This window comes from Chryseobacterium lathyri (assembly GCF_003290185.1).
Classification (GTDB): Bacteria; Bacteroidota; Bacteroidia; order Flavobacteriales; family Weeksellaceae; genus Chryseobacterium; species Chryseobacterium lathyri.
In genome coordinates, this window is the sequence record NZ_QNFY01000007.1 from 57672 (window position 1) to 111904 (window position 54233).

The 54233-nt window shown below is 37.0% G+C and carries 66 protein-coding genes and 3 tRNA genes (1 of these 69 only partly in view); 40 read left to right on the forward strand and 29 right to left on the reverse strand.

Features of this window, described 5'->3' with window-relative positions; translation table 11 throughout:
* Positions 1 to 74: 74 nt before the first annotated feature.
* From DRF61_RS11150 to DRF61_RS11185, 8 genes are all read right to left on the reverse strand, one after another.
* The gene (locus DRF61_RS11150; protein WP_111957008.1) at positions 75 to 1280 is read right to left on the reverse strand and encodes an MFS transporter; all 1206 of its coding nucleotides are present in this window, start codon (positions 1278 to 1280) and stop codon (positions 75 to 77) included.
* Positions 1281 to 1333: 53 nt separating this feature from the next.
* On the reverse strand, positions 1334 to 1990 hold the full coding sequence (locus DRF61_RS11155) for a FadR/GntR family transcriptional regulator (RefSeq protein ID WP_111957010.1): 657 nt from the start codon (positions 1988 to 1990) through the stop codon (positions 1334 to 1336).
* A 154-nt stretch (positions 1991 to 2144) separates the two neighbouring features.
* Positions 2145 to 2216, reverse strand: a tRNA-Glu gene (locus tag DRF61_RS11160).
* Between the two features lie 94 nt (positions 2217 to 2310).
* Positions 2311 to 2382, reverse strand: a tRNA-Glu gene (locus DRF61_RS11165).
* A gap of 10 nt (positions 2383 to 2392) precedes the next feature.
* The gene (gene rpsT, locus DRF61_RS11170) at positions 2393 to 2647 is read right to left on the reverse strand and encodes a 30S ribosomal protein S20 (RefSeq protein ID WP_040993501.1); all 255 of its coding nucleotides are present in this window, start codon (positions 2645 to 2647) and stop codon (positions 2393 to 2395) included.
* Between the two features lie 67 nt (positions 2648 to 2714).
* A complete protein-coding gene (locus tag DRF61_RS11175) occupies positions 2715 to 3035 on the reverse strand; it encodes a hypothetical protein (protein ID WP_111957012.1) in 321 nt (106 codons plus the stop codon).
* A gap of 11 nt (positions 3036 to 3046) precedes the next feature.
* Positions 3047 to 3121, reverse strand: a tRNA-Glu gene (locus tag DRF61_RS11180).
* Positions 3122 to 3179: 58 nt separating this feature from the next.
* Positions 3180 to 4469, reverse strand: a complete 1290-nt coding sequence (locus DRF61_RS11185; RefSeq protein ID WP_111957014.1) for an N-acetylmuramoyl-L-alanine amidase family protein — start codon at positions 4467 to 4469, stop codon at positions 3180 to 3182.
* 51 nt (positions 4470 to 4520) lie between these two features.
* Here DRF61_RS11185 and DRF61_RS11190 point away from each other — a divergent pair, with 51 nt between their 5' ends.
* The 3 genes from DRF61_RS11190 to DRF61_RS11200 all read left to right on the forward strand — a co-directional run bounded on the left by DRF61_RS11190 (position 4521) and on the right by DRF61_RS11200 (position 8085).
* A complete protein-coding gene (locus tag DRF61_RS11190; RefSeq protein WP_111957016.1) occupies positions 4521 to 7106 on the forward strand; it encodes a putative LPS assembly protein LptD in 2586 nt (861 codons plus the stop codon).
* Between the two features lie 143 nt (positions 7107 to 7249).
* On the forward strand, positions 7250 to 7630 hold the full coding sequence (locus DRF61_RS11195; protein ID WP_111957018.1) for a RidA family protein: 381 nt from the start codon (positions 7250 to 7252) through the stop codon (positions 7628 to 7630).
* Positions 7630 to 8085, forward strand: a complete 456-nt coding sequence (locus tag DRF61_RS11200; RefSeq protein ID WP_111957020.1) for a hypothetical protein — start codon at positions 7630 to 7632, stop codon at positions 8083 to 8085. The genes DRF61_RS11195 and DRF61_RS11200 overlap by 1 nt, the downstream gene beginning before the upstream one ends.
* Positions 8086 to 8146: 61 nt before the next feature.
* Here DRF61_RS11200 and DRF61_RS11205 read toward each other — a convergent pair whose 3' ends face one another.
* Complete coding sequence (locus DRF61_RS11205) at positions 8147 to 9673, reverse strand: trypsin-like peptidase domain-containing protein (protein WP_111957022.1); 1527 nt, start codon at positions 9671 to 9673, stop codon at positions 8147 to 8149.
* Between the two features lie 370 nt (positions 9674 to 10043).
* On the opposite strand from DRF61_RS11205, the gene trhO reads away from it, so the two are divergent.
* Positions 10044 to 11396 (forward strand): oxygen-dependent tRNA uridine(34) hydroxylase TrhO, encoded by a 1353-nt coding sequence (gene trhO / locus DRF61_RS11210; protein ID WP_111957024.1) that lies wholly within the window; start codon positions 10044 to 10046, stop codon positions 11394 to 11396.
* Between the two features lie 21 nt (positions 11397 to 11417).
* Positions 11418 to 11993, forward strand: a complete 576-nt coding sequence (locus DRF61_RS11215; RefSeq protein WP_111957026.1) for a 5-formyltetrahydrofolate cyclo-ligase — start codon at positions 11418 to 11420, stop codon at positions 11991 to 11993.
* Here DRF61_RS11215 and DRF61_RS11220 read toward each other — a convergent pair.
* Both DRF61_RS11220 and DRF61_RS11225 read right to left on the reverse strand, forming a co-directional pair.
* Positions 11942 to 12523 (reverse strand): hypothetical protein, encoded by a 582-nt coding sequence (locus tag DRF61_RS11220; RefSeq protein ID WP_111957028.1) that lies wholly within the window; start codon positions 12521 to 12523, stop codon positions 11942 to 11944. The two genes, DRF61_RS11215 and DRF61_RS11220, sit on opposite strands and share 52 nt — an antisense overlap.
* Complete coding sequence (locus tag DRF61_RS11225) at positions 12507 to 13667, reverse strand: hypothetical protein (protein ID WP_111957030.1); 1161 nt, start codon at positions 13665 to 13667, stop codon at positions 12507 to 12509. The genes DRF61_RS11220 and DRF61_RS11225 overlap by 17 nt, the downstream gene beginning before the upstream one ends.
* Positions 13668 to 13848: 181 nt before the next feature.
* Here DRF61_RS11225 and DRF61_RS11230 point away from each other — a divergent pair, with 181 nt between their 5' ends.
* Entirely contained in the window at positions 13849 to 14190 is a 342-nt protein-coding gene (locus DRF61_RS11230; protein WP_111957032.1) for a hypothetical protein, read from the forward strand.
* Between the two features lie 137 nt (positions 14191 to 14327).
* Here DRF61_RS11230 and DRF61_RS11235 read toward each other — a convergent pair whose 3' ends face one another.
* The 9 genes from DRF61_RS11235 to DRF61_RS11275 all read right to left on the reverse strand — a co-directional run bounded on the left by DRF61_RS11235 (position 14328) and on the right by DRF61_RS11275 (position 21963).
* Complete coding sequence (locus DRF61_RS11235) at positions 14328 to 15095, reverse strand: TrmH family RNA methyltransferase (RefSeq protein WP_111957034.1); 768 nt, start codon at positions 15093 to 15095, stop codon at positions 14328 to 14330.
* 26 nt (positions 15096 to 15121) lie between these two features.
* Positions 15122 to 15907 carry a CPBP family intramembrane glutamic endopeptidase gene (locus tag DRF61_RS11240; protein WP_111957036.1) on the reverse strand — a complete coding sequence of 262 codons (786 nt, stop codon included), beginning with the start codon at positions 15905 to 15907 and terminating at the stop codon, positions 15122 to 15124.
* A 90-nt stretch (positions 15908 to 15997) separates the two neighbouring features.
* A complete protein-coding gene (locus DRF61_RS11245) occupies positions 15998 to 16843 on the reverse strand; it encodes a LytR/AlgR family response regulator transcription factor (RefSeq protein ID WP_111957038.1) in 846 nt (281 codons plus the stop codon).
* Between the two features lie 141 nt (positions 16844 to 16984).
* On the reverse strand, positions 16985 to 18487 hold the full coding sequence (locus tag DRF61_RS11250) for a DNA recombination protein RmuC (protein WP_373865967.1): 1503 nt from the start codon (positions 18485 to 18487) through the stop codon (positions 16985 to 16987).
* A gap of 76 nt (positions 18488 to 18563) precedes the next feature.
* Positions 18564 to 19241: a hypothetical protein gene (locus DRF61_RS11255; RefSeq protein ID WP_111957042.1), complete on the reverse strand. Its 678-nt coding sequence runs from the start codon at positions 19239 to 19241 to the stop codon at positions 18564 to 18566.
* A gap of 80 nt (positions 19242 to 19321) precedes the next feature.
* The gene (locus DRF61_RS11260; protein WP_111957044.1) at positions 19322 to 19558 is read right to left on the reverse strand and encodes a hypothetical protein; all 237 of its coding nucleotides are present in this window, start codon (positions 19556 to 19558) and stop codon (positions 19322 to 19324) included.
* Positions 19559 to 19685: 127 nt separating this feature from the next.
* The gene (locus tag DRF61_RS11265; RefSeq protein WP_111957046.1) at positions 19686 to 20156 is read right to left on the reverse strand and encodes a YciI family protein; all 471 of its coding nucleotides are present in this window, start codon (positions 20154 to 20156) and stop codon (positions 19686 to 19688) included.
* Between the two features lie 61 nt (positions 20157 to 20217).
* Entirely contained in the window at positions 20218 to 21396 is a 1179-nt protein-coding gene (gene pncB, locus DRF61_RS11270; RefSeq protein WP_111957048.1) for a nicotinate phosphoribosyltransferase, read from the reverse strand.
* A gap of 90 nt (positions 21397 to 21486) precedes the next feature.
* Positions 21487 to 21963, reverse strand: coding sequence for a Dps family protein (locus DRF61_RS11275; RefSeq protein ID WP_111957050.1), 477 nt, complete (start codon positions 21961 to 21963; stop codon positions 21487 to 21489).
* A gap of 103 nt (positions 21964 to 22066) precedes the next feature.
* On the opposite strand from DRF61_RS11275, the gene DRF61_RS11280 reads away from it, so the two are divergent.
* The 8 genes from DRF61_RS11280 to DRF61_RS11315 all read left to right on the forward strand — a co-directional run bounded on the left by DRF61_RS11280 (position 22067) and on the right by DRF61_RS11315 (position 30720).
* Positions 22067 to 23659 carry a hypothetical protein gene (locus DRF61_RS11280; RefSeq protein ID WP_111957052.1) on the forward strand — a complete coding sequence of 531 codons (1593 nt, stop codon included), beginning with the start codon at positions 22067 to 22069 and terminating at the stop codon, positions 23657 to 23659.
* A 109-nt stretch (positions 23660 to 23768) separates the two neighbouring features.
* The gene (gene rpsL / locus DRF61_RS11285) at positions 23769 to 24182 is read left to right on the forward strand and encodes a 30S ribosomal protein S12 (RefSeq protein ID WP_002983146.1); all 414 of its coding nucleotides are present in this window, start codon (positions 23769 to 23771) and stop codon (positions 24180 to 24182) included.
* Positions 24183 to 24205: 23 nt separating this feature from the next.
* A complete protein-coding gene (gene rpsG, locus DRF61_RS11290) occupies positions 24206 to 24682 on the forward strand; it encodes a 30S ribosomal protein S7 (protein WP_007839548.1) in 477 nt (158 codons plus the stop codon).
* Between the two features lie 6 nt (positions 24683 to 24688).
* A complete protein-coding gene (gene fusA, locus DRF61_RS11295) occupies positions 24689 to 26806 on the forward strand; it encodes an elongation factor G (protein WP_111957054.1) in 2118 nt (705 codons plus the stop codon).
* Between the two features lie 17 nt (positions 26807 to 26823).
* Positions 26824 to 27129, forward strand: a complete 306-nt coding sequence (gene rpsJ / locus DRF61_RS11300; protein ID WP_002661363.1) for a 30S ribosomal protein S10 — start codon at positions 26824 to 26826, stop codon at positions 27127 to 27129.
* A gap of 317 nt (positions 27130 to 27446) precedes the next feature.
* On the forward strand, positions 27447 to 29708 hold the full coding sequence (locus DRF61_RS11305; protein WP_111957415.1) for a TonB-dependent siderophore receptor: 2262 nt from the start codon (positions 27447 to 27449) through the stop codon (positions 29706 to 29708).
* 4 nt (positions 29709 to 29712) lie between these two features.
* Positions 29713 to 29991: a hypothetical protein gene (locus DRF61_RS11310; RefSeq protein WP_111957056.1), complete on the forward strand. Its 279-nt coding sequence runs from the start codon at positions 29713 to 29715 to the stop codon at positions 29989 to 29991.
* 231 nt (positions 29992 to 30222) lie between these two features.
* Positions 30223 to 30720, forward strand: a complete 498-nt coding sequence (locus DRF61_RS11315; RefSeq protein ID WP_111957058.1) for a low affinity iron permease family protein — start codon at positions 30223 to 30225, stop codon at positions 30718 to 30720.
* 33 nt (positions 30721 to 30753) lie between these two features.
* Here the strand turns inward: DRF61_RS11315 and DRF61_RS11320 are convergent, their stop codons facing one another.
* The 7 genes from DRF61_RS11320 to DRF61_RS11350 form a co-directional block, all read right to left on the reverse strand.
* Positions 30754 to 33480, reverse strand: coding sequence for a hypothetical protein (locus DRF61_RS11320; RefSeq protein WP_111957417.1), 2727 nt, complete (start codon positions 33478 to 33480; stop codon positions 30754 to 30756).
* Positions 33481 to 33564: 84 nt separating this feature from the next.
* Complete coding sequence (locus DRF61_RS11325) at positions 33565 to 34536, reverse strand: hypothetical protein (RefSeq protein WP_111957060.1); 972 nt, start codon at positions 34534 to 34536, stop codon at positions 33565 to 33567.
* On the reverse strand, positions 34533 to 34952 hold the full coding sequence (locus DRF61_RS11330; RefSeq protein ID WP_111957062.1) for a hypothetical protein: 420 nt from the start codon (positions 34950 to 34952) through the stop codon (positions 34533 to 34535). The genes DRF61_RS11325 and DRF61_RS11330 overlap by 4 nt, the downstream gene beginning before the upstream one ends.
* A gap of 312 nt (positions 34953 to 35264) precedes the next feature.
* Positions 35265 to 36065, reverse strand: a complete 801-nt coding sequence (locus DRF61_RS11335) for a hypothetical protein (protein WP_111957064.1) — start codon at positions 36063 to 36065, stop codon at positions 35265 to 35267.
* Between the two features lie 10 nt (positions 36066 to 36075).
* Positions 36076 to 36807 carry an MIP/aquaporin family protein gene (locus DRF61_RS11340; RefSeq protein WP_111957066.1) on the reverse strand — a complete coding sequence of 244 codons (732 nt, stop codon included), beginning with the start codon at positions 36805 to 36807 and terminating at the stop codon, positions 36076 to 36078.
* Between the two features lie 24 nt (positions 36808 to 36831).
* A complete protein-coding gene (gene glpK, locus DRF61_RS11345) occupies positions 36832 to 38328 on the reverse strand; it encodes a glycerol kinase GlpK (RefSeq protein WP_111957068.1) in 1497 nt (498 codons plus the stop codon).
* An 11-nt stretch (positions 38329 to 38339) separates the two neighbouring features.
* On the reverse strand, positions 38340 to 39938 hold the full coding sequence (locus tag DRF61_RS11350) for a glycerol-3-phosphate dehydrogenase/oxidase (RefSeq protein WP_111957070.1): 1599 nt from the start codon (positions 39936 to 39938) through the stop codon (positions 38340 to 38342).
* 117 nt (positions 39939 to 40055) lie between these two features.
* Here DRF61_RS11350 and DRF61_RS11355 point away from each other — a divergent pair, with 117 nt between their 5' ends.
* Positions 40056 to 40820, forward strand: coding sequence for a DeoR/GlpR family DNA-binding transcription regulator (locus DRF61_RS11355; protein WP_111957072.1), 765 nt, complete (start codon positions 40056 to 40058; stop codon positions 40818 to 40820).
* Between the two features lie 88 nt (positions 40821 to 40908).
* On the opposite strand, the gene DRF61_RS11360 is transcribed toward DRF61_RS11355, so the two are convergent.
* Positions 40909 to 41352: a GNAT family N-acetyltransferase gene (locus DRF61_RS11360; RefSeq protein WP_111957074.1), complete on the reverse strand. Its 444-nt coding sequence runs from the start codon at positions 41350 to 41352 to the stop codon at positions 40909 to 40911.
* 17 nt (positions 41353 to 41369) lie between these two features.
* Positions 41370 to 41762, reverse strand: a complete 393-nt coding sequence (locus DRF61_RS11365) for a rhodanese-like domain-containing protein (protein WP_111957077.1) — start codon at positions 41760 to 41762, stop codon at positions 41370 to 41372.
* Between the two features lie 132 nt (positions 41763 to 41894).
* Between DRF61_RS11365 and DRF61_RS11370 the strand changes: the two genes are divergently transcribed.
* From DRF61_RS11370 to rpsM, 25 genes are all read left to right on the forward strand, one after another.
* Positions 41895 to 42791: a LysR family transcriptional regulator gene (locus DRF61_RS11370; protein ID WP_111957079.1), complete on the forward strand. Its 897-nt coding sequence runs from the start codon at positions 41895 to 41897 to the stop codon at positions 42789 to 42791.
* A gap of 191 nt (positions 42792 to 42982) precedes the next feature.
* Complete coding sequence (gene rplC / locus DRF61_RS11375; RefSeq protein WP_034678007.1) at positions 42983 to 43609, forward strand: 50S ribosomal protein L3; 627 nt, start codon at positions 42983 to 42985, stop codon at positions 43607 to 43609.
* Positions 43600 to 44229, forward strand: coding sequence for a 50S ribosomal protein L4 (rplD, locus tag DRF61_RS11380; protein ID WP_111957081.1), 630 nt, complete (start codon positions 43600 to 43602; stop codon positions 44227 to 44229). Before rplC ends, rplD begins: the two co-directional genes overlap by 10 nt.
* Before the next feature lie 3 nt (positions 44230 to 44232).
* Positions 44233 to 44523, forward strand: coding sequence for a 50S ribosomal protein L23 (gene rplW / locus DRF61_RS11385; RefSeq protein ID WP_034702844.1), 291 nt, complete (start codon positions 44233 to 44235; stop codon positions 44521 to 44523).
* 22 nt (positions 44524 to 44545) lie between these two features.
* Complete coding sequence (rplB, locus tag DRF61_RS11390) at positions 44546 to 45367, forward strand: 50S ribosomal protein L2 (protein ID WP_111957083.1); 822 nt, start codon at positions 44546 to 44548, stop codon at positions 45365 to 45367.
* A gap of 2 nt (positions 45368 to 45369) precedes the next feature.
* Positions 45370 to 45648 (forward strand): 30S ribosomal protein S19, encoded by a 279-nt coding sequence (gene rpsS, locus DRF61_RS11395; protein WP_034702850.1) that lies wholly within the window; start codon positions 45370 to 45372, stop codon positions 45646 to 45648.
* Positions 45649 to 45650: 2 nt separating this feature from the next.
* Positions 45651 to 46049, forward strand: coding sequence for a 50S ribosomal protein L22 (rplV, locus tag DRF61_RS11400; RefSeq protein ID WP_111957085.1), 399 nt, complete (start codon positions 45651 to 45653; stop codon positions 46047 to 46049).
* A 7-nt stretch (positions 46050 to 46056) separates the two neighbouring features.
* Positions 46057 to 46803 carry a 30S ribosomal protein S3 gene (rpsC, locus tag DRF61_RS11405; protein ID WP_111957087.1) on the forward strand — a complete coding sequence of 249 codons (747 nt, stop codon included), beginning with the start codon at positions 46057 to 46059 and terminating at the stop codon, positions 46801 to 46803.
* A 98-nt stretch (positions 46804 to 46901) separates the two neighbouring features.
* The gene (gene rplP, locus DRF61_RS11410; RefSeq protein ID WP_034738777.1) at positions 46902 to 47327 is read left to right on the forward strand and encodes a 50S ribosomal protein L16; all 426 of its coding nucleotides are present in this window, start codon (positions 46902 to 46904) and stop codon (positions 47325 to 47327) included.
* 11 nt (positions 47328 to 47338) lie between these two features.
* Positions 47339 to 47527 carry a 50S ribosomal protein L29 gene (gene rpmC, locus DRF61_RS11415; RefSeq protein WP_034725985.1) on the forward strand — a complete coding sequence of 63 codons (189 nt, stop codon included), beginning with the start codon at positions 47339 to 47341 and terminating at the stop codon, positions 47525 to 47527.
* An 11-nt stretch (positions 47528 to 47538) separates the two neighbouring features.
* Positions 47539 to 47796 carry a 30S ribosomal protein S17 gene (gene rpsQ, locus DRF61_RS11420; protein WP_053073319.1) on the forward strand — a complete coding sequence of 86 codons (258 nt, stop codon included), beginning with the start codon at positions 47539 to 47541 and terminating at the stop codon, positions 47794 to 47796.
* 2 nt (positions 47797 to 47798) lie between these two features.
* Positions 47799 to 48167: a 50S ribosomal protein L14 gene (gene rplN, locus DRF61_RS11425; RefSeq protein WP_007839504.1), complete on the forward strand. Its 369-nt coding sequence runs from the start codon at positions 47799 to 47801 to the stop codon at positions 48165 to 48167.
* A 22-nt stretch (positions 48168 to 48189) separates the two neighbouring features.
* On the forward strand, positions 48190 to 48516 hold the full coding sequence (rplX, locus tag DRF61_RS11430; protein ID WP_111957089.1) for a 50S ribosomal protein L24: 327 nt from the start codon (positions 48190 to 48192) through the stop codon (positions 48514 to 48516).
* A gap of 13 nt (positions 48517 to 48529) precedes the next feature.
* Positions 48530 to 49081 (forward strand): 50S ribosomal protein L5, encoded by a 552-nt coding sequence (gene rplE / locus DRF61_RS11435; RefSeq protein WP_111957091.1) that lies wholly within the window; start codon positions 48530 to 48532, stop codon positions 49079 to 49081.
* 3 nt (positions 49082 to 49084) lie between these two features.
* Entirely contained in the window at positions 49085 to 49354 is a 270-nt protein-coding gene (gene rpsN / locus DRF61_RS11440; protein WP_047376574.1) for a 30S ribosomal protein S14, read from the forward strand.
* Positions 49355 to 49498: 144 nt separating this feature from the next.
* Positions 49499 to 49897 carry a 30S ribosomal protein S8 gene (gene rpsH, locus DRF61_RS11445; protein WP_111957093.1) on the forward strand — a complete coding sequence of 133 codons (399 nt, stop codon included), beginning with the start codon at positions 49499 to 49501 and terminating at the stop codon, positions 49895 to 49897.
* 17 nt (positions 49898 to 49914) lie between these two features.
* Positions 49915 to 50460 carry a 50S ribosomal protein L6 gene (gene rplF, locus DRF61_RS11450; protein ID WP_111957095.1) on the forward strand — a complete coding sequence of 182 codons (546 nt, stop codon included), beginning with the start codon at positions 49915 to 49917 and terminating at the stop codon, positions 50458 to 50460.
* Between the two features lie 15 nt (positions 50461 to 50475).
* A complete protein-coding gene (gene rplR, locus DRF61_RS11455; protein ID WP_111957097.1) occupies positions 50476 to 50829 on the forward strand; it encodes a 50S ribosomal protein L18 in 354 nt (117 codons plus the stop codon).
* 19 nt (positions 50830 to 50848) lie between these two features.
* The gene (gene rpsE / locus DRF61_RS11460; protein ID WP_034703137.1) at positions 50849 to 51370 is read left to right on the forward strand and encodes a 30S ribosomal protein S5; all 522 of its coding nucleotides are present in this window, start codon (positions 50849 to 50851) and stop codon (positions 51368 to 51370) included.
* A gap of 10 nt (positions 51371 to 51380) precedes the next feature.
* Complete coding sequence (gene rpmD, locus DRF61_RS11465) at positions 51381 to 51557, forward strand: 50S ribosomal protein L30 (RefSeq protein ID WP_007839493.1); 177 nt, start codon at positions 51381 to 51383, stop codon at positions 51555 to 51557.
* A 21-nt stretch (positions 51558 to 51578) separates the two neighbouring features.
* Positions 51579 to 52028 (forward strand): 50S ribosomal protein L15, encoded by a 450-nt coding sequence (gene rplO / locus DRF61_RS11470; protein ID WP_111957099.1) that lies wholly within the window; start codon positions 51579 to 51581, stop codon positions 52026 to 52028.
* A gap of 9 nt (positions 52029 to 52037) precedes the next feature.
* Positions 52038 to 53417 carry a preprotein translocase subunit SecY gene (secY, locus tag DRF61_RS11475; protein WP_034725974.1) on the forward strand — a complete coding sequence of 460 codons (1380 nt, stop codon included), beginning with the start codon at positions 52038 to 52040 and terminating at the stop codon, positions 53415 to 53417.
* Positions 53418 to 53420: 3 nt separating this feature from the next.
* Positions 53421 to 53636 carry a translation initiation factor IF-1 gene (gene infA / locus DRF61_RS11480; protein WP_027381317.1) on the forward strand — a complete coding sequence of 72 codons (216 nt, stop codon included), beginning with the start codon at positions 53421 to 53423 and terminating at the stop codon, positions 53634 to 53636.
* 109 nt (positions 53637 to 53745) lie between these two features.
* Positions 53746 to 53862: a 50S ribosomal protein L36 gene (rpmJ, locus tag DRF61_RS11485; protein ID WP_007839480.1), complete on the forward strand. Its 117-nt coding sequence runs from the start codon at positions 53746 to 53748 to the stop codon at positions 53860 to 53862.
* Between the two features lie 9 nt (positions 53863 to 53871).
* A protein-coding gene (gene rpsM / locus DRF61_RS11490; protein ID WP_040993540.1) for a 30S ribosomal protein S13 crosses the window boundary here: on the forward strand, positions 53872 to 54233 show its 5' portion. It continues 16 nt past the right edge of the window; the window shows 362 of its 378 coding nt (coding positions 1–362); its start codon is at positions 53872 to 53874; its stop codon lies off the right edge, out of view.

The window sequence follows — 54233 nt, forward strand, 5'->3', positions numbered from 1 at the left end:
TTATATAATATTAATAATTAAACAGAGACTTATCAGATTTATCTATGAGTTCACCCACCTTATTTCCAAAGGAATTATTTTTTTCTACCTTTAATATTAGGTAAAAAAGCAGTTATTATACCCATAAGAGGTAAGAATGCACAGATTTTAAATACATATTCAATGCTGGTATCATCTGCCAAAGCTCCCAGAACAGCAGAACCGATTCCACCCATCCCAAACATAAAACCAAAAAACAATCCGGCCACCAATCCAATTTTATTGGGCAAAAGGTCTGTAGCATATACCAGAATTGCAGAAAAAGCCGAAGCAATAATTAACCCGATTAAAACCGCAAATACCACAGTCCATACTAAGGGAAGATACGGAAGACAAAGAGTAAAAGGTGCTGCTCCAAGTATAGAGACCCATATGATTTTCTTTCTTCCGTATTTATCACCCAGCCTTCCTCCTAAAATAGTTCCAATAGCAACCGCTGCAAGAAACATGAATAAATATAATTGGGAATCCTTTACAGAAATGTGAAACTTATCAATGAGAAAAAACGTAAAATAATTAGTCATGGATGCCAAATAAATGTACTTAGAAAATACCAGTGCCAGCAGAACGGTAATAGAAAATATAACCTTTTTGCGGGACAGTTCTACAGTTATGATATTACTGGAATGCTGCGTTGTTTTTTTAAGAGATAATCTTTCCGCATACCAGTTCCCAATTCTCCATAGCACTATAATTCCTATAAAAGCAGCGATAGCAAAAAGGCTTACATAGCCCTGCCCCAGAGGAAGCACAACTAAAGCGACCAATAGAGGACCAATAGCACTCCCTGAATTTCCACCTACCTGAAAAATGGACTGGGCAAGTCCTTTTTGTCCGCCGGATGCCAATTGGGCAACTCGGGATGCCTCTGGATGAAAAATGGAAGATCCCATCCCGATTAATGCCACTGAAATCAGAATCATATAATATTGATGGGCTGCTGCTAAAAGTAACAATCCTGCCATTGATAATCCCATTCCTACTGCTAAAGATCTTGGATTCGGCTTTTTATCCGTATAAATTCCAACGAAAGGCTGTAAAATAGATGCAGTAAGCTGAAACACCAATGTAATGATACCAATCTGAGAAAAGGACAGGCTGAATTCCCCTTTTAGAATAGGATATAATGAAGGGATTGTAGACTGTATCAGATCATTTAAAAAATGAGAAAAGCTGATCATAAATAAGATCGGGTAAACAATTTTGCTGGTGTCAATTGCCTTTGTCTGTAGATTTTCCATGAATTGTAATTTTATTCATCATATCATCTGATGAATTTTGTTAAAAATTTATTTTAATACACTCTGTCAACGATCAGTTGTGCAATACGCGCTGCATTTTCAGAATCTTTATTTTCAATAGACTTATAAAGATCCGTATGTATTTTTTGTGAGATTTTAAAAGATTCTGTGTTATTTTTATGACTGGTTTCAAAAGTTCTGAGGATATGCTTACTTGCAATTCTGTAAATTTCTTTCAAAAGAGTATTGCCACAGGCTTCAGCAATAGAGATATGAAAATTAATATCAGCTTGGTAGCATTCCAGCGCCTGGTTTTTCTTCGCAAACTGATCTCTGAGATCCAGATACATTTTAATCGTCTCTAGCTCCTTTTCACTTCGGCTGGTAGCTGCTTTTGCCGCTATCTTTGAATCTAAGAGAGAACGTACCTCATACACTTCGTTGAATTCAGCATTGTTGATCTGATCCTCCAGTGATTCCTGGATGTTCTTCGAAGTAACAAATGTACCCACACCCTGCTGTACACTCAGGACTCCTTTTATTGATAAAATTTTTATTGCTTCACGGATACTGGAGCGGCCTACACCATAGATCTTCATCAATTCCGGTTCAATCGGAAGTTTATCGCCTACCGCATATTCTTCATTGGTAATCCCCTGAATTAATCTGTCTGCGACTTCCTGCGCTAATGTTCTTCTTTGAATTTGCATAAATACATCTTATCATCTGATGATTGCAAAGATAGATAAAAAAATAAAAATTCACACTATTTTAAATGTGAAAATCTCTTAATAATAGATGCAGTGGAATATTTTAAAGGATAAAATAAAAAGAGAGATTCTATTCTTAGAATCTCTCTTTAAGTAGCCCGTAGGGGAATCGAACCCCTCTTACCAGAATGAAAATCTGAGGTCCTAACCGATAGACGAACGGGCCATCTATCTAACACTAAATAATTAGCGGGTTAGATTTTTTGTTTTTATAAGTTTCAACTCTTATTAACCACCCGGTTAGCAGTGATTAAATTTTGTAGCCCGTAGGGGAATCGAACCCCTCTTACCAGAATGAAAATCTGAGGTCCTAACCGATAGACGAACGGGCCTACTATACTTTTACGCTAATTTATTAACGTGCTTTGTTAATTTACTTTTCAAGTTAGCAGCTTTGTTCTTGTGGATAATATTTCTCTTAGCTAATTTATCCAATAAAGCGATAACCTTTGGCAGTTGCTCTGTAGCAGCAGCTTTGTTCTCTTCATTTCTTAAGACTTTAAGAGCAGTTCTAGCAGTCTTGTGATAATATCTGTTACGAACTTTTCTAACTTCGTTTTGTCTGATTCTTTTTAATGCTGATTTATGATTTGCCATATCGTTCAAATGTGAGTGCAAAACTATAAACTTTTTTTTAATCTGCCAAATTATTTTTTAAAATTTTTCAATTTTCTTCGGACAGGTATTTTCTGAGTTTATCTATTGCTTGTTCTATTTTTAAATTCTCTTGTTCTCGTTCTATTTTCTTGATCGTGCTGCTTAGCATGATCATCGCATTGTTCCATTCTCCAGTGGTATTGGTAAAGGAAAGTCCGTCAATTGTTACTTCAAAGGCAACCCTTTCTCCCGTCCTGTAAAGTCTGAAACTTATCTTATCATCCCTGCCTGTAATCCCCTCTTCATTGATTTGTAAATCATAACTTTTTGGGTTAGAGTGGATTTTCTTAAAAAGAAGTTTTGCTTCCTGTATTTTTAAATCCGGCATGATATCAAATTTGGTAGCCTATAGGGGAATCGAACCCCTGTTGCAAGAATGAAAATCTTGAGTCCTAACCACTAGACGAATAGGCCAAATTTTGAGGTTGCAAAAGTAATGATTAACTTTTTAACTTCAAAATTATTTTTTACGTTATTTAAAAACTTTTTGGATAATAGTATTCTTGATTCCCTTGGATTCAAGGTCTTTTTGAAGCTTTACAGCATCTTCTAAAGTATATACTTTACCATACGTGTAATAAAACACTCCATTGTCTTTATTTCTCTCCACATCTTTCAATGTCTGAAGAATAAACGAATTGCCATTCAATTTGTCGCCTGTATAGACCTCTATGGTATAATACCCCGTCAGCAGTTTTTGATTAGGCATAAATCCTACGGCATAAGCATTTCTGAACCCTGCATCCTTAGCTGTTTTAAGGTTGATATCTCTAATCGAAGCCATATTGGTAACTCCATAGTAATATTTGTACTGTCCGTTGTCTTTAATAGGGAGAACATAGTTTAAGCCCTTTAATGCCGGATCTCCGTCGTTGTATTTAACAGGGGAGCTCAGCAGTAAAATCCTGAAATCATTTTTTAAAGGAGATTCAGCAGGCTTTTCAGGTTCAGGTTTTTTGGCAGCGAAAGACGATCCGCCTGTTTTTCTGTCAATTGCTTTTTTATAATCGATGATCGCATTATAGATGCTTTCCGCAATTTCGGTTTGTCCCTTGTCAGAAGCAAGATAATGGCTTTCTTCAGGATGGTTGATGAAACCGGTTTCTATCAGTACAGAAGGCATCGCATTCATACGAAGTACGTGAAGGTTTTTCTGGAAAACACCTCTTGAAAATCTTTTATCCTTATTTACAAAATTACCTTCAACCAGTCCGCCAAGCAGCAAACTTGATTCAAGGTATTTGTTCTGCTGAAGTTTTAGTGCAATAAGAGATTCCGGGGAGCTTGGATTATAAGATCCGAAGGTCTGTCTGTCTTTTTCATCAAGAAAGATCACATCATTCTCTCTTTTTGCCACTTCCAGGTTTTCATCATTCTGGTTGGGCCCCTGTACATAAGTTTCAGTTCCGTAGGCTGTAGGTCTCTGTGAAGAATTACAGTGAATGGATACAAAAAGATCGGCTTTGCTCCTGTTGGCCAGATTGGTTCTGTCCGAAAGAGAAGGATATTCGTCGAATTTACGGGTATATATAACTTTGAAATCTCTGTTTTTTTCCAACATGGCCCCAACTTTGAGAGTAACGGCAAGTGTAACGTCTTTTTCTGCAACCCTTCCGATATCTGCATAAGTCCTGTTCGCTCCGTGGTCACTTCCCCCATGACCAGCGTCCAAAACGATCGTAAATTTCTTTTGTGAAAAAATTAAAATGCTGGAAAGAAGAAGGAGAAATGATAAAATTATTTTAAATTTTTGTTTGTACATCTTACAGTTTTAAAAATTATACTAATTTTGAGCCTTAATTAAAGAATAAAATTGGCCAAAACCGTCCTCAAAAATATATTACAAATTTTAATTATCCTAATTTTTAACAATTTTTTAGCACAGAAAACCCCTGAAAAATTGCCTAAAAATGTGGTTAATGATACTATTCCCAAAAAGGATACCATTATTGTAAAAAAGGAAGCTTTAGATGATGTTCTCCGTACAAAGGCGGATGATCAGCGTAGAGATGTTCCGAAAAAAATGACATTTCTGAATAAAAATGCCCAGGTAAAATACCAGGATATGCAGATAGATGCAGATTATATTTCTATTGACGACAATAAAAATCTGATCTATGCCCGCGGAAAACAGGACTCTTTAGGGAAGATCATAGAACCTGTAATTACCACTCAGGCTGGGAAAAAGTATGAAACCAATGAGTTCAGCTACAATACCAAAACCAAGCAGGCCATTGCTTTTAATGCCAGAACAGAAGAAAGCGAAGGGGTAATCACCGCACAGAAAACCAAAAAATATAATGATTCTGTTTTTGCCATGAGAAACGCAGATTATACAACAGATGAATACTATATCAAGAAAAAAGATACGGCCTCGGATTACTTTATGCGGGCATCCAACATCAAGCTGATCAAGACGAAAAACAAATCGCAGATTGTTACAGGACCTATTCAGATGTATATAGAAAGAGTACCCACTCCTCTTATTCTTCCGTTTGCCATTCTTCCGTTTTCAGAAAAGAGGGCAGCAGGTATCCTGATCCCGAGTTTTGGGGAAAGGGAAGATGTAGGATTTTTTCTTAACGGATTGGGATATTACCAGCCGATAGGAGAGCATTTTGATCTTAAAATACTGGCAGATATCTATACCAAAGGAAGCTGGAACCTAAGGCCGCAGATGAATTATCTGAAGAAATACAGGTATTCCGGGACTTTTACAGCCGATGTGGGAACCATGGTGAGAGGAATTAAAGGTTTGGACGATTATACCAAAAACAGCACATACAGAATCGCATGGACGCATACTCAGGACACAAAGGCAAATCCTTTCCTGACCTTCAGTGCTTCAGTGGATATTGTAAGTACCAAGTTTTATAACAACCCGCTCAATAATAACTATATTTTCAACCAGAACGTTCTGAATACACAGCAGAGTTCAGCGGTAACAGTCACAAAAAGATTCCTAAAGCTGCCTGCAACCATTACCGGGACAGCCTCCTATTCTCAAAACTTTGCCACCGGGCTTGCAGATCTTCGTCTTCCTCAGATGAATGTGGCAATCAATCAGTTTTATCTGTTTAAATCGAAAACAGGAGTGAGACAGGGTCTTCTTGAAAATATTACAGTGAACACAGGCTTTAATCTGACGAACTTTGTAAATACACAGGAAAACGAGCTTTTTACAAAGGCTATGTGGGATAAGATGCAGACAGGACTGAAAAATAATATTGCATTGGGAACCAACACAACGGTGGCCAAATATTTCACGTTCAGCTTAAGTGCCAATATTGATAACGCTTTAACCACTAAGACACTTAAAAAATATTATGATCCTGTAAAGAATGCGGATGTAGACGAAATTCAGAAAAATATTGCCGGATATTCCACCTTCTCTTCATCTGCCAGTCTTCAGACCACTCTTTATGGTATGCTGAAGTTTAAAAAAGGTTCTGCGGTAGAAGCGGTAAGACATATGATGACACCAAGTCTTAGCTTTACATATTCACCGGATTTCTCAAGTCCCGGTTTCGGATATTATAAAAACTATTATAATGCAGAGGGAGCCCTGACCCCTTATTCTATTTTTGAAAAAGGAATTGTGGGAAGCCCGTCAAGCGGAGTGGTAGGAGCCTTAGGTTTTAATATTGGAAACAATATTGAAATGAAAGTAAAATCTAAAACTGATTCTACCGGTGTCAAGAAAATAAAAATCTTTGAATCTCTTAACCTTTCAGGGAACTACAATTTTGCAGCGAAAGATCATCCATGGTCTGTATTCAGCATCAACGGACAGTCTTCTTTCTTCAATAATAAATTAAATGTGAATACCAGTCTCTCACTGGATCCTTATAAAATTGTCTTTGCTCCGGGTGCAACACAGGGAGTGAGAACGGAACAGTTTGGACATTTCAGTGTACAGGGTTTCAACGTACAGTTATCATATCCTTTAAGCAGCGAACTCTTTGGCGAGAAAACAGATTATGCCAAAAAGTATCCGGCAAAAGGAGAAATAAGAAATGAAAATTATTATTTTGACGATGATAATTATGCCCATTTCGACCAGGCATGGACTTTGAATATCAATGCCAACTATGCTTATTCAAAAGGATTGTCGGCACTTGGTACTAAGATTGCTTCTGTAGGTCTGGATGGCAGCATTAAGCTAACCCCTTACTGGAATATCAACGGGAGTACGCACTTTGATCTTGTGACGAAAGATCTTGCTTATACAAGAATCGGGTTTACCAGAGATCAGCGAAGTTTCACGATCAACTTCAACTGGGTTCCTTTCGGACAGTATAAGGTATATGACTTCTTTATCGGTATCAAAGCTAATATCTTAAGTGATGCATTGAAATACAAAGACAGAAGTTTTACGCAGCCTGGCGCACCTTTCTAATATCAGATTGACAATTGTAAATATAAATTTTATATTTGCAACCAAAATAAATCTCATGAAATCACTGTCGCCCAAATTGGTTAACAAACGAATGCAGATGATGGTAATTATATGCTGACCTTTGAAAAAATAAATATCCACATATGAAACAAATAATCAACACAGTTAATGCACCTGCAGCAATCGGGCCTTACTCACAAGCTAATATGGCCAACGGAGTTTTATACATTTCCGGACAGATCCCTGTAGATCCTGCAACTGGTAAACTGGTAGAGGGAATTGAAAAGGAAACGCACCAGGTGATGAAAAACCTTGAGGCTATTCTTACTGAAACGGGAATGACGTTTAAAAACGTAGTGAAAGCTACCATATTCCTTAAAAGTATGGACGATTTTGCAGTAATGAACGATATTTATGCTTCATATCTTGATGCAGACAGCTATCCGGCCCGTGAAACGGTACAGGTTTCCTGCCTGCCTAAGAATGTTGATATTGAAATTTCTATGATCGCACATCAGGATTAATGAATTTTATAAGAAATACAATTGCGGTTCTTGTAGGCCTTGGAATAGCCGGGCTGATTATTACTCTTGGTATAAGGGTTTTTCCGCAATGGATCACTTTCGAAGCTTTTGCTCCCTTTGAGCACTGGCAGAGATTTCTTTACAGCATGAGAGGCGATAATGCATTTTTCGGATTTCTGCTGTTTATTTCAGGGCTGGGAACAACGATAGGAGGAGTGGCTACTGCACTTATTGTAAAGTATGCTAAGGTAGCGTATGCTATTCTTATCGGTTTTATTATGCTGTTCATAGCCATGCTGGATGTTATTGTATTTCCATACCATCCTACATTTTATAAAATCTCTATTTTTCTTACGTTTTTCCCGTTTTCGTGGATTGGAGGAAAGATTGTAGAGATTATTTATGAACGGAATAAGAAAAAGAAGATCGCTGATAAAATGAACAAAACCAAATAAAAAAAACGCTGCAAATCTGCAGCGTTTTTTTGTTGATATGAAAGACTATTGTCTGTATTGATTAAGGCATCTTGAATCCTTTAGTATAGATTCTTCCGTAGTCATCCACGAATTTCACCTGTACATTGCCCTGGTATTTATCCAGGATCTTTTCTACATCTTTCTGTGAATTGACAGGCTTACCGTTGATCTCTATAATGATATAGTTGTCCACGATTCCGATTTTAGCCATCTCGCTTCCTTCGCTTACATTTTTAGCAACGACTCCGCTGTTTAGCCCATATTCTGTTTTAAACTTTTCATTAAGAGGATCAAAATCTGCTCCTATTTTTTCCGTTACGCTTAAATCATCTTTAGTACGGGTGGTTGTTCCTCCTTTCTGGTCTTTAAGGGTCACCGTAGTTGTGTTTGGCTTACCGTTTCTCAGATAAGTTACCTGAACCTTATCACCCGGACGCTTACTTCCGATAGACATGGAAAGGTCGGCGAAGTCCGTAATATCATAAGTGTCTATTTTAGTAATGATATCTCCTTTTTTCAGACCTGCATCTTCAGCACCGCTGTTATCCCCGAATCCGGTTACATAAACTCCTGAACCTGCTTTGATGTTTGTTTTATACTGCTGGTTGTAAGCAGCTACCTGCTGGTCATTAGAAAGGTCTAATGATGAAACTCCTAAGAATCCTCTCTGTACGATTCCGAATTTCTTGATATCTTCAACAATTTTTCTTGCTAAATTAGCCGGAACAGCAAATCCGTAACCCTGGTAATATCCTGTAGTAGATTGGATTGCAGAATTGATCCCGATTAGATCACCATTGACGTTAACAAGGGCCCCTCCTGAGTTACCAGGGTTAATCGCTGCGTCAGTCTGGATAAAGCTTTCAATAGGATTGGTAGCTTTGCCCTGGCCTCCCAGGATACCAATTCCCCTGCCTTTAGCAGAGACAATACCTGCTGTAACAGTAGAGTTCAATCCCAGTGGATTTCCTACTGCAAGTACCCATTGCCCAACCTCAATATTGTCTGAATTGGCAAAATTTAAATAAGGAAGTCCTTTCTCTTCAATCTTAAGTAAAGAAATATCCGTGTTTGGATCAGTTCCCACAAGGGTAGCGATGTAAGACTTTTTGTTGCTTAAGACCACTTCCAGTTTATTGGCTCCCGCAACAACGTGATTGTTGGAGATGATATATCCGTCCGGTGAAATGATTACACCGGATCCCATTCCTGATGGCATATTGTCCGGAGCCTGCTGCTTCTGTCTCTGTTGTCCTCTTCCTCCGAAAGGATCTCCGAAGAAGAAATCAAACAGATCCTGCTCTGAAGCTCTGCTCGTTGATCTGCTCTGGTAATTTTTGATGGTAACAACAGCCGGAACTGTAGTTTTTGAAGCCTTTACAAAATCATCGCCTACAGCTCCGGTATTCATTCCTACAAATGAGGCATTAGGGGCTGCTGCTGTGAAGTAAGACTGGTCACCGTTATTGGAATGCTGACCGAAGTATTGTAGTGTCCCAACGGTAGTAGCTCCTGAGACAATTCCCACTACTGCAAATGGTAATAGTTTTTTTAAAGTACTCTTCATTGTATATCTTTCTTTTTTATTTATTGATTGTTATTTCTTGTTTTCTCGCAAACAAATTTAATGCTAAATAAGTAAGCAATTAACATGCTATGTTTCAATTTTAACTAAAATTTAACTGCTATTATATCATTTTATACATTATGTCATAATTTTAAAAGGTGTATTAACTAAACTTAAAAAATTATTAAAGAAAAAATGTCACATTTTGCAGGCCGGAAGGAAATAAATTATGTTTTTAAGGTACAACAATTAATCCAAAATCATTCATAGCCATTCTCAGACTCTTTATTACTGCTCACATGTACATCCTATTCAAATGAAAAATGATTATATTTGCAAAAATATTTTTCTCACTTAAAACGTTTATAGCATGCAACTGTATAACACCTTAAGCGCAGAAGAAAGAGCTCAACTTATTGATGAAGCTGGTAAGGAACGCCTTACGTTGTCTTTCTATGCGTATGCCAAAATTGAAGATCCCAAAAAATTTCGCGACGAATTATTTATAGCCTGGAATGCCCTTGATGCTCTTGGCCGTATCTATGTTGCCCATGAAGGTATTAATGCTCAGATGAGTGTTCCCGCGGATCAATTTGAGGCTTTTAGCAATACGCTGGAGGCTTATGACTTTATGAAAGGAATCCGTTTAAATGTAGCGGTTGAGCAGGATGATTATTCTTTTTTAAAACTGACCATAAAAGTCAGACATAAAATTGTTGCAGATGGTTTGAACGATGATACTTTTGATGTTACCAATAAAGGAATTCATTTAAAGGCTCAGGAATTTAATAATTTGCTTGAAGATCCGAATACAATTGTTGTTGATTTTAGAAATCACTACGAAAGTGAAGTAGGTCACTTTGAAGGGGCTATTACTCCTGATGTGGAAAATTTCAGAGAAAGTTTACCGATTATCAACGAGCAGTTACAGGATTTTAAAGAAGATAAAAACCTGTTAATGTACTGTACAGGTGGAATTCGTTGTGAAAAAGCCAGCGCTTACTTCAAGCATCAGGGTTTTAAAAATGTTTTCCAATTAGAAGGCGGAATCATTGAATATACCCGACAGATTAAAGAAGAAGGGATAAAAAGTAAATTTATTGGAAAGAACTTTGTATTTGACCACCGGTTAGGGGAAAGGATTACAGATGATATTATTGCGCAGTGCCACCAGTGTGGAAAGCCTTGTGACAATCATACGAACTGTGCTAACGATGCCTGCCATTTATTATTTATTCAATGTGATGAATGTAAAGCTGTGATGGAAAACTGCTGCTCTACAGAATGTTTGGAAATCATACATTTGCCTTTGGAAGAGCAGTTAAAATTAAGAAAGGGATTACAGGTAGGAAATAAAGTTTTCAGAAAAGGAAAATCTGATGCACTGAAATTTAAAAAATCAGGTGACCTTCCTGATAAGCCTTTAGCAAAAGCTGAAACAAAGAATATCCGTCAAAAAATTGCCATCAAGAAAGTATTGGTTGGAAAGGCAGAACATTATTATACAAAATCGAAAATCGGACAGTTTTTAATTGAAAACAAAGAACTTTCAGTAGGTGATAAGGTATTAATTTCAGGCCCGACCACTGGTGAGCAGGAATTGACCATTACTGAACTTTTTGCAAACGGAGGTCCTTGTGAAACGGCAAAAAAAGGAGATCAGATCACTTTTGAACTTCCTTTCAGAGTTCGTTTATCAGATAAAATATATAAAATTCTTTAAGTTGTAAAACGCCTGATAAAGATGTTAAAAGCAGAACTTAGAAAAAAATATATGCAGAAAAGAAAAGCCTTGTCAACTGATGAGGCTTTCTTGTTATCTGAAAAGATTTTTGAAAAATTTGTTGATTTTTTTAAACCAGTTTCAGGTCAGAAAGTCCACATTTTCATTCCGATCGAAAAGTTTAAGGAAATAGATACTCAACTATTCATTAACTATTTTTTAAGCCGGAATATCAGAGTTTTTGTGCCTAAAATTGTAGATGCGAAATTAATATCCGTAGAGATTTTTAAGGATACAAAATTCGGAACGAATCATTGGGGTATTTCCGAGCCTGTTTCTAATGAAGATTCCGGCATTTTAGATTTTAACTGGGTGATTACGCCATTGCTGTATTGCGATAAAAAAGGAAACAGAGTAGGCTACGGAAAAGGATTTTACGATGCTTTTTTTGAAATGATTCCTTCTGAAACAAAAAAAATCGGAGTTAATTACTTTAACCCCGATGAAAATATTGATGATGTCTGGGAAAATGATATTCCGCTGGACTATTTGGTGACACCTACTGATGTACTGTCTTTCTTTAACGGATCTGAGTAAAAATCTAAGAAATAAAATTTGAATTCTTTTTTGATCATTGGGGTAGAAAGCAAAATATATTGAGCATTTTTCTCAAAAGTTCCCAGGGATTTATTTTTTGAATCAAAATATTCCAGATTGAATTTCGCATAATCTAAAGTATCCTTTTTATAGAATTCTTTGTAAACATTCAGATTATTTACTTTCACCGATTTTACTTTAAGGCTGTCCAGTTCATGGAATAGTTTTTTGAATGTAGTAGAATCTGGTTTATGAAAATAGCTTTCCATCTGTGAATAGATCACCGTGTCAATCTCTGTATTCCTATTTCCAGACAGGTATAATGTAGAAAGATCAAGAAGTTCCTGTACTTTCTGCTTGGTGATGGAATTAATCGCCTGCATGCTGTCCATTTGTACGGCAGGATAGCTTTTTACGTTGGTGCTGTTTCTTAATTTATCCAGATCACTTACTTCCGTCTTTTTATTATTACAGGAAATAAATGCTAAAAAAAGTACTGCGAAAATTAAAAACTTATTTATTTTCTTCATCTGTGGATGCGATTTTAAATTTAATAGATATTATTTTTCCTTTACTGTCCTTTTTCATCTCTATAACATTAAGGTTTTTCAGAGAGGTAGTAGGTGTTGTTACCAGCGTAATGTATTTTTGCTTGTCAAGCCTTTCTATACCATACGTTTTATTGTCGTATACCTGATAGATAACCGCACTGTTGCTTATCAGGTTTTCCAGTTGATTTCTTTTCTGTTTGATCAGGGCTACCTGTTCTTCAGGATTACCTCCTTTTACATCTTTTATGGAGAAGTAATAGGCAGCCATCTTGTAATCATCTGGTTTCAGTTCAATCATTTCCTCATCCGGAGCATTTTCCAGATTCCTGTTGACTTCCAGGTATTCATAGAAAGGAGCGCTGATCTGCATTTTGATGTTTTTATCCTTAGTAGAATAATAAAAGCATTCTCCAGGCTTTAATTTATAGAGAAGCGGAGATTCATTTGTTTTGATTATCTTTATTTCAAGAGTATTGATGACAGAAACACCACGGTCTTTATCAATAAAACAGTATTTGTAGGTTTTCGAAAATATTTGATCTTTAAATCCTAAAACTCCGGTAATGGCAATTAAAATTGAAGTAACGATAGCCCAGGCATTTTTTTTAAGCAAATTTTTTCTTGCTGCAGAAGGTTGTATTTCTGTTTGGGTAACTGTTGGTGTGTTTTGTCTAACTGTTTGATTTTCAGTATTTGATTTTTGTAAATCAATATTTTCCTGAGGCTGAATTTCAGTTTTTGGTAATTCAGGAGCCGAAGAAACTGTTTTTTCTAATTCTATGATTTCTTCCTGTTCAAGCTCTTCATTTTCCTGCAGTAATTCTCCTGCAAAAAGATGTTGTTTCTTGAAGTCATACCATGAGTCGTATCCTGCATAAATACTCAATAAATTGAGCATATCGATCCTAGGTAATTTGGTGACCGGAGAAGTTTTGAAATAAGTGTAAAATGATTTTTCACTGATGTTGCCTTTAGCTTTTTTGCGAAGGTCTTCCTGGAAATATATAATATCTATCCCTTTCCATTTTGAAATATCATCATGGGAAGAGTTGGATTCTTTTAAAAATTCAGTCTGAACATCTTTTTTTAGCTGTTCAAAATGTAATAGATCTAAATCTGTCAATTTTATTAAATAATTAAATTGTTGATTATCAGTATTGTTTTTTTGTAAAACTATTTTACAAAGGTATTACAATTATTTTTCATAAACAACTTTTGTATCTGGTCTACCTTTGTCTTGTTCAAATAACAGAACAGAAGAAATTTATAAAAAACAATATTAACAAAATTAAATTTAATTTATTATGAAAAAGTCGTTATTCGTAGCTGCTATCGCTGCAATCTCTCTAGTTGCTTGTAAAAAAACTGAAGCTACTTCTACTGAAGGAGCAACTGATTCTGCTGCTGCTAACGTAGCTGATTCTGCTGCTGTAGTTACTGATTCTGCTGCTAAAGTAATTGATTCAGCTGCTAACGTTGCTGTTGATGCTACTAAAGATGCTGCTGCTGCTACAACTGCTGCTGGTGCTGATGCTGCTAAAGCTACAACTGAAGCTGCTGCTGACGCTGCTAAAGGTGCTGCTGATGCTGCTAAAGGTGCTGCAAAAGATGCTGCTAAAGAAGTTAAAGACGCTGCTAAGAAATAATTCTAGCATAAGCTTAACAATAAAAGAACCGTTTCACCCTGTGAGACGGTTTTTTTATGCTTTATACCTTAACCTCTCTGTCATTGCGAGCCGAAGGCGAAGCAATCTCATCGGGCAAAATAATAAAGTCCAGATTCTTATCCCTTCTTTTGTCTCAACGACTCATAACAGGTAATGGCTACTGCATTGCTCAGGTTCAAAGAGTCAATACTTCCTGCCATCGGAATCAGCGTATTTTTTCCTTTTCCAACCCAGAAATCACTTAATCCGGAATGTTCCGTTCCGAATAAAACAGCAGAACGCTGTTTGAAATCTCTTTTATAAAGATCTTCAGCGGTCTCATCCATAAGAGTAGTATAAATATTGAAATTGTTTTTCTGTAAGAATTCAAAGGTTTCTTCATTTTCAGCATCATACACTTCCATTCCGAAGAGACATCCCACACTTGAGCGTATCACATTAGGATTATAGAAGTCAGCTTTTCCATCTGCAACAATTAGAGCATCAACTCCGAAAGCCTCGCAGCTTCTCAGGATTGCGCCAAGGTTACCGGGTTTTTCTACACCTTCTACAATGATGATGGTAGAATTTTCTTTGGGAATAAATGATGAAAGGAGATTTTCTTTAGTTTTATAAATTCCGATAATTCCTTCAGAGCTTCCCCTGTATGCTATTTTTTCATATACCTTTTCACTTACATAATGGATTCTGCCTTCCGGAAGTTTTCCTTTAAAGATATTTTCACAGATAAAAAACTCGACAGGTTCGAAATCATACTGCAAAGCTCTTTCATTTTCCTGCTGTCCTTCAACCACAAAAACTTTTGATTTTTTACGAAACCTGTTATCAGCCAGAAGCTTGGTGATGTTTTTTATTTTATCGTTTTGAAAACTTTCTATCAACATGCTACAAAATTATGTAAAATTTGTGATTACGTCTGCCTGGTTTTAATGAAAAGGTTTTTTCCAGTAATTTGAAATGGTATTTTATTCCTGCGTTTATTGTAGATAACCAGAGCTATGATGAGCAAAATAGATAAAATTTTAAATAAATTTCCATACATATTGCCTGAAACATTGTCTGAAACATTAAATATTTCCCAGTAGAGATTCATGAAAAGATGAAGAAAAATTGCTGTCCAAAGATTAAAATCAGTTTCAAAATAAACCCATGAAAAGAAGACTGAACCTAAAAAGGTAATGAGAAATATTTCAGTAAGCTCTGTGAAGCTGCTGCCCTGGTATAAATGCACATGGGCAAACAATAATGATCCGAATAAAGCAGAAGTAATAAATCCCAGCCTGGTAAATCTGTATAGAATCCCTATAAGAAATGCTCTGAAAATAAGTTCTTCAAAAAAAGGGGATGAAATGCTGTTAATGAATAGGGATTGAAAACTAATACTTTGTACCAGCTTAAAATAGATAAAATAGCCGGCTAGCATGGGAAGTGTGCCCATGAAAGCTATGGAAAAACCTTTTAGAATGGGTTTGTTGATTGAAAAAAGGGTGGTAATATTCTTCTCCGGGAATATGATTTTTAAAGTAATGATAAGTGGGAGCATTGTGATACAGTATGCTGCAACATGGGCGACAGCTTTGCTCCCGGATAATTCTTTAACAAAAATCTGAATACTTTTAAAATAAAAAAGATCAACGAAATAGTAGACAGAAAACCCCAGAATAAAAAAGAAGAAGAAGGAAATAGTTTTGTTCATTGCTTATAATTTTGAACAAAAATGAAGATTACAGTAAGGCTGGTCAAATGAAAGTGATGAATGACAAAAGAATGTGACGGACAGCAAATGTCAGACTTTTAAAGATCTTAATTTTGGAATAATCAACGAAATAAAGCTTCTTGAAACCGGGATCTCAAAATCATCAGAAAGAAAAAGTCTGTAGCCCTGTGCATTTCCTTTAAGACTTTTGACCTGATTTAAATTAACAATATAGGAGCGGTGACATCTTTTTACAGAATCTGTCTGAATCTGATTCAAAAGGTTTGAGAGGCTTATTCTGACTACAAGTTTTTTTACCTGCCCATTTTCCGAAAAATAGATCGAACAGTAGTTTTCCATAGACTGTGCACAGATGAAGTTCTCTTCATGAATCTGCAAATCCGTATTATTTGCAGATATATTCAATACTTTATTGAGTGTGGCAACGATTGAATTAGCATGACCTGCAAGCTGCTGGGAAACCTCTTCTGCAGTTTTTTCGTGGATTGTTTTTAAATAGATATACCTCGACAATATATAAATAGTTGAAATTGGGATTCCCAGGGCCAGACAATACAGAAACATATAGAGGTAGTTGCTAAAGCTCAGCGTAACATGACTTATGAACAAAGTATTGTAAAAATAAGATAGGATAGAGGCTGAAAGAAGAATACCTGCCATCTTCAGCAATTCGGAGCCGATGTTCCAGTCTCTGAAACGAATAATACTAAGTTCTGCAGCAAAAAAAGCTGATCCAAATATAATGGAGTAAGGGAAAAGCAACAGGTATTTATACTGATGCCGGAAGTTTTCCGTTCCAAAAGGCTGAAAAACAATCAGGAATATATAGATTAAAAGGCCGGCAGTAATTGATGAAAGCAGGATCTCCTTATAAGATTCAGATTTTGGATAAGAATATGCTGCAAAGGAAAACATATAATAATCTTTGGAATTTAATTTTTAAAATTACTTAGCAATTGGCATTCACGCCTTTTTTTGGGAAACTGCGGGCAGTACCAGGGATATCGTAAAAATAACAACGCTGATGATTAAAATGATTTGATTCTTTTCAAGTCATTAGTTTTCCGTTTCCAGAAAGTTACCGTTGTCAATAAGGCTTTGAGGCAGGTCTTTCTTGTTCTTGATTCCTAAAGATTTCAGTTTCTGCGTCTGGATGACAAGGTTGTCGTTTCCTGTAGAGAGCTGCTTGTAAGCATCGTTGTATACATTTTTAGCCTGATCAAGATTTTTCCCGACTTTCTCAAGGTTTTCGACAAATCCAACGAATTTATCATACAGCTTTGCTCCACGATCAGCGATTTCCATAGAGTTTCTGTTCTGGTACTCACGTTTCCATAGATCTGCTATAAGCTTTAATGAAGTAATCAGGTTGCTCGGGTTCAGCAGAAGGATTCTTCTTTCATAAGCAAAGTTCCAAAGGTTCTGGTCTGCCTGCATAGCGGCAATATAAGCTGGTTCACTGGGAATGAACATCATGACGAAATCCAAGGACTTTCCATAATCATCATAGGCCTTCTGGCTCAGCTGAAGAATGTGATTTTTGATAGACCCCAAATGCTGGTTAAGCTTCATCGCATAAACATCCTGGTCATTCTCATCCACCAATTCTGTAAAAGCTGTCAGAGAAACTTTAGAATCTATGATTACATTTCTTTCATCCGGATATTTTATGACAGCATCAGGACGCATTTTTTTACCGGAAAATTCGGAAAACAGCGCTTTGTTGTCTTCATCGCGAAGCTCATGCTCAAGGAAATATTCTCTTCCTTTTACAAGCCCGGATTTTTCAAGAATACTTTCAAGGATCATTTCTCCCCAGTTCCCTTGGGTTTTGCTTTCCCCTTTTAAAGCTCTTGTCAGCTTTTTCGCGTCTTCTGAAATCTGCTGATTCAGCTCAGCAAGCTCTTTTACTTTTTCTGCCAGAGAGAAACGTTCCTTATTTTCCTTTTCATAGGCTTCATTTACCCTGTTTTTAAGGTCGGTGATCTTTTCCTGGAAAGGTTCAAGAATGTTTTTTAAATTATTTTGATTTAAAGTCGTGAACTTTTCGGTCTTTTCCTCTAAAATTTTGTTGGCCAGATTTTCAAACTGAAGTTTGGATTCTTCCTGAATCTTGGTGATTTCTTCCTTTTGGTTATCAAGAGACTGTTGTAGGCTGTCATTTTTAGCAGAGAGTTCAGAATTTTTAGCAAAAATATGCTGCTTCTCCGAGATAAGAGTTTCTATTTGCGAGGTCTGCTTTGCATTAAGCTGCTTCTGCTCTGAAAATTGTGCATTTAAAGAAGCGTGTTCGGCAGAAATTTTTGCGTATTCATTTTTCAGATCATTCAACAGGTCGGTCTGCTGCTGGTTCTGCTCCTTTTCTTTGTTGATATTTTGGCTCAGCTCCTGGACTTTCAGATTAAGATTTTCCAGGTCTGAATTATTTTTGATATGCAGATTATTCAGTTCATCGTAAGAATTTCTTGAAACCGTAGACGATTTTAAAACAAAATATAAAATAACGGCTCCCAGAATTCCGCCGGTAATAAATCCAATAAGTAAATAGGTCATCTCCATGTTTCAAAATTACAAAAAGAAAAATTGATTTCTTTTACGGGAAACCGTTAAAATTTTGTAGAATGGGTGGTAGTTATTATTTATAATATTCAATATCTATCATATGAATCTGGAAAGGCAGATTATTTTTTAATAAGATTAATTTATCGGGATTTTTGTGCTTGTCTTTATGAGATGTCTGAAATCTGTAAGTAATGGTTTGGGCAGTCAATAGATCTTTTACATCATACCCTGAAATAAATCCTTCTTCATTGTAATAATAATCGACAAATGAATGGCTTTTAAGTTGACCGGTCTGATTGTCATAAATCATGCGTTCGTTGCTTTTTATTCTTAAAAGTTCATTATACCTATATTTATCTTTTGATACCAGCCTGTTCTGTAAGTCATACAGGTCGATGAGATATCCGCCCTTTTGATGAGTAATTTTTGCTCTGAGCCTGACTTCTCCATCTCTGCTTAAAGAATACCCTGTTTTTAAACCGTTTTTAAACTCATACTCGGTAATTTGCCGGTCTTTATTGCTTTGATATGATTCTTTTGTAGCATTCCCATCTTCATTATAATAACGGGTTTTCACAGAGATTAAGGAATCAGCAGGTTTATCTTTTATGGAATCGCTGTATATTTTGATTGTAAGTGAACGTATTTTTCCCTTATATCCTGAATTAATGATTTCAGGGTGTTTTTTATTTTGAGCTGTACAAAAAATACTTAGATAAAATAAAAACAAGATGCTAAGGTTTCTTTTCATTTTGAGAGATAGAATGTTTCTGCTTATTAAATATGATAAAAAAGTGAGCCGGAAGACTCACTTTATATTTGTTGATCTAATTATGGAGTGATGGTAATCGGATCTGGAAAAGGTTCAAGAACCAAAGGTTTACACATTGCGGCTACTTCGCATCTTCCACCCATACATATATAATTAGTCATAGTGGTTGTGCCGTCAGGACATCTGATCATGGCTTCACCAGGGCATCCTCCCGGGCATTGTGCCGGATATAAATTTCCGCCGAATACTTCTTTCAATTCTGTTCTCGAAAGTTTTGATACGTTCAATTTTTTCATGGAATTAATTTTTTGATGGTTTTAATTTGTATTAATCTGAAAATGAACCTCTAAGATAGTGAAAAAATAAATCACTATGGAGTTACATAATGATTTATTTTAGATTGATGTTTAAGGAAAAATGTTTCTATGGATTCTCTTTAGATATTTCTCCGTGATGTTTTAAATACAAAGGCAATGCAGCAGATCCGTACCAAGGTAAGATTTCATAGCCGAAGACCCCGGCCTGTACTGCAGGATCAGTTTTTACCCATTGCTCGGCTTCTTCTTTGGATTTTGTATTGAAAATAAACATACCGCGGTAGTTTTCTTTATTTTTTTCCAGAAAAGGACCGGCCACCACAATTTTTCCTTCGTCAGCCAGCTTTCCGATGTTTGCCATATGGCCTTTCATCAGTTCGCCCATTTTGGCTTTATCATCAACTTTTGTAGTGCCGGTAGTGAGCATTACGATTGTGTAGGGTTTCATTCCGTATTTATCAGCACCGAGAGATGTTGCCAATTCCTGGTTGAATTTTGGTTTTTCTGTTTTCTTTTCCTGGGCAAAAGATAAAGCTGCCACTAAAAGAGTGAGGGATAAATAAATTTTTAATTTCATAGTAATGCTTAATTATAAGTAAAATATCTGAAATCTGATGTCCATCATCTGATATCTAAATTTAATCTTTTATTCTTAAAAATTCTTTAGCAAGCTCAATCATTTTAGGATCGCCGGTATATTTACCATGCTCGTCGGAAAGTTTTACTGTAGCAATCCATTCCTTATTCGGTGCCTGTACTCCGATCAGTTTCATGACGATATTCATTGGTTTTAAACCGACATCATTGGTAAGGTTGGTCCCGATCCCGAACGATACGCCTATCTTTCCTTTGCAGTAATTGGTGATTTCTTCTACTTTTTCCAGGTTCAAAGCATCCGAGAAGATAATGTATTTAAATAGAGGATTGATCCCGTTATTGATGTAGTGGGCTATTGTTTTATCTGCAAATTCCAATGGGTCACCGCTGTCATGACGTACGCCGTCAAACAGTTTGGCAAATTTCTTATCGAACTGCTGGAAGAAAACATCGGTAGTATAGGTATCTGAAAGTGCGACTCCAAGATCGCCTCTGTAAACATCCACCCAATGCTCAAGGGCCATTTCATTGGCCATTTTGAATCCATATTCAGCGGCATGGAACATAAACCATTCGTGCGCATGGGTACCAATTGGTTTCACTCCGTATTTCATGGCAAAATGAACATTGGAACTTCCAATAAAAGTTGATTCTTTACTATGCGTTAAAGCTTCCATTACCAGATTCTGTACCTTATAAGAATGTCTTCTTCTTGTTCCGAATTCTGCGAAATTTACCCCTAATCTCGCCAGTGAATCTGCTTTTTCCAGTGTTCTGTTCATAACGATCTCATTGGAATCTCTTTCCATATGATTCATTTCATAATGAAGCTCGCTGATTAAAGCAAGAAGAGGAACTTCCCAAAGAATGGTTCTGTACCAAAGTCCTTCAACGGTTACGGAAAGCTCACTGCCTTCCTGGCGTATTTTTACTTCAGACGGATCATAATGATAACCTTCTAAGAAATCCAGATAGGGAAGATCTATATATGGACAGGTTCTTGCCATGAATTTTTTTTCCTCCTTGGTCAGCTTTAATTCTGCCATTTTATTGACCGCTTCTTTTAAGGCAACATCAAAACCTTCCGGAAACTGATGCTTTCCTCTGTTGATGAATTCATATTTTACAATGGAACTTGGAAATAATTTTACCACTGCATTTTGCATCGTTATTTTATAGAAATCGTTATCCAGAATAGAGTTTAATCGAACGTCGTGCATAATATGTGTAATTTTAACGCAAATATAGTTATTTAAAATAAAAATCGCCTAAATGTAAGACGATTTTTTTAATCAGTTGATTTTTGCAGGTTACTTCCCTAAATAGGAATTGTACATCCATACTTCTTTTTCCTGTTCAGTAATGTAGTCGCTCATCTGAGAATTGGTTCCTTCATCTCCTGCGGCATCTGTAATGTCCAGAAGCTCTCTCTGCAGATCGATAACTACTTTGAAAGAGTTCAGAATAAGCTCAACACTTTTATGGGCATCTGTTACTTCCTTACTTTCTTTAATGGTGGCTACTTTTAAATAGTCTGAGTAGTTGTGGGCTGGGGTGGCACCTAGTGTAAGGATTCGTTCTGCGATTTCGTCGATCTTCAATACAAGGCTGTTGTACAGCTCCTCAAACTTAGGATGGAGGGTAAAAAACTGATCTCCTTTGATATTCCAGTGTGAACCTCTTGTGTTTTGATAAAATATTGAATAATTAGCTAAAAGAATATTTAATTTTTCTGAAATATTCTTACAGTCAGCTTCCTTCAGGCCGATAATGCTTGCATTTTTCATATGTTTATTTTTTATGCTAACAAATTTAGAAAATATTATGCCGAAAACACAGGTTTACGATTGATGATACTTATCTTTGATATTTTTATAATTGATCTTAAAAATGCAGTCATTCCGAAATATAGGACTAAGAAATTTTTTTATATCGTTTGCTGTTTTTTTTACGGTGTGTTTATCATACTATATAAACTCGGTTTCAAAAACAGGAGGTCATTATATTTATCTTTTGGATGATGCCTATATTCATTTAGCAGTGGCGAAAAATTTTGCGCTCCACAATGTCTGGGGAATTACAGAATATAAGTTTTCTTCCGCCTCTTCCTCGCCATTATTTACATTTATCATCAGTGTTCTAATTAAAATAGTTGGGAATAATGATCAGATTCCGCTGTATTTTAATGCTGTTTTCAGTGTTGGGATTATTTATTTTCTGACCCAATATTATGGAGATATTTTTAATGATATAAAAAAGACATTTTTAGCGGTAATCTTCACGTTATTTTTTGCTGTTCTTCATTTACAATTGCTTGCGGGGATGGAACATATCTTTCAGGTATTTCTTTTTGTAGTAAATATCTTTTGTTTTTTCCGGTGGCATAAAAATAAATGGGCACTTGTTGGTTTTTATGGTACTATTCTATTGATGGGGCTAACGCGCTTTGAAAGTATGTTTTATTTTACAGTGATGGCTTTTGTTCTGATCTTACTTAAAAAATGGAAGAACGCTGTTGGAGTGCTGCTGGCTGGCTTTATCCCGATTCTTATTTTTTGTTATTTTAATAATCAGCAGTCTGGCTACTTCTTTCCCAATTCTGTGGTGGTAAAAGGAACAAAACTGAGTTTCGATTCACATTTCCTGATTCAGCTTAAAGCTATTGTGCTTGATAATTTTTTATTGAATATCAGCTTTTATAAAATAGGTCTGTTTCCTCTTTTATTATGTACCATCTTTATAGGTAGAGATTTAAAAAGCAAAACGTTCCGGGAGGCTGTTGAGAATAATTTTTTTCTTATTATATTTTCTTTAACGACGATCTGTCATTCCATGTTTGCAGATTTTAAAGGACTCTTTCGCTATGAAGCTTATCTTCTTGTGGGGTTTTCAATGGCGCTTATTCCAAAGGTTAAAGATCTTTTCTTAGATTTTAAAAAGTATTGCAGAACAGAAATTCTTATCAGCATACTGATTGCCATGAATATTCTCCTTTTAATTTATAAAGGCTGGATCGCTCATCAGGTAATTGATAATGGAGGGAAAAATATTTATGAACAGCAGATACAGTCTGCGAGATTTTTACATACTTATTATAATAACTCTAAAGTAGTGGCCAATGATATTGGGGCTATTAGCTACTATACCGATATTCATTTGTTGGATATTATCGGTTTAGGTTCTGAAGAGACAATTGTTTTTAATGAAAACAGAAAAACTTTTGATCATAAGTTTGAAGATTTTCTTACCCGTTACTGTCTGAAAAACAAATATGATATAGCAGTAGTATATGATGGATGGTTTCAGGGACATATCCCGGGAAATTGGAAAAAAGCAGCCGTTCTGAAGATTAAAAATAAGGTAACTGTTGCCAGGCTGGAGGTATCTATATATTCTATTAATAGAGATAATTTTCAGCAGCTACAGCAAAATATAAGGAATTTCAACTGGGATAAAAATGTAACGGTTGTATTAAAGGATTAAACGTAACTAGCTGTTAATTAATTTTTAGTAAGATCTTTTATTTATACTCAAGTGTTTGTTAATTAAAAAAATATTCCTATTTTTGCACCCTAAAATAAAAAGCAATTAAATGCCTACTATTCAACAATTAGTAAGAAAAGGAAGAGCCACGCTTGCCAAGAAGAGCAAATCGGCTGCCCTTGATTCTTGTCCACAAAGACGAGGTGTATGTACGAGAGTATATACTACCACTCCTAAGAAACCTAACTCTGCACTTAGAAAAGTTGCAAGGGTAAGACTTTCTAACGGGAAAGAAGTCAACGCCTACATCCCGGGCGAAGGACATAATCTTCAAGAGCACTCGATAGTATTGGTAAGAGGCGGAAGGGTGAAAGACCTACCGGGAGTACGTTACCACATCGTAAGAGGTGCATTAGACACTGCAGGTGTAAATGGAAGAACACAGAGAAGATCGAAGTATGGAGCTAAGAGACCTAAGCCAGGTCAGGCAGCTGCTGCACCAGCAAAAGGAAAGAAAAAATAATCATTAAATAAGGTACAGAAGCAATGAGAAAGACAAAAGCGAAAAAAAGACCGTTGTTACCAGATCCGAAGTTTAATGATCAATTGGTAACTAGATTCGTAAACAACCTGATGCTTGACGGTAAAAAGTCAATCGCATTCAAAATTTTCTATGATGCATTAGATATCGTAGAAACTAAAAAAGGAGATAACGAAAAAACTGCACTTGAAATCTGGAAAGATGCACTTACTAATGTAATGCCTCACGTAGAAGTACGTTCTAGAAGAGTAGGTGGAGCTAACTTCCAAATCCCTATGCCAATCAGAGCTGATAGAAAAATTTCTATGGCAATGAAATGGTTAATCAAATATTCAAAAGCTAGAAATGATAAGTCTATGGCTTTGAAATTAGCTAATGAAGTAGTAGCTGCTTCCAGAGAAGAAGGTGCTGCTTACAAAAAGAAATCTGATACTCACAAAATGGCGGAAGCTAACAAGGCTTTCTCACACTTTAAATTCTAATTAGAAATGAGTAGAGATCTTAAATTTACAAGAAATATTGGTATTGCCGCACACATTGATGCTGGTAAAACTACCACTACAGAAAGGATTTTATTCTATACAGGAGTAAACCACAAAATTGGTGAAGTTCACGATGGTGCTTCTACAATGGACTGGATGGAGCAGGAAGCAGAAAGAGGTATTACTATTACTTCTGCTGCAACTACTTGTTCTTGGAACTTCCCAACTGATCAAGGGAAGCCTGTAGCTGAAACTAAACCTTACCACTTCAACATCATCGATACACCGGGACACGTTGACTTCACTGTAGAAGTAAACAGATCTTTGAGAGTATTGGATGGATTGGTATTCTTATTCTCTGCAGTAGATGGAGTAGAGCCTCAGTCTGAAACAAACTGGAGACTTGCTGACAACTACAAAGTAGCGAGAATGGGATTCGTAAACAAAATGGACAGACAGGGTGCTGACTTCTTGAACGTTGTAAAACAAGTAAAAGAAATGTTAGGATCTAATGCAGTTCCAATCGTTTTACCAATCGGTGCTGAAGAAGATTTCAAAGGTGTTGTAGACTTAATTAAAAACAGAGCGATCATCTGGGATGAAGCTGGACAAGGTGCTACTTTCGAGGTAGTTCCAATTCCGGAAGACATGAAAGATGAAGTTCTTGAATACAGAGAGAAATTAGTAGAAGCTGTTGCTGACTACGATGAGACTTTGATGGAGAAATTCTTCGAAGATCCGGATTCAATCTCTGAAGACGAAATCAACGAAGCTTTAAGAAAAGCTACTATTGATTTATCTATTATCCCAATGACTTGTGGTTCTTCATTCAAAAATAAAGGAGTACAGTTTATGCTGGATGCAGTATGTAAATATTTGCCTTCACCATTGGACAAAGATGATATCAAAGGTACTGACCCTAGAACTGACGCTGAAATTACAAGAAAACCAGACGTAAACGAGCCTTTCTCGGCTCTAGCATTTAAGATTGCTACTGACCCGTTCGTGGGAAGATTAGCATTCTTCAGAGCATACTCTGGAAGACTAGATGCAGGTTCTTATATCTTGAACACCCGTTCAGGTGATAAAGAAAGAATCTCAAGAATCTATCAGATGCACGCTAACAAGCAAAATCCTGTAGAATATATTGAAGCAGGAGATATTGGTGCAGCGGTAGGTTTCAAATCTATCAAAACAGGTGATACAATGTGTGACGAGAAAAACCCAATCGTTCTAGAATCGATGGTTTTCCCTGATCCGGTAATTGGTATCGCTGTTGAGCCTAAAACTAAAGCTGACCAGGATAAAATGGGTAACGCTCTAGCTAAATTAGCTGAAGAAGATCCAACATTTACGGTTAGAACAGACGAGGCTTCAGGACAAACGATTATCTCTGGTATGGGTGAGCTTCACTTGGATATCATTGTAGATCGTATGAGAAGAGAGTTCAAAGTAGAAGTAAACCAAGGTCAGCCGCAGGTAGAATACAAAGAAAATCTTACAAAAGTTGCTCAGCACAGAGAAGTTTACAAAAAACAATCTGGTGGTAAAGGTAAATTTGCGGATATCGTATTCGAACTTGGACCAGCTGACGAAGGTAAAATAGGTTTAGAATTTATTAACGAGATCAAAGGTGGTAACGTTCCTAGAGAATTTGTTCCTGCTATTGAAAAAGGCTTTAAAGCTGCAATGAAAAACGGTCCTTTGGCTGGTTTCGAAGTTGAAGGTATTAAAGTAGTTCTTAAAGACGGATCTTTCCACGCAGTGGATTCTGATGCACTTTCTTTTGAAATGGCTGCTAAATTAGGATTTAAAGAAGCGGGACGTGCTGCTAAGCCAGTAATCATGGAGCCTATTATGAAACTGGAGGTTGTAACTCCGGAAGAATATATGGGTAATATCATTGGTGACCTTAACAAGAGAAGAGGTACCATCAGTGGTCAGGAAGAGAAAAACGGAGCTGTTGTAATTAAAGGTTCTGTTCCACTTTCTGAAATGTTTGGATATGTAACCACTCTAAGAACACTTTCATCAGGAAGAGCTACTTCTTCTATGGAATTAGAGAAATACCAGGCTACTCCACAAAACGTTGCTGAAGAAATCATTGCTAAAGCAAAAGGTTAATTTTTTAAACTAAAGAAATGTCACAAAGAATCAGAATAAAACTAAAATCTTACGATTACAACTTGGTAGACAAGTCTGCTGAGAAAATCGTAAAAACGGTAAAGGCTACTGGTGCTGTTGTAAACGGACCAATTCCATTGCCAACAAATAAGAGAATCTTCACGGTGTTGAGATCTCCACACGTAAACAAGAAAGCTAGAGAGCAGTTCCAATTATCAGCTCACAAGAGACTGATGGATATCTACTCTTCTTCTTCTAAAACTGTTGATGCTCTAATGAAATTAGAGTTACCAAGCGGTGTAGACGTTGAAATTAAAGTGTGATAATTGCATACTTTGCAATGATTATAGAATCCGTTCCTTTTTAGGAACGGATTTTTTTTGAATATTGAATATAAAACTGCTTGGTTATAAAATAAAAACTATTAAAATCACACCTTTTCATCATTTAGCTCTTTATAGAGATAAGTCTACTTTTCCCTGTTCCTTTTAATGATGCTCCAGGATCCTTAAAATATCCCTATAACAGCTCTAGGCTCATTTATGATCTGATAATGCTTAGTCATATCCGGGTGAGATATGTCAGCTTGATTTATTTATTTAGAATTAATAAAAATAATAATTTCGTAAAAAATTATCAGATGAATAAAGTAGTATCCTTTTCTTTGCTTGTATTGGGTGGGATTTTTGTAAACGCACAGCAAGTGAATGATTCTATTAAAAAATCAAAAGAGATTGATGAAGTAGAATTATTTGGTGAAAAAAAGAAACAGCCGGTAGGCTTAGAAGCTATTACAAGGCTTCCCTTGAAAACCAGAGATCAGATCCAGAGTATTTCAGTAATCTCCCATAAAGCCATTGAAGAGTTGGGAGCCCTTACAGTAACTGATGTTGCTAAAAATGTACCAGGCGTAACCCTGTTCTCAAGCTATGGAGGAGGAAGTGAAAGTATGTCTATCAGAGGGTATCGAGGAGTGCCTGTATTGAAAAACGGAGTTCAGATGGATTCGGATTTCCGTACGGCAGGAATGATCACAGATATGCAGGGTGTTGAAAGCATTCAGGTTATTAAAGGATCAGCAGCCGTGAGCCAGGGAATAGGAAACGGTTTGGGCTCAGCAGGAGGTGTGATTAATGTAGTAACCAAAAGACCACAGTTCATAGATCAGACCAGTGTAGGTTTCCGCTACGGAAGCTGGGATTTTTACAGACCTACAGTAGATTTTCAGAGAGTTTTGGATTCTCAGGGTAAAGTAGCTGTAAGGTTTAATGGAGCTTATCAGAAAAATAATTCTTTCAGATCTCATGTTGAAGGAGAGAGAATGTACATCAATCCATCCGTATCTTATCGCCCGGATGATAAAACAGAAATTAATGTAGAGATGGACTATCTTCATGATAATCGTACTCCTGACAGAGGAACCATTAATACAGCACCGGGTGATGTGGAAGCATTATACCATATGCCGAAAGGGAAGTTTTTAGGATATACTTCTGACTATTCAAAAACAGAGACCTTTAATTTTGCCACAACAGTGGTTCGTAAGCTTAATGATAAACTAAAAGTAAGAGCTGCATTTATTAATTCTACAAGCAGTTCAGAGAGTGAAGCCTCTTCCATATCATTACCGACTAACGAAACGAATTATAATATCCGGCAGCATACTATCGGGAAATCTCAGGGAGAAGATATCAATAAAGTATTGCAGTTGGATTTCATTGGTGAGCAGGTGAAAACAGGATTCATCAATCATACTTTCCAGGTTGGATTTGACTGGAGGGAAACGGAAACATCAACCGTCACCTATGAAGCCTATAAAAATTCCATTGCCCCTGAAAATTTAATTACTGCCCGCCCAACAAAAATTGGTGCTATAACGTATGGTGCTAATCCTCTTGACATTTTCGATGTTGTTAACGGGACCATCCCGAACCAGGTTCCTGTCAATGTAATTTATAAAAACCTGGGGCGTTCAAACCCTGTCCTTACGCCAAGCATTGGAGCTATGGCCCAGGATGTAATGTCAATCAGCAAATATGTGAAAGCCCATTTGGGAATCAGGTACAGCAGACTGAACGGGTCTTCTAATGAAACGGTAGATACATGGAACCCATCTTTTGGATTGATCGTTTCACCGATTCAGAATATCAATATTTTCGGATCCTACACTACGACTACCTCTTTAAGAGCTTCTAATAATATCCTTCAGGCAGGTGGAAAAGTAGGAGCATCGCATACAAAGCAGTGGGAAGCCGGAATCAAATCTGACTGGTTCAATGAAAGATTGAGATTTAATGTTACTTTATTTGATATTAACACAGATAATCTTTCATTCCAGATCCTTGATAAAAATTATCAGCCAATAAAAGATGATAAAAATAATATCCTTTACGGACTTGCCGGTAACCTGAGAAGAAAAGGAATGGAAGTAGAGTTGATCGGAAGAATTCTTCCTAACCTTCAGGTAATGTCCGGATGGGCATATCTGGATGCCCAGTATCAGGAGAGTCCTGCCTATATCAATGGTTCTGCACCAATGAATGCCCCGAAGCACACCGCAAACGGATGGTTGAACTATAAATTTATAACAGGAGCATTAACGGGTCTGGATGTGGGAGCAGGAATCTATTATGTAGGGAAAAGGCCTGTGGATGAATGGACCCAGAAGACATTTACAGCAGGCCATCTTAACAGCGTAAAAGCTGGAGATAAGCCTTTTGATATGCCTGAATATACTACAGTAGATGCACAGGCAGGGTACACCCTTAAAAATGGTTTGGGGCTAAGAGTATTCTTCAACAATATTTTCGATTCTGTGGGATACAGTTCGTACTTCAGAGGAGGGTACATCGATCAGATCCAGCCTAGAAATTTTGCAGTACAGGTAAACTACAAATTCTAATCTTATGAAAAATATAAAAAAAATATTTTTGGCTTTTGCTTTTGGAACACTATTCGTATCATGCCGTTCCGAAGCAGATCTTTCCGACGAAGAACTAAAATACATATATGAAAAAGAATTCAGGGATTTCTATAAAGCCAACCATATGAATAATGGCTGGCCGCAGAACACCTGGAATAATGGGATGCCCGGTATAAAGAAGATCCGCTTCGGAAAAGATTTACCTTCAGTCAGTACAAAAACAGTTGATCAATCTGAAGAAATACCCTTCGGAAAAAAATAATAAACATTCATTCATATCAAATTTTAATTAGAAAACATTAAGGCAGTCCTTCTGTCTTAATGTTTTTGTTTTTTTAAACCATTCAATCTTATTTAAGGCGCCTGAAAGATTAAAAGTAAAGCAGGATCAATAATTTGGTTAAATTTTTCATTCTTTTCCTCTGTTTCCCAAGTTTCTTTACTTCTGATTCAAGTTAATTCTATAAATTTATTATTTAAAAGAATTGATAGTATGAGTCATAAGAACAATAATCTCTTTGAGAAGTTTTCAGATTGGGCAACCAAATTTACAGGAAGTTCATATGCATTTATCGGAGCCGTACTTATTGTTGTAGTATGGGCAGCTTCAGGACCTATTTTTGATTATTCTGAAACCTGGCAGCTGGTCATTAATACCGGTACTACCATTATCACTTTCTTAATGGTCTTTTTAATTCAGAAAGCCCAGAACAAAGATTCCAAAGCCATACAAATTAAGCTTAATGAGCTTCTTGCGGCTAATGAAAAAGCCAGCAACAGAATTGTGGATATAGAAGACCTTACGGAAAAAGAACTGGACCAGCTTCACTGCTATTATGAAAAGTTAGCCGATTTTGCGGAAGAAGACAACGATATCCATACCTCGCACTCAATAGATGCAGCTAAAAGAAATCAGAACTACAAACATGATATCTTTAAAACAAAGCATGAGGAATGGCTTCAGAAACAGCAAGAAAAAAAGGAATCGTAATGATTCCTTTTTCTTTTTTGTATATGTTAAATATTATCTTTTCAGGAAATACCCGAAGTAGCTGCAGCTTCCCGACAGGCTCTTCATGGTTTCCGAATCTGCATATTGGGACTTCAACTGCGCAAAATACGTTCTGTATTTCTGATTCCTGATATTATCAAGTTCAGTCTGGTGCGCCTGTTCCTTTTCAGAATACTGAGGATCCGAATAGCTGATTTTTGCTGCATTTTTTGCCTCATACTGATAATACTTTCCTTGCTCCGCGCTGGCCATCTGGAAAAGGACTCTTGCTCTCTGTTCTTTGTCTTTCGATAGCTTCAGGGTCTTTTGGTAATAATTGATCGCGAGGTCAAAATTATCCGGCTCCACATAAGTGGTATAAAGGAAGTTCTTATAATAATATTTATAAGGATTTTTTCTGTCCGTATTCCAGAAATCGTACTTTCCGCCGTTGGTGTTATCAATGTCCATCACAAACAACTGGCGGTAATATCCTAAGCTGGAAGTGTTGTACAATAGGTTTCCGATAAGCTGGCTGGCTTTCGCTGCCTTTTCATCTGTTCCGTTACCGATTTTTTTAAGCTGGATCAGCGCATCCGCCAGTTCCAGTTTATTCATGCTGGCTTTAATGAAAGGAAATGCAGAATAATCTTCGGCTTCCATACTTTCAGTTTCAGGACTTCCAAAACTTTCCCATACATTGTGTCCGAAAACAAGATTCGAAATATCCCTGAATCCATTATATTCGCCGGCTGCATACTGCTTCGGAGTCATTTTTTCACCTTTATCCGTCCAGTCATAATTCATTCTTGGAATTCCAGCAAATCCCTGGGCTTTTTCATAATAAGATTTAGCCTTTTCAAAATCTGCCTGCTTCATGGCTCTGTCACCATAGATCATGCTGAAGAAAGCATCTATATTGCCTACATTGTCCATATTCTTGGCGATGATCTGCTGTTCAAACTGAGTCTTATTCGGTTTTTTGTAAAAGTCTTCAACACTTTTTACCAGACTGGAATTCGGGTTATACTGAAGATCCGAAAGCTTATTGCTCATCAGGAACGATTTTCCGTCTTCTCCCTGCAGGAAATAGCGGTTGGCAAGAACATCTTTAAGGAAATCTGCCGTAGATGGAGTTTCTCCATAATAATCATAATCAGATACGGCAGTACTGTCTTTTTTCACTTCTTTCTTTACAAAATAATCAGCATAGTCTTTCATCAGATGATCTTCAAATTCCGCATCGATCTTAGGATGCGAAACAATATCATTCAAAACCTTCATTCTTTTTATTTCTTCAAGATATTCCGGGTTTGTTGTTTTGATATCCTCCAGAATCTCCGAGCTTCCTTTGTAATCTTTTTTCAAAAACTTAAGATAAGCATCTGCTATCTGCCAGTATTCATCCTTAGATACTTTTTTAGTTTTCTCTGTGAATTTTTCCAGGTCGTCCAGATAATCTTTGGTCTTTTCGTCGTATCCGTAACCTGTTTTTGTATAGAAAGGAATTCTGTCCGGGTTGTTCAGCAGCTCATCATCGCTCTGATCATTCTTTTCTCCAGCCACGCTGTCGGACTTTGATCCTCCGAAAAGGTTTTTGAAGAATCTTACAATCTTCTGCCAGAATGAAAGCTTTTCTTCTTTTTTTACTTCAGCAGGTTCTGCCTTTGCATCCTTGGAAGCTGTGTCATGATCATCAGCATTTCCCTTCTGCATGTACACATTGTCGGAAGCATCCGAAGTATAATAATAGATTGGCAGATAACTTCTTTCCAGCTCGTTGATACTTCTTACCGCCATTACTTTAAGGATCTCAGAATCCGGATTAATGTCATACATCTTTTCCATGATAGGAATGGGATTCGTAAAGCCTTCGTAGCCCAATAAGAAGTAAGCCATATTCTTTTCATCATTGGTGCCAGCCCTCTTCATAATATTGCTGAAAGAAGCTGTATCCGAAAGTTTCATCGAGACAAAAGCAGATTCCTTACGGTCTTTGCTGTTCATGAAAACCTGGAAGAAGTTCCAGTTCGCATCAGCGTTCATTTCCTTTCCTCTCTGGGCACCGGCAAGCTGGTCAAGGGCCATAAAATATACCGTACCTTTCTGCTTGATCGGTTCTATGTACGTTCTGAAAGCCTCCAGGGCAGCGTCATAGTTTCTGGTGTAATGATTGAAACGTACCAGCTGATATCCGTAACGCTGCTTGATCTCCGGATTTCTTGCTGCATTGTATAGAGAAGTCAGTGCATTGACTGTCTTGGCATAATCAATGGATGTAGCATTTTGCTTTTTTGAAGGACCATAGCTGTAAAATGAGTCGGGACTTTCAATATAATTAATGCTCATATAAGGTTCCAGATACTTAGCTTCAATTAAATAATCGATGCCTTCTCTGTACTTTTGGTAGAATCCTGTTCCCAGTTTCTGTAGCAAAGGATTTGTTGGTGCTCCGTTTTTCAAAGCATTAAGATCGCTCATGCTGATCTTGTATACCAGGTTTTCTGTTTCCGCGTAGTTCAGTTGGTTGTTGAAAAACTTTTTCCACGTTTCAATATTGTCGTCAGGAATCGGGTTGCCTTTGTAGTCTCCGTAAAACCTGTTAGAATAAGTGAGCAGGAAGGGCAGATAGGATTTATCCTTTATAATACTTTGTGTAAAAAGATTGAAATATTCATAATCCGGGTCTGACCACGCGCAGGCGTCAGATTTGGTGTAAAACAGCGATAGAACCGCCATTGAAAGAATATACTTTTTCATATAGTTGATAGGTGTTTTTATTTTGTAATTCAGTTTCAACAGGTTTAAAGCTTCATGATCTGCTCAATCAGCAGAACCATAAATTTAAAAATTCCTGTTACTTACAAATTTACTATCTAATTGATAATAAATTATATTAAAATCATGTATTTTTTTCTCCAGAAAATGGGTAACATCCTGAAGCTGGTCATCTGATATTTCTTCGACCTTTATCCTGAATCCTTTACTTAGAAAGCTTCCGAAATAGAAACCGTCTCTGGTGATTTCAACTTCATTATCCGAGATCTTTTTAAATCCGGGGTTTTTAAGGTCTTTTCTGGATAAAGCATTAATGAGCTTATGCTTTTCAAGATGATTGGTAACAATTCCCCAGGAGTAAATCGGCAGTGCTACTTCAATTTTTTTAACAGGATAATCCTCCAGTTTGGAAAGGTAGCTTTTTAAAACCGTCACATCCAGAATAGAATTTTTGTTGGAGTTCTCCAGTGGTGAAGAAGTAGAGTAGCACATCAGGTAGACTTTTTCTACCGGTGGTACTCCGGTCTGCCCTTTGTCTTTAACCTGATGAAGGCGTAGGGTACAGGTAATCTCTTTTCCGGAAACTCTTTTCAGCTCCTTCAAAAATTTAAAATAATCATTCCTGGTTCCGGCTGTCCAGTCACAGTCAATCTGAATTTCATTATGAATCTTTAAATCATATTCTTTGGCTTTCTTCTGAATCAGATTATGAATGTTTTTTGCAAGAAACCTGATCTCTTCCGTAGAAATATGATACATGGACTGGTTCGTGATAAAAACAGTCGGCACGATTTGCTTATCTGTCTGAAAACTCCTGTCTTTGGTTATAACAGCAACCGGCTGAAATTGTCCGCCGGATTTATCTATATCAAAAAATCTGGTGTACAGATAGGGAACTTGACCCTTGTCCAAAGCTTTTTTCTCTTCCTGATCCAGCTTAAGATTTGTTTTCCAGTAATAAAAAGTATAAGGATGGTTCTTTTTCCTGCTGCACGAAACAATGAGAAGCAGGACAAGCAGGACCTTTAATACTTTCATCGTTTATACAGTTTGCTTTCGCAGGAACAGATATCCTGTGTTCCGCTTTCCATACTGGAGCAGCAGTCTTCAGATTTCTTAATGTTTCCTTCTTTATCCGTCAGGTAGATGTTATCCTTATCGAATTTCACATAAAAATTTTCACCGTATGTTTTGAAATCTACCTTCATTACTTTTGGATTGTATTTTCCGGCATTGATTTCCTCGGTGGTTTCAGTGCTGTCCGCCTGATTTACCTGAACAAATCCGAAATAAACATCACCGTTTTTCTTTACATCCAAATAATAAGATGGGGTTCCCGATCCGCTGAATCCTTCAATGATATTAAAGCTTCTGTAGCCTACAAATGGTGCTTTTGTCTGCGCAAAGGATAAAATGCTGATGCACAAGATCACTAAACTTAAAATCTTTTTCATATATTTTTTTTCAAAAGTAAAAATATTTAAGCAAAAATTAAACCGTAAAAACCCGGAGATTGCTTATTTAGGGCATTTATAGGATCTTTTTAACCACAAAAGCCACAAAAGATTCTTGATGAATGAGATTCACATAAAGAAAATCTGAGATTTTCGTAAAGCTTAAGTACTTATATTCACAAAGCTTGTTGATTAAAATAACTTAAGTGTTTAAATAACTTTTGTGACTTTTGTGGTTAAATATTTAATCAGTTAAAAACAGAAAAACCACTCCAAATAGGAATGGTCTTTATCATTGATTTAAAAGTTAGATTAGAAAACAGTCGCTGCCAGCTGAATTCTTGCGTATTTATTGGAAGGATTCCACATCGCCATCATAGAAACCGGCAGACTGTAGTGTTTTGTAATTTTAATGGTCTTACCTGCTTTTACTCCTACATTAACAATATCAAAGCTGTTTTCACCATTGCCATAGAGGAAATGTTTGTCGTTGAGGGCAAACCCGGCACCAATAAACGCATCCAGATTCACTTTCTCCCCGGCGATAACCGGATAGCTCGCCTGAATATAGGTAGAGTATCTATTTTTCTTATAGCTTCCATCAGATTCCAGAACCACTTCGCCCGCATTGGCTCCTCCGTACAGCATGATATCCGCTTCAATATTCAATGGGAATGATGGTCCGAAAGTATAATTGGTCCTAAGGTCAATGATGTGGGCAGTTCTTCTCTGTGAGTAACTGAAAATGTCGTCTGCGGCTACAGCGGTATTAATGTTTCTGGAATTATACAAATCCCACAATCCAATATAAAAACGGTTATGGGAGTATTGGATGTAGTAGTTGATCTCCTTATAATGGGTGCCGTCTTTATCGTCAGCTAATGCCGAGGCGCCCCAAATACCAATCTTCCATTTCTTTTCAGAATCCAGAGCGTAGGAAAGATTTCCCATCACTACAGGTTTATCTGTAATGATCAGGCCTCTCCATAAGTGATTATTCTGAATATTGGCGGTAAAGTCCAGCCTGTTGCTCTCCTTAGGTTCCTCGCTCTCCTGAGAGAATAGTTTTCCTGTGCCCAAAATAATCAGGCATGCAATTTTTAAAATTTTCATCGGGTATTTTTTAATGTATTATTCCAAAAAGAATGGCAGCGATAACAGCGCCCAGAATGGGTCCGGCAACTGGGATCCATGCGTATCCCCAGTCACTGCTGCCTTTTACTGGAAGTACTGCATGCATAATCCTTGGAGCCAAATCTCTTGCAGGATTGATGGCATAGCCGGTTGTTCCACCCAGTGATAAGCCAATGGCCCAAACCAGTAAGGTAACAGGAAGGGCTCCTACAGAACCGAGTCCTACTTTAGCGGTCGGATCTGCATTCAGAGAAATGCTAGGGTCCGAAAAATGAAAGATGACAAATACCAGTACAAACGTTCCGATAATCTCACTGATTAAATTGGAAAATGTGTTCCTGATAGCCGGCCCGGTACTGAAACAGGCGAGCTTTGCGCCTTCATCTTCCGTAATGGCAAAATGGTCTTTGTTGAAAAGCCAGACCAGGAAAGCTCCCAGCATTCCACCGAGCAGCTGTGCAGCAATATAAGATGGAACCAAGTCCCACGAAAATTTTCCTGCAACTGCCAGTCCGATCGTTACAGCCGGGTTCAGATGGGCACCACTTGCCGGACCGGCAACGGTGACACCAACAAAAACTGCCAGTGCCCAGGCTGTCGTAATGACGATCCATCCTGAATTATTTCCTTTAGTATCCTTTAAGACAACATTGGCTACAACACCGTTGCCTAATAATATAAGAAGCATTGTTCCTACAAGTTCTGCGGTAAATGGGGTCATGAGTAGTTTTTTTAATATTAAGGATTAATCTTCGATCCAGCTTTGGGAACGTTTTACAGCTTTGTTCCAGAAATGAATCATGTTATCTGCTTTTTCTTTATCCACTTTTGGATGGAAATCCTCGTCTACAACCCATTGAGATTGTATTTCATTAATATCCTTCCAATATCCTACTGCTAAACCTGCAAGATAGGCTGCTCCTAAAGCTGTGGTCTCAAGCGTTTTTGGTCTTGTGATCTTAAAACCGAAAAGGTCAGACTGTATCTGCATCAGAAGATCACTTGCAGAAGCTCCGCCATCTACTCTGAGTTCCATACTGGGTGTTCCGGAATCTGCTTCCATAGATTTTACAATATCGTAAACCTGGAATGCTATTCCTTCCAAAGTTGCCCTTGCGATGTGTCCATCAGTTGTTCCCCGGGTTACTCCTACAATAGTTCCTCTTGCGTACTGGTCCCAATACGGTGCTCCTAATCCGGTAAGTGCAGGCACAAAGTAAACACCTCCGTTATCTTCAACACTTGCTGCCAGATCATTCACTTCTTCTGCGGAGCGGATAAGTTTCAGCCCGTCTCTCAGCCACTGTATCGCTGCTCCGCCTACAAATACACTTCCTTCAAGGGCATAATTTACTTCTCCATTGATCTTCCATGCCACTGTTGTTAACAGGTTGTTTTTAGAAGAAACAGCTTCTGTTCCTGTATTCATTAATAGGAAACATCCTGTTCCATATGTATTCTTTACCATTCCGGGAGTAATGCACATCTGTCCGAATAAGGCGGCCTGCTGGTCTCCTGCAATCCCTGCAATTGGTATTTTTGTAGAAAATAAAGTGGTTGCAGTTTCTCCATAGATCTCACTGCTCTGTTTTACTTCAGGAAGAACAGATCTTGGAATATCAAACAGATCCAGAAGATCCTGATCCCATTCTAGGGTATGAATATTCAGAAGCATGGTTCTGCTGGCATTGGAAACATCGGTGATGAACATTTTCCCGCGCGTAAGCTTCCAGATAAGCCATGTGTCAACGGTTCCGAAACATAATTTTCCTTCTGCTGCTTTTTCCCTTGCTCCTTCTACGTGATCCAGGATCCATTTTAGTTTGGTTGCTGAAAAATAGGCATCCAGGACAAGTCCGGTTTTCTCTTTGATGATTTCGGCATGCCCTTGCTCTTTTAATTCATCACAGTACTTAGAAGTTCTTCTGTCCTGCCAGACAATAGCATTGTAAATAGGTTCACCGGTTTCTTTATCCCAGACAACGGTTGTTTCACGTTGGTTGGTGATACCGATGGCAGCTACTTCCAGCCCGGAAATGCCTGCTTTGGCGATAACTTCTGCGGCAACGGATATCTGGGATGACCATATTTCGTTCGGATCATGCTCTACCCATCCCGGAGTAGGGTAGATTTGTTCAAAATTTTTCTGGGAGATATATTCGATAGCTCCGCTGTGATTGAATAAGATGGCTCTAGAAGAAGTTGTACCCTGGTCTAAAGCGAGAATCAATTTTTCCTTCATACTGCAAAGTTTTAATTATGAGTAATAGTTTTGGGAGAGTAAGGGGTTAATAAATACCCTTGTGCTAATTCAATAAATTCTTTTTCCTGTTCAGTGGCCCATTCCTGAGAATATCCTTTTTCTTTGGCAATAAGCTGTGCAATAGTATGTGCACTGTCGATCGCAGCTCTTGCATCTAAAAATAAAAGACGGACTCTTCTGGCGAGAATGTCTTCAATGGTTTCCGCCATTTCGTATCTTATGGCCCAGACTGCTTCTGCCATAGTAAAAGCATGGTCAGGATGAATCTTTTGAGAATATTGAGGATCACTGCTCTGCAATGATTTTATGGCTGGAATATCGGATCCGTAAACATACAGATGACTGGTGCGGTCTACAAGTTCTGCTTTCATATTACCATGAATAGACATATTTTCTGTTTGAGAAGGCCCTCCATTTAAATGAAGGATCTCTACAGCTTTATCAATAGTATCTTCCGCCATTTTACGGTAAGTGGTCCATTTTCCGCCGATGATGGAAACCAATCCTGTATCGGAAGCAATGACTTTGTGGCTGCGGGAAACTTCCTTAGTGCTTTTGCCTCCTTCTTTTGGAGCGGCAAGAGGTCTTAATCCGGCGAACATCGATTTTACATCTTCTCTGGTTGGCTTCTTCGCTAAATATTGTCTTGCTGTGTTTAAAACAAAATTAATTTCAGATTCCAACGCGTGCGGCTCAAAGCTTGGGCTTTCTAGAAGGGTATCTGTAGTTCCTACCAATGCTCTATCGTGCCATGGAACAACAAAAAGAACCCTGCCGTCTGATGTTTTTGGAATCATAATCGCATCGTCACTTTTCAGGAAAGATTTATCCAATACTAAATGGATACCCTGGCTTGGAACTACAAATTTACCATGCTTAGGATTGTTCATATTCAAAATGTCATTCGTGAATACCCCTGTTGCATTGATAACTGCTTTCGCACGAAGTTCGTACTGCTGGTTGGTAAACTGATCTTCTGCTTTAACTCCGTTTATTTTTCCGGAATCATTTTTCAGAAGACCGGTTACTTTCATATAATTAACTGCGCTACCTCCTTTTTCGATCAGAGTCTGGGTTAAATTGATTGCTAATCTTGCATCATCAAATTGCCCGTCTTGATATACCACGCCACTTGCAAGGTTATGCTGTTCAATGGTTGGTAATTTTTCAACCGTTTTGGATTTGCTGATGTATTTTGTTTTTCCAAGACTAAGCTTTCCGGCAAGGAAGTCATAAATAGATAATCCTATTTTATAATAAATACCTCCCCACCAAGTATAATTAGGAATAATAAATGACTGGTTTTTTACTACGTGTGCTGCGTTTTGAGCCAAAAGTCCTCTTTCTTTCAGAGCTTCTTTTACAAGTCCGATATCTCCCTGTGCAAGATATCTTACGCCACCATGTACCAGTTTGGTGCTTCGGCTGGATGTTGCTTTGGCAAAATCGTGTGATTCAAGAAGCAGGGTTTTGAATCCTCTGCTGGTTGCATCCAATGCTGAACCCAGGCCGCTGGCTCCACCTCCGATAATGATGAAGTCCCATTCCTGAACACTGGATAATTTATTAATTTCTTCGTTTCGTTTCATAAATGTTTCGTTTATGTTTCGTTTTCAAATGTATAAATTAAAAATGAAACTAAAAAGAAAATAAATGAAATTTTATCGGTCTCGAAAAAAAATGGTATTTTTGATGAAAGAATCAGAATGGAAAAGTTAATACCAAGGCACGATGATATATTAAAGGAACTGGATGAAAAGGGGCATGTTCTTGTACAGGATCTGTGTGAGAAGTTCAATGTTTCGTCGGTTACGGTCCGAAAGGATCTGAATTATCTCGAAAGCTTGGGCTTGCTTTTCCGAAACCATGGTGGGGCAAGTAAGCATGTAAGATATGCTTATGAAAGAAATGTAGATGAAAAGGAAAACATCAATGTAGAAGCTAAGCAGAATATTGCGAAAGCAGCTTTAAAGCTTATCCAGGAGAATGACTGTATTATTTTAGCTTCAGGGACTACGATGCATTATTTAGCGAGAATGCTGGTGAATTTTGGACCTCTTACGGTTTTAACCTCTTCTTTAAGGGTGGCTATTGAGCTATGTAATAATCCTAATATTAATATCATACAGTTGGGTGGCGAAGTCCGGAAAAGTTCGACTTCCATTGTAGGTTCCATTTCTGAAGGAATTCTCAAGCAGTTTTCCTGTAATAAACTTTTTCTGGGAGTGGATGGGATTGACATTGATTTTGGAATCAGTACATCCAATGCTGCTGAAGCCCATCTGAATCAACTTATGATAGAATGCTCCGAAAAAGTGGTCATTCTCGGTGATTCTTCAAAACTGAATAAAAAAGGGTTTGGAAAGATCGCTTCTCTGGATAAAGTAGATTATCTGATTACGGATAATGGGATTGGGGAGGAAGATAAATCTGCGTTGGAGGAAAGGGGAGTTACGGTCATTATAAAATAGGTTTCATTTAGTTTATCAAATAATAAATAGTAAAATAGAGACAGTCTGGTTTCAGAAAGTCCCTATTTTAAATTGAAAATTAGTAGGCTTATACGTTCCAGAAAAATCTTTCTTTGTTTTTGCTTTCCGCTCCAAGCAATGTGTAGAATTTAATGGCCCTTGTATTGAAGCTCGGGGTTTGCCATTGGATTATCGAGCAGCCTTCTTCTTTTGAGCAGGCTCTTATTAATTCCATTATTTGCTTTCCTGTTCCGTTTCCTCTTGCATTCTCTTTTAGGAATAAGCAGTCAACATACATATAATAGCTGGCATCCCAGGTTGAAAACTGCTTGAAAAAGGTTGCATATCCTATTATTTCAGTGCCGGACTTGGCGATCAGACATTTTATATTTGAATCTGGATCAAGGATATATTTAGAAAACAGTTCCTTTTTGTTTTCTTCCTTAAAAGAGCTTCTTTCATACAGAGCATGGGTTTTACACAGTTCAATAATGGAGCTCAGGTCTTTTTTCTCGGCAAATCTTATTTTCATATTTCTTAATTAATAATTTAACAGGCACATACGAATGTGGAGCCATTTGTAGGATTAGTTCCTTCTGTAGCATAGCCATCGAACTTCCACCATTCAATTCCTCCCATTAATTCAAGGACTTTAAATCCTAATAGAGTCATTTTTAAAGCTCCTTTTGTAGAGGCGTTACATCCGATCCCATCACAATAGCAGACGTATATTTTTGATTTGTCAAGATGCTGGGTATTCTCTTCTGTCATTTCCCGATAAGGAAGATTAATTGCGGATGGAATGTGTTCTTTGCTATAGCCATCTGACCTTCTGGTATCTACTGCTACATAATCTGTACTGTTTTGAAATGCATCATATAAGTCTGAGGGGTCCATTTCATACATTAATTTTTTCTGGTAGAATTCAATTTGTTCTTGCATAATTTTTAAATTGTTTATAGTGCAAAACTATACCCAGGCTTCTTTTTTTCCTAAGATTGAAACTGAATGCTTTACAGCTTTAATTGAAATATTTTCAGATATTGTTTTTCGGTATATTGTTAACTTTGCAGTATGGAAATCAAGTTTTTAAAGCTTATTAAAACAATTGCGGAAGAGGGGAGTATTGCCGGTTCTTCTGAAAAACTTTTTTTGACGCAGTCTGCATTAAGTCATCAGCTTAAGGATCTGGAAATCCAGCTTGGTTTTAAGGTGTTTTACAGGACACGGAACAAATGGGAATTAACTGAAGAGGGAAATGTGCTTTACAAAACTGCCTGTACGGTAATGGATAGTATTGGTAACGGTCTAAATGCTATTCAGCAGATAAGAGCTGGAGCAGCAGGTACAATCAAAATCAGTACGGAATGTTATTCATTCTATCAGGGATTGCCATTATTTATTCAAAAAATGAAAGTGTTATATCCTGAAATTGAGGTGGATTTGGTATTGGAGGCTACTCATAAGCCTGTTTTAAAAGTAATATCCAATGAAATTGACATTGCAGTCGTTACTTCAATGCCTTCCAGCAATAAAGAATTGGTAAGCATTGAGATTTTCGAGGATGAAATTTTTGCTGTCCTTCATCAGGAGAATCTTCTGAATGATTCGGAATACCTGACTGCTGATGATTTTCTGGATGTTCATTTAATTATTCATTCTTTTCCACTAAAAACAGTTTCTGTTTATGAGGAATTTCTGAATCCAAACGGAATAGTTCCGGCGAAAATTTCTGCGGTTCCCTTAACGGAAGTTACTTTGGAAATGGTACAAGCTAACATAGGGATTACCTGTATGCCAAAATGGGCATTAAAGTCATTTAAGCTATCTGATGAATTGAAGTTTAAAAAAATAGGAAGTAAGGGCTTGAAAAGAAAGCATTATCTGGTAGTAAGAAAATCAGATATTGGAAAAAAATATATTAATGATTTTCTTTTGAACTTCAAAGAGTATTTTCAAAATTTCGGATAGTTTTTTATTCGAAATCGCTAATTGATTAAAAATCAAAATATTTTACTCTAAATATTTGTCAGTTATAAAAATATTCATAAATTTGCACACTCCATTTTAGGGGCGTAGTATGCCTATATCAAAAGTAGAAATTACTTCAGACCTCCTAAAAATGTGGAAATTAGAAAGATAAATTTTATTTAATATAAACAATGTCAGGTATTATTGGTAAAAAAATCGGTATGACGTCTTTGTTTAACGAAGAAGGAAAGAATATTCCTTGTACAGTTATTCAGGCTGGTCCATGCTCGGTTTTACAGGTCAGAACCATAGAAAAGGACGGCTACAAGTCAGTTCAGTTAGGTTTCGATGACAAGAGTGAAAAGAACGTAGGTAAAGCGTTAGCTGGCCATTTCAAAAAGGCTGGTTCTGCTCCAAAAGCTAAGTTGGTAGAATTCTACAGAGAATTCGTAGACGAAGTAAAAGTAGGAGAAGAAGTAAAAGTTGATTTATTCTCTGAAGGAGAGTATGTTGACGTAACAGGAACTTCAAAAGGTAAAGGTTTCCAGGGTGTTGTTAAAAGACATGGCTTTGGAGGTGTAATGCAAGCTACTCATGGTCAGCACAACAGACTTAGAGCTCCAGGTTCTATCGGTGCTGGATCGGATCCTTCAAGAGTATTCAAAGGAATGAGAATGGCGGGTAGAATGGGAGGTAAGCAGGTAACTGTACAAAACCTTCAAGTATTAAAAGTGGATCAAGAACAAAATCTTTTAGTAGTAAAAGGTGCTGTTCCGGGAGCTAAAAATTCTTATGTAATTATCAGAAAATGGAACTAGTAGTATTAAATACATCAGGAAAAGAGACCGGAAGAAAAGTAACTCTAGACGAATCAGTATTCGGAATTGAGCCAAATCAGCACGCGGTTTACTTAGAAGTTAAACAGTACCTTGCAGCACAGAGACAAGGGACTCATAAATCAAAAGAAAGAAGCGAAATTACTGCTTCTACTAAAAAACTTAAGAAGCAAAAAGGATCTGGTTCTGCTAGATATGGTGATATCAAATCTCCAACTTTCAGAGGTGGAGGTAGAGTATTCGGACCAAAACCAAGAGACTACAGATTCAAATTGAACAAAGCTCTTAAGAGATTAGCTAAAAAATCTGTTTTATCTCAGAAAATGAGAGACAACAGCATCAGAGTAATGGAAGATATGAGCTTAAACGCTCCTAAAACTAAAGATTTCATCACGATCCTAAATGCATTGGCATTGAACGATAAGAAGTCTTTATTTGTTCTTCCTGAGGCTAACAAGAATGTGTATTTATCTTCAAGAAACTTACCTAAAACTAAAGTAATGAACTTCAACGAAATTAGTTCATATGACTTAATGAATGCAGGCGAGATCGTATTCTTAGAAGGTGCAGTTGAAAAATTCCAGGAAAATTTAAAGAAATAAATCATGTCACTTATTATTAAACCAGTTATCTCAGAAAAGGCTAATTACCTTACAGATTTAAGAGGTTCTTATTCTTTCTTAGTAGATCCTAAGGCTAATAAGATCCAGATTAAAAAAGCTGTTGAAGCAGCTTACGGTGTAAAAGTAGCAGACGTTAACACAATGATTTATGCTCCGAAGGTTTCTTCAAAATACACTAAAAAAGGTCTTCAAGTAGGGAAGACAAACAAATTGAAAAAGGCGGTAATCAAGCTTGTTGAAGGTGAAGTTATCGATATTTTTGCTGTAAATTAATTATTAATTATAAATAATAGTAATGTCTGTTAGAAAATTAAAACCTATCACCCCAGGACAGAGATTCAGAATTGTAAACAATTTTGAGGAAATTACTACCAACAAACCAGAGAAATCTCTAACAGTTGGTATTAGTAAGTCAGGTGGACGTAACCAAACTGGTAAAATGACCATGCGTTACACCGGAGGTGGACACAAAAAGAAATACAGAATTATCGACTTCAAAAGAAACAAGCATGATGTTGAAGCAACGGTAAAAACTGTAGAATATGATCCAAACAGAACTGCATTTATCGCTTTATTAGAGTACGCAGATGGAGAGAAGAGATACATCATCGCTCCAAACGGTATCAAAGTAGATCAGAAAGTAGTTTCAGGAGAAAGCGTTGAACCAAACGTAGGTAACGCAATGAAATTGAAAAATATTCCATTGGGTACTGTAATTTCTTGTGTTGAAATGAAGCCTGGACAAGGTGCTATTTTAGCAAGAAGTGCTGGTTCTTCAGCTCAATTAACTTCAAGAGACGGAAAATATGCTATCATCAAATTGCCTTCAGGAGAATCCAGAATGATCCTTACTGAATGTTATGCAATGATTGGATCTGTTTCTAACTCTGATCATCAGTTAACTGTTTCAGGTAAGGCTGGTAGAAGCAGATGGTTAGGTAGAAGACCTAGAACTAGACCGGTAGTAATGAACCCTGTAGATCACCCAATGGGAGGTGGTGAAGGACGTTCTTCTGGAGGTCACCCAAGATCTAGAAACGGTATGCCGGCTAAAGGTTACAAAACCAGAAAGAAAAACAAAGCGTCTAACCGTCATATCATATCTAAAAGAAAATAATTATGGCAAGATCACTTAAAAAAGGACCATTCATTCATCATACTTTAGATAAGAAGGTTCAGACAAACATAGAGTCTGGTAAGAAGACAGTTATTAAAACTTGGTCTAGAGCATCGATGATCTCTCCAGACTTCGTAGGACAAACTATTGCAGTACACAACGGGAAATCTTTTATCCCTGTTTATGTTACAGAAAACATGGTAGGTCACAAGTTAGGCGAATTTTCTCCAACAAGATCTTTCAGAGGTCATGGTGGTAACAAAAATAAAGGAAGCAGATAATCATGGGATCAAGAAAACAAGATAGTTCAATCGCAAGAAAAGAAGCTAACAAAGACGTTGTAAAAGCTTCATTAAATGACTGCCCATCATCTCCAAGAAAAATGAGATTAGTTGCTGATATCATTAGAGGAGAGCAGGTAGATAAAGCTCTTTATATCCTAAAATATTCTAAAAAAGAAGCCTCTAACAAATTAGAGAAATTACTTCTTTCTGCTATGGCAAACTGGCAGACTAAAAATGAAGGTGCTGATATTGAAGAAGCAAACCTTATCATTAAAGAAATCTTCGTGGATAGTGCAAGACAATTGAAGAGACTAAGACCAGCTCCGCAAGGTAGAGGGTATAGAATCAGAAAAAGATCTAACCACGTTACATTAATCTTAGGTAATAAAGAAAATTAATCAAGGTATGGGACAGAAGACAAATCCAATTGGTAACAGATTAGGTATCATCAGAGGATGGGATTCTAACTGGTTTGGCGGAAACGATTATGGAGACAGAATCGCGGAAGACTACAAAATCAGAAGATACCTTGAGGCTAGATTATCTAAAGGTGGGATTTCAAAAATTTATATTGAAAGAACACTAAAATTAGTAACAGTGACGATCACTACTGCTAGACCGGGACTTATCATCGGTAAAGGAGGTCAGGAAGTTGATAAATTGAAAGAAGAATTGAAGAAACTTACAGGTAAGGATATTCAAATCAATATTTTCGAAATCAAAAGACCTGAACTTGATGCAGTATTAGTGGCTGACAGCATCTCTAAGCAAATTGAAAACAGAATTTCTTACAGAAGAGCTGTTAAAATGGCAATGGCTAGTACAATGAGAATGGGTGCTGAAGGTATCAAAGTTCAAATCTCTGGTAGATTGAACGGAGCTGAAATGGCAAGAAGCGAATCTTTCAAAGACGGAAGAATTCCTTTGTCTACTTTCAGAGCTGATATCGATTATCACTGGGCTGAAGCTCATACTACTTATGGTAGACTAGGAGTAAAAGTTTGGATCATGAAAGGAGAGGTTTACGGTAAAAGAGATCTTTCTCCACTAGTGGGACAACAGAAAAAAGGAGGTCCTTCAGGAGGCGGAAACAGAGGAGACAGAGACAACAGAAGACCTAGAAAAAATAACAATAATAACAATAATAATTAAAAATTTTAGGTTAGAAATTTTGAATTTTAAATTACCGTTACTTTTTTAAAATATAAAAAATCTAAAATCTAAAATCTAAAATCTAAAATTTAGAAATTATGTTACAACCAAAAAGAACCAAATTCCGTAGAGTTCACAAGATGAAGATGAAGGGGATTGCTCAAAGAGGTAATCAACTGGCTTACGGAACTTTTGGAATCAAAGCTATAGAAGGTGCTTGGATCACTGCAAGACAAATCGAAGCTGCTCGTATCGCTGCGACAAGATATATGAAGAGAGAAGGTCAGCTATGGATCAAAATCTTCCCGGATAAGCCAATTACTAAAAAACCAGCCGAAGTTCGTATGGGTAAAGGTAAAGGTGCTGTGGAATATTGGGTAGCTGTAGTAAAACCAGGTAAAATTATGTTCGAAATCGGAGGAGTATCTTACGAAATCGCTAAGGAAGCTTTAAGACTTGCTGCACAGAAATTACCGGTAGTTACTAAATTCGTAGTTGCTAACGATTTTGTTAAACCTCTATAATCTTTGATACAATGAAACAAGCTGATATTAAAAATTTAAGCGCGGGTGATATTCAAGCAAAACTTGCTGAATTGAAAACTCAATATTCAAAACTGAAATTGGCTCACAAGATCAGTCCAATTGAAAACCCGATTCAAATCAGAGATTTGAGAAGATCGATCGCTAGACTAAACACTGAGTTAACCACTAAACAACAATAAGATTTTCATACATTATGGAAAGAAACTTAAGAAAAGAAAGAATCGGAATAGTTTCCAGCAATAAAATGGAAAAGACCATTGTTGTAAGTGAGACTACGAGAGTGAAACACCCGATGTACGGTAAATTCGTATTAAAAACGAAAAAATATACTGCACACGACGAAAACAACGAATGCACAGAAGGTGATACAGTTCTTATCCAAGAAACTAGACCTTTGAGCAAGAGCAAGAGATGGAGATTAGTAAGAATCATTGAAAAAGCTAAGTAATAATGTTACAAACAGAATCAAGATTAAAAGTTGCTGATAACACAGGTGCAAAAGAAGTACTAGTTATCAGAGTTCTGGGAGGAACCAGAAGAAGATATGCTTCAGTTGGTGATAAAATCGTTGTTACTATCAAGGATTCTACACCATCAGGAAATGCTAAAAAAGGTCAGGTATCTAAAGCTGTAGTAGTAAGAACTAAAAAAGCAGTTAGAAGAAAAGATGGTTCATACATCAAATTCGAAGACAATGCTTGTGTATTACTAAACGCAGCGGGAGAAATGAGAGGAACACGTGTTTTCGGACCGGTTGCTCGTGAGTTGAGAGACAAAGAATATATGAAAATCATTTCATTAGCTCCTGAAGTACTTTAATTTTTAAAATTTTTAAAAGAAAATGTCAAAGTTAAAAATAAAAAGAGGAGATAACGTCATCATTACTACTGGTAAGAAAGATATCAAAGGTAAGACAGGTGAAGTTATTGAAGTGATCAAGAAAGAAGGAAAAGACCCTAGAGTAATCGTTGCAGGACTTAACATCGTTAAAAAACACGTTAAGCCTTCAGCTTCTAACCCTCAAGGTGGGATTACTGAAAAGGAAGCTTCTATCCATATCTCAAACGTAGCCCTAGTTGGTAAAGACGGAAAAGCTATCAAAATCGGTTACAAAATCGATGGAGATAAGAAAGTAAGAATCGATAGAAAAACGGGTGAAACTTTATAATTTGAATTAACACATGGAATTTATAGCAAGACCCAAAAATATATACAGAGAGAAAATTGTTCCTGCAATGATGGAAGAATTTGGGTACAAATCTGTAATGCAGGTACCTAAATTGGAAAAAATCATCCTATCTCAAGGATTAGGTGATGCCACTGCAGACAAGAAAATCATTGATTATGCTGTAGAAGAATTAACAATGATTACTGGCCAGAAAGCAGTAGGTACTATCTCTAAGAAAGACGAAGCAGCTTTCAAATTGAGAAAAGGTATGCCTGTAGGTGCTAAGGTAACATTGAGAGCTCATAAAATGTATGAATTCTTAGACAGACTTACTTCTTCTGCTTTACCACGTATCAGAGATTTCTCTGGTATCAAAGCAGACGGGTTCGATGGTAGAGGTAATTACAACTTAGGTATTACTGAGCAGATTATCTTCCCTGAAATCGTAATTGACAAAGTGAAAAAAATCCAGGGGATGGACATCACTTTCGTTACAACTGCGAAAACAGATAAAGAAGCTAAAGCATTATTAACTCACTTCGGTTTACCATTCAAAAAGAACTAAGAGATGGCTAAAGAATCAATGAAAGCGCGTGAGCGCAAAAGAGAAGCACTAGTTGCTAAATACGCTGACAAAAGAAAAGCTTTAAAAGAAGCTGGTGATTATGAAGGACTTCAGAAATTACCTAAAAATGCTTCTCCTGTAAGATTACACAACAGATGTAAACTAACAGGTAGACCTAGAGGATACATGAGAACGTTTGGTATTTCCAGAGTAACTTTCAGAGAAATGGCAAACAACGGTCTTATCCCGGGAGTAAGAAAAGCCAGTTGGTAATAATTACTAATTAATCGGGACAATTAAGTTGTCTGGATACTAAAGAATAAAAATATCAGACCCAAGATTTTCTGAAGTCTGATATTTTAATCTTCAAGTCCTTTCAATACTGATTGTCTTTAACCAATAATTTAAAATAGAAAAATGGTAACAGATCCAATTTCAGATTTCCTAACAAGAGTAAGGAACGCACAAAGCGCAGGCCACAAAGTGGTGGAAATTCCTGCATCGAAAATCAAAAAGGAGATTACTAAGATCTTATTTGACCAAGGGTATATCTTAAACTACAAGTTTGAAGATAACGCTGTTCAAGGAGTGATCAAAATCGCTTTAAAGTATGACAAGCAAACTAACAAACCGGCTATCAAGTCTATTCAAAGAGCTTCTAGACCAGGTTTAAGACAGTACAAAGGTTCTACTGAACTTCCAAGAGTACTGAACGGTTTGGGTATAGCTGTTATCTCTACTTCTAAAGGAGTAATGACTGACAAGAAGGCTAGAGAAGAGAAAGTAGGCGGTGAAGTAATCTGCTATGTTTATTAATTTTTAATCAGAGGAAAATGTCAAGAATTGGTAAAGCAATTATAACAATTCCAGCTGGAGTTACTGTCACTGAAAATAACGGTGTTGTAACAGTTAAAGGTCCTAAAGGAGAACTTTCTCAGGAGCTTACAGCAGGAATTACTTTAGAACAGAAAGATGGTGAACTTAACGTTAACAGACCATCTGAGTCTAAACAACACAAAGCACTTCACGGTCTATACAGAGCGTTGATCAACAACATGATCACTGGTGTTAATACAGGTTTCGAAAAGAAACTGGAACTAGTAGGGGTAGGATACAGAGCTTCACACACAGGTCAAAAACTTGAGTTAGCTTTAGGATTCTCTCACGGTATCGTATTAGAACTTCCAAGCGAAGTAAAAGTAGATACATTGACTGAAAAAGGTAAAAACCCAATTATTACTTTAGCGTCTCATGACAACCAACTTCTAGGAATGGTAGCTGCAAAGATTCGTTCTTTCAGAAAGCCTGAGCCTTACAAAGGAAAAGGTGTAAGATTCCTTGGAGAAATTGTTAGACGTAAAGCTGGTAAATCTGCTTAATAAATTATAAGTATTATGGCATTAAGTAAATTAGAAAAAAGAATAAGAATAAAAAGAAGAGTAAGAGGAAAAATCTCTGGATCTTCTGAATTGCCAAGATTATCTGTATATAAAAGTAATAAGGAAATTTACGCTCAGTTAATCGATGATAAAAATGGTACAACTTTAGTTGCCGCTTCTTCAAGAGAGAAAGGTGTTGATGCTAATGGTACCAAGACTGAAGTTTCTGCTGCTGTTGGTAAAGCTATTGCTGCCAAAGCTATCGCTGCAGGAATCGAAAGTATTGTATTTGACAGAAACGGTTTCGTTTACCACGGAAGAGTGAAAGCTCTTGCTGATGGAGCGAGAGAAGGAGGACTTAAATTCTAATCATAAAATTTCGGAAAATATGTTAGGACTAGATAATATAGAAAGAGTAAAACCGGGAGGATTAGAATTAAAAGATCGTCTCGTAGCTGTTAACAGAGTAACAAAAGTAACCAAAGGAGGTAGAGCTTTCGGATTTTCTGCTATTGTTGTAGTAGGAAACGAAGACGGAGTAATCGGTCACGGTCTTGGAAAATCTAAAGAAGTAGCTTCTGCAATTGCTAAAGCTGTTGAAGATGCTAAGAAAAACCTTGTGAAAGTTCCTGTAATGAACCACACAATCCCTCACCAGACTACTGCCAGATACGGTGGTGCAGATATCTTCTTAAGACCTGCTTCTCACGGTACAGGACTTATCGCCGGTGGTGCGGTAAGAGCGGTATTGGAGTCTGCTGGTATTCACGATATCCTTTCAAAATCTAAAGGATCTTCTAACCCTCACAACGTGGTGAAAGCTACTTTCAAAGCGTTATTGGATATCAGAAGACCTGAAGAGATCGCTAGAATGAGAGGAGTTTCTTTAAGTAAAGTGTTTAACGGTTAATATTAGAACAATGGCAACAATCAAAGTAAAGCAAGTAAGAAGCGCTATTGGAAGAACAAAAACCCAAAAGAGAACGCTTGAAGCATTAGGATTTAAGAAACTTCACCAAGTTGTAGAACACGAAGCTACTCCTTCTATCTTAGGAATGATAGCTGCAGTTAGTCATTTACTTGAAGTTCAAAAATAATTTTTAACAAAAGAAATTAAAATGAATTTAAATAACATAAAACCTGCTGCAGGATCTACTTTCAATTCAAAAAGAATTGGTAGAGGTCAGGGTACAGGAAAAGGAGGTACTGCTACGAAAGGTCATAAAGGTCAGAAAGCTAGAGCTGGTTATTCTCAGAAAATCGGTTTCGAAGGTGGACAGATGCCTTTACAAAGGAGATTACCTAAATTCGGTTTCAAAAACGTAAACAGAAAAGAGTTTAGAGGAGTAAACCTTGATACTATCCAAATTTTAATCGAGAACAAATCCATTACTGGAGATATCACGAAAGAAGTTTTAGTAGAAAACGGTTTAGTTTCTAAAAACGAATTAGTGAAAATTATGGGTAGAGGAGAATTGAAATCTGCGGTTTCAATCTCTGCTGACAAGTTCACTAAATCTGCTGAAGAGCTTATTGCTAAAGCAGGTGGAAAAGCAATTACCTTATAATACTTACTAATGAAAGAATTTATACAAACCCTTAAAAATATTTGGAGCCTAAAGGAATTAAGAGATAAAATTCTCTTTACGTTAGGTATTATCCTTGTGTATAGATTCGCATCTTATATCTCACTTCCCGCAATTAACCTTGCAGAAGTGGGAGATCTCTTAGAGCATTATAAAAATCAAGGCGGTAACAAGCAAGGAGCAGGTCTCCTTGGCTTGCTTTCGTCGTTTACGGGGGGGGCTTTCAGCCACGCTTCCGTAATGGCGTTGGGAATCATGCCTTATATTTCTGCTTCTATTATTGTTCAGTTGATGGGGATGGCTATTCCTTATCTTCAGAAACTTCAGAAGGATGGAGAGTCTGGTAGAAATACATTGAATCAAATTACTAGATGGTTAACGATTGGTGTTTGTCTTGTACAAGCTCCTTCTTATTTAACGTCTATTACTCAATTATTCTTACCGTATGCTCAGTTCTCTTCTGCATACTATGTAGAGCCAAATTCTATCATGTTCTGGTTACCAAGTATTGTAATTTTGGTTGCCGGTTCAGTGTTCGCAATGTGGTTAGGTGAGAAAATCACCGACAAAGGTATCGGAAATGGTATTTCCATCCTTATTATGGTGGGGATCCTATCAAGATTACCTGAAGCATTCGTACAGGAAATGGCCGTGCAGAACGGAAAAGGAGGAATGGGATCTATCATGATCCTTATAGAAGTAATATTCTGGATGCTGGTAGTTCTTTTAGCAGTAGTATTATCTGTTGCTGTCAGAAAAATTCCAATTCAGTATGTAAGCAGAGCTCAAGCAAGAGGAGGTGTAAACAGAAATCTTATGCAGGGAGCAAGACAATGGATCCCATTGAAAGTAAATGCTGCTGGTGTAATGCCGATTATCTTTGCTCAGGCATTGATGTTCGTACCAGGACTATTAACGAAATTCGATGAGTCCAATACTTTTCTTGCAGGTTTCAAGAATGTTTTTAGCTGGCAGTACAATGTATTGTTCGCGCTATTAATTATTATCTTCTCATTCTTCTATACTGCAATTACGATTCCGGTAAACCAAATGGCTGATGATTTGAAGAGAAATGGAGGTTTAGTACCGAAAGTAAGACCCGGTAAAGAAACAGCTGATTATTTAGATGATATTTTATCAAAAATTACCTTGCCAGGTGCAATATTTTTGTCTATCTTTGCAGTCCTTCCAGCAATAGTGCATGGAAGCTTTGTTCAGACAGATGCGTTCGCCCTATTTTTCGGGGGAACATCACTATTGATTATGGTTGGAGTTATTTTAGATACCGTTCAACAGATTAATACATATCTGCTGAATCATCACTATGATGGCTTAATGCAGTCTAAATTATCAAGAACGACTGGATATTAATTTATGGCGAAACAAAAACATATTGAACAAGACGGCGTTATCACGGAAGCTCTTTCCAACGCCCAGTTCCGTGTAGAGCTGGAGAATGGGCATATACTTATCGCTCATATTTCCGGTAAAATGAGAATGCATTATATTAAACTTTTACCTGGAGACAAGGTAAAACTAGAAATGTCTCCCTATGATTTATCGAAAGGGAGAATCACATTTAGATATTAAGACAAACGCCAAATGGAATGTATGTTCCATTTGGCTCTTGTTGAAAAATAAATACTATCAAAATGAAATCGTAAGATTCATTGGTCAGTAAAAAAAATAAATATTTCAAATGAAAGTTAGAGCATCAATTAAAAAAAGAAGCGCTGATTGCAAGATTGTACGCAGAAAAGGTGTACTATTCGTAATCAACAAGAAGAACCCAAAATTTAAACAAAGACAAGGCTAACATTAAATTATGGCGAGAATTGCAGGTATTGATTTACCAAAAAACAAAAGAGGTGTTATCGGTTTAACTTACATCTACGGAGTTGGAAGAAGTACTTCTTCCGAAATCCTTAAAGCTGCCGGTATCAGCGAAGACAAGAAAGTCAACGAATGGAATGACGATGAATTGGCTGCAATCAGAACATATATCTCTGAAAACATAAAAGTAGAAGGAGAATTAAGATCTGAAGTGCAATTGAACATCAAGAGATTGATGGACATAGGATGCCAACGAGGAATACGTCACAGACTAGGACTACCTTTAAGAGGCCAGAGAACGAAAAACAACTCTAGAACCCGTAAAGGAAAGAGAAAAACTGTTGCTAACAAGAA

Excerpts from the sequence above, each read along its gene's own strand:
- DRF61_RS11315 (WP_111957058.1), top strand. The coding sequence starts at position 30,223 with ATGAGTCATAAGAACAATAATCTCTTTGAGAAGTTTTCAGATTGGGCA.
- DRF61_RS11275 (WP_111957050.1), bottom strand. The coding sequence starts at position 21,963 with ATGAAAAATGCAAGCATTATCGGCCTGAAGGAAGCTGACTGTAAGAAT.
- DRF61_RS11360 (WP_111957074.1), bottom strand. The coding sequence starts at position 41,352 with ATGAAAATAAGATTTGCCGAGAAAAAAGACCTGAGCTCCATTATTGAA.
- rplD (WP_111957081.1), top strand. The coding sequence starts at position 43,600 with ATGGAACTAGTAGTATTAAATACATCAGGAAAAGAGACCGGAAGAAAA.
- rpsL (WP_002983146.1), top strand. The coding sequence starts at position 23,769 with ATGCCTACTATTCAACAATTAGTAAGAAAAGGAAGAGCCACGCTTGCC.
- rpsT (WP_040993501.1), bottom strand. The coding sequence starts at position 2,647 with ATGGCAAATCATAAATCAGCATTAAAAAGAATCAGACAAAACGAAGTT.
- rplF (WP_111957095.1), top strand. The coding sequence starts at position 49,915 with ATGTCAAGAATTGGTAAAGCAATTATAACAATTCCAGCTGGAGTTACT.
- rpsC (WP_111957087.1), top strand. The coding sequence starts at position 46,057 with ATGGGACAGAAGACAAATCCAATTGGTAACAGATTAGGTATCATCAGA.
- rpsE (WP_034703137.1), top strand. The coding sequence starts at position 50,849 with ATGTTAGGACTAGATAATATAGAAAGAGTAAAACCGGGAGGATTAGAA.
- secY (WP_034725974.1), top strand. The coding sequence starts at position 52,038 with ATGAAAGAATTTATACAAACCCTTAAAAATATTTGGAGCCTAAAGGAA.
- DRF61_RS11305 (WP_111957415.1), top strand. The coding sequence starts at position 27,447 with ATGAATAAAGTAGTATCCTTTTCTTTGCTTGTATTGGGTGGGATTTTT.
- rplE (WP_111957091.1), top strand. The coding sequence starts at position 48,530 with ATGGAATTTATAGCAAGACCCAAAAATATATACAGAGAGAAAATTGTT.
- DRF61_RS11195 (WP_111957018.1), top strand. The coding sequence starts at position 7,250 with ATGAAACAAATAATCAACACAGTTAATGCACCTGCAGCAATCGGGCCT.
- DRF61_RS11220 (WP_111957028.1), bottom strand. The coding sequence starts at position 12,523 with ATGAAGAAAATAAATAAGTTTTTAATTTTCGCAGTACTTTTTTTAGCA.
- DRF61_RS11250 (WP_373865967.1), bottom strand. The coding sequence starts at position 18,487 with ATGGAGATGACCTATTTACTTATTGGATTTATTACCGGCGGAATTCTG.
- rpsN (WP_047376574.1), top strand. The coding sequence starts at position 49,085 with ATGGCTAAAGAATCAATGAAAGCGCGTGAGCGCAAAAGAGAAGCACTA.
- DRF61_RS11260 (WP_111957044.1), bottom strand. The coding sequence starts at position 19,558 with ATGAAAAAATTGAACGTATCAAAACTTTCGAGAACAGAATTGAAAGAA.
- rplX (WP_111957089.1), top strand. The coding sequence starts at position 48,190 with ATGTCAAAGTTAAAAATAAAAAGAGGAGATAACGTCATCATTACTACT.
- rpsH (WP_111957093.1), top strand. The coding sequence starts at position 49,499 with ATGGTAACAGATCCAATTTCAGATTTCCTAACAAGAGTAAGGAACGCA.
- DRF61_RS11255 (WP_111957042.1), bottom strand. The coding sequence starts at position 19,241 with ATGAAAAGAAACCTTAGCATCTTGTTTTTATTTTATCTAAGTATTTTT.
- infA (WP_027381317.1), top strand. The coding sequence starts at position 53,421 with ATGGCGAAACAAAAACATATTGAACAAGACGGCGTTATCACGGAAGCT.
- DRF61_RS11370 (WP_111957079.1), top strand. The coding sequence starts at position 41,895 with ATGGAAATCAAGTTTTTAAAGCTTATTAAAACAATTGCGGAAGAGGGG.
- rplR (WP_111957097.1), top strand. The coding sequence starts at position 50,476 with ATGGCATTAAGTAAATTAGAAAAAAGAATAAGAATAAAAAGAAGAGTA.
- rplO (WP_111957099.1), top strand. The coding sequence starts at position 51,579 with ATGAATTTAAATAACATAAAACCTGCTGCAGGATCTACTTTCAATTCA.
- rpsJ (WP_002661363.1), top strand. The coding sequence starts at position 26,824 with ATGTCACAAAGAATCAGAATAAAACTAAAATCTTACGATTACAACTTG.
- rplC (WP_034678007.1), top strand. The coding sequence starts at position 42,983 with ATGTCAGGTATTATTGGTAAAAAAATCGGTATGACGTCTTTGTTTAAC.
- DRF61_RS11280 (WP_111957052.1), top strand. The coding sequence starts at position 22,067 with ATGCAGTCATTCCGAAATATAGGACTAAGAAATTTTTTTATATCGTTT.
- glpK (WP_111957068.1), bottom strand. The coding sequence starts at position 38,328 with ATGAAGGAAAAATTGATTCTCGCTTTAGACCAGGGTACAACTTCTTCT.
- DRF61_RS11200 (WP_111957020.1), top strand. The coding sequence starts at position 7,630 with ATGAATTTTATAAGAAATACAATTGCGGTTCTTGTAGGCCTTGGAATA.
- fusA (WP_111957054.1), top strand. The coding sequence starts at position 24,689 with ATGAGTAGAGATCTTAAATTTACAAGAAATATTGGTATTGCCGCACAC.
- rpmJ (WP_007839480.1), top strand. The coding sequence starts at position 53,746 with ATGAAAGTTAGAGCATCAATTAAAAAAAGAAGCGCTGATTGCAAGATT.
- DRF61_RS11240 (WP_111957036.1), bottom strand. The coding sequence starts at position 15,907 with ATGAACAAAACTATTTCCTTCTTCTTCTTTTTTATTCTGGGGTTTTCT.
- DRF61_RS11230 (WP_111957032.1), top strand. The coding sequence starts at position 13,849 with ATGAAAAAGTCGTTATTCGTAGCTGCTATCGCTGCAATCTCTCTAGTT.
- rpmD (WP_007839493.1), top strand. The coding sequence starts at position 51,381 with ATGGCAACAATCAAAGTAAAGCAAGTAAGAAGCGCTATTGGAAGAACA.
- DRF61_RS11175 (WP_111957012.1), bottom strand. The coding sequence starts at position 3,035 with ATGCCGGATTTAAAAATACAGGAAGCAAAACTTCTTTTTAAGAAAATC.
- DRF61_RS11365 (WP_111957077.1), bottom strand. The coding sequence starts at position 41,762 with ATGCAAGAACAAATTGAATTCTACCAGAAAAAATTAATGTATGAAATG.
- DRF61_RS11215 (WP_111957026.1), top strand. The coding sequence starts at position 11,418 with ATGTTAAAAGCAGAACTTAGAAAAAAATATATGCAGAAAAGAAAAGCC.
- rplB (WP_111957083.1), top strand. The coding sequence starts at position 44,546 with ATGTCTGTTAGAAAATTAAAACCTATCACCCCAGGACAGAGATTCAGA.
- rpmC (WP_034725985.1), top strand. The coding sequence starts at position 47,339 with ATGAAACAAGCTGATATTAAAAATTTAAGCGCGGGTGATATTCAAGCA.
- rpsG (WP_007839548.1), top strand. The coding sequence starts at position 24,206 with ATGAGAAAGACAAAAGCGAAAAAAAGACCGTTGTTACCAGATCCGAAG.
- DRF61_RS11335 (WP_111957064.1), bottom strand. The coding sequence starts at position 36,065 with ATGAAAATTTTAAAAATTGCATGCCTGATTATTTTGGGCACAGGAAAA.
- DRF61_RS11325 (WP_111957060.1), bottom strand. The coding sequence starts at position 34,536 with ATGAAAGTATTAAAGGTCCTGCTTGTCCTGCTTCTCATTGTTTCGTGC.
- DRF61_RS11310 (WP_111957056.1), top strand. The coding sequence starts at position 29,713 with ATGAAAAATATAAAAAAAATATTTTTGGCTTTTGCTTTTGGAACACTA.
- DRF61_RS11235 (WP_111957034.1), bottom strand. The coding sequence starts at position 15,095 with ATGTTGATAGAAAGTTTTCAAAACGATAAAATAAAAAACATCACCAAG.
- DRF61_RS11350 (WP_111957070.1), bottom strand. The coding sequence starts at position 39,938 with ATGAAACGAAACGAAGAAATTAATAAATTATCCAGTGTTCAGGAATGG.
- rpsS (WP_034702850.1), top strand. The coding sequence starts at position 45,370 with ATGGCAAGATCACTTAAAAAAGGACCATTCATTCATCATACTTTAGAT.
- DRF61_RS11185 (WP_111957014.1), bottom strand. The coding sequence starts at position 4,469 with ATGTACAAACAAAAATTTAAAATAATTTTATCATTTCTCCTTCTTCTT.
- DRF61_RS11320 (WP_111957417.1), bottom strand. The coding sequence starts at position 33,480 with ATGAAAAAGTATATTCTTTCAATGGCGGTTCTATCGCTGTTTTACACC.
- trhO (WP_111957024.1), top strand. The coding sequence starts at position 10,044 with ATGCAACTGTATAACACCTTAAGCGCAGAAGAAAGAGCTCAACTTATT.
- DRF61_RS11205 (WP_111957022.1), bottom strand. The coding sequence starts at position 9,673 with ATGAAGAGTACTTTAAAAAAACTATTACCATTTGCAGTAGTGGGAATT.
- DRF61_RS11330 (WP_111957062.1), bottom strand. The coding sequence starts at position 34,952 with ATGAAAAAGATTTTAAGTTTAGTGATCTTGTGCATCAGCATTTTATCC.
- pncB (WP_111957048.1), bottom strand. The coding sequence starts at position 21,396 with ATGCACGACGTTCGATTAAACTCTATTCTGGATAACGATTTCTATAAA.
- rplW (WP_034702844.1), top strand. The coding sequence starts at position 44,233 with ATGTCACTTATTATTAAACCAGTTATCTCAGAAAAGGCTAATTACCTT.
- DRF61_RS11245 (WP_111957038.1), bottom strand. The coding sequence starts at position 16,843 with ATGTTTTCCTTTGCAGCATATTCTTATCCAAAATCTGAATCTTATAAG.
- DRF61_RS11150 (WP_111957008.1), bottom strand. The coding sequence starts at position 1,280 with ATGGAAAATCTACAGACAAAGGCAATTGACACCAGCAAAATTGTTTAC.
- rplN (WP_007839504.1), top strand. The coding sequence starts at position 47,799 with ATGTTACAAACAGAATCAAGATTAAAAGTTGCTGATAACACAGGTGCA.
- DRF61_RS11355 (WP_111957072.1), top strand. The coding sequence starts at position 40,056 with ATGGAAAAGTTAATACCAAGGCACGATGATATATTAAAGGAACTGGAT.
- DRF61_RS11265 (WP_111957046.1), bottom strand. The coding sequence starts at position 20,156 with ATGAAATTAAAAATTTATTTATCCCTCACTCTTTTAGTGGCAGCTTTA.
- rplV (WP_111957085.1), top strand. The coding sequence starts at position 45,651 with ATGGGATCAAGAAAACAAGATAGTTCAATCGCAAGAAAAGAAGCTAAC.
- DRF61_RS11340 (WP_111957066.1), bottom strand. The coding sequence starts at position 36,807 with ATGACCCCATTTACCGCAGAACTTGTAGGAACAATGCTTCTTATATTA.
- rplP (WP_034738777.1), top strand. The coding sequence starts at position 46,902 with ATGTTACAACCAAAAAGAACCAAATTCCGTAGAGTTCACAAGATGAAG.
- DRF61_RS11155 (WP_111957010.1), bottom strand. The coding sequence starts at position 1,990 with ATGCAAATTCAAAGAAGAACATTAGCGCAGGAAGTCGCAGACAGATTA.